20 protein-coding genes (1 of these 20 running past the window's edge) are annotated in these 57,671 nt (G+C 41.7%); 17 read left to right on the forward strand and 3 right to left on the reverse strand.

The annotated features are described in order from the left end of the window. Nucleotides 1-304: 304 nt before the first annotated feature. The 4 genes from OQX63_RS05115 (at nucleotide 305) to OQX63_RS05130 (ending at nucleotide 3,159) form a co-directional block, all read left to right on the forward strand. Nucleotides 305-1,108, forward strand: coding sequence for an SDR family oxidoreductase (locus OQX63_RS05115; protein ID WP_265849808.1), 804 nt, complete (start codon nucleotides 305-307; stop codon nucleotides 1,106-1,108). A gap of 22 nt (nucleotides 1,109-1,130) precedes the next feature. Next, nucleotides 1,131-1,805, forward strand: coding sequence for an SDR family oxidoreductase (locus OQX63_RS05120; protein ID WP_265849809.1), 675 nt, complete (start codon nucleotides 1,131-1,133; stop codon nucleotides 1,803-1,805). Nucleotides 1,806-1,888: 83 nt separating this feature from the next. Further along, a complete protein-coding gene (locus tag OQX63_RS05125; RefSeq protein WP_265849810.1) occupies nucleotides 1,889-2,185 on the forward strand; it encodes a putative quinol monooxygenase in 297 nt (98 codons plus the stop codon). 77 nt (nucleotides 2,186-2,262) lie between these two features. Beyond that, nucleotides 2,263-3,159 (forward strand): helix-turn-helix domain-containing protein, encoded by an 897-nt coding sequence (locus tag OQX63_RS05130; RefSeq protein WP_265849811.1) that lies wholly within the window; start codon nucleotides 2,263-2,265, stop codon nucleotides 3,157-3,159. Between the two features lie 395 nt (nucleotides 3,160-3,554). Here the strand turns inward: OQX63_RS05130 and OQX63_RS05135 are convergent, their stop codons facing one another. Continuing rightward, the gene (locus OQX63_RS05135) at nucleotides 3,555-4,127 is read right to left on the reverse strand and encodes a DUF4411 family protein (RefSeq protein WP_265849812.1); all 573 of its coding nucleotides are present in this window, start codon (nucleotides 4,125-4,127) and stop codon (nucleotides 3,555-3,557) included. Next, nucleotides 4,124-5,281, reverse strand: a complete 1,158-nt coding sequence (locus OQX63_RS05140; RefSeq protein ID WP_265849813.1) for an ImmA/IrrE family metallo-endopeptidase — start codon at nucleotides 5,279-5,281, stop codon at nucleotides 4,124-4,126. Before OQX63_RS05140 ends, OQX63_RS05135 begins: the two co-directional genes overlap by 4 nt. 320 nt (nucleotides 5,282-5,601) lie before the next feature. On the opposite strand from OQX63_RS05140, the gene OQX63_RS05145 reads away from it, so the two are divergent. Further along, nucleotides 5,602-7,233, forward strand: coding sequence for a hypothetical protein (locus OQX63_RS05145; protein WP_265849814.1), 1,632 nt, complete (start codon nucleotides 5,602-5,604; stop codon nucleotides 7,231-7,233). Between the two features lie 54 nt (nucleotides 7,234-7,287). On the opposite strand, the gene OQX63_RS05150 is transcribed toward OQX63_RS05145, so the two are convergent. Next, complete coding sequence (locus OQX63_RS05150; RefSeq protein ID WP_265849815.1) at nucleotides 7,288-8,010, reverse strand: hypothetical protein; 723 nt, start codon at nucleotides 8,008-8,010, stop codon at nucleotides 7,288-7,290. Between the two features lie 730 nt (nucleotides 8,011-8,740). On the opposite strand from OQX63_RS05150, the gene OQX63_RS05155 reads away from it, so the two are divergent. From OQX63_RS05155 to OQX63_RS05210, 12 genes are all read left to right on the forward strand, one after another. Beyond that, the gene (locus OQX63_RS05155) at nucleotides 8,741-10,018 is read left to right on the forward strand and encodes a phosphotransferase family protein (RefSeq protein ID WP_265849816.1); all 1,278 of its coding nucleotides are present in this window, start codon (nucleotides 8,741-8,743) and stop codon (nucleotides 10,016-10,018) included. A gap of 24 nt (nucleotides 10,019-10,042) precedes the next feature. Then, nucleotides 10,043-12,223: a caspase family protein gene (locus OQX63_RS05160; protein ID WP_265849817.1), complete on the forward strand. Its 2,181-nt coding sequence runs from the start codon at nucleotides 10,043-10,045 to the stop codon at nucleotides 12,221-12,223. Next, complete coding sequence (locus OQX63_RS05165; RefSeq protein ID WP_265849818.1) at nucleotides 12,186-12,542, forward strand: nuclear transport factor 2 family protein; 357 nt, start codon at nucleotides 12,186-12,188, stop codon at nucleotides 12,540-12,542. Before OQX63_RS05160 ends, OQX63_RS05165 begins: the two co-directional genes overlap by 38 nt. 1 nt (nucleotide 12,543) lies before the next feature. Next, complete coding sequence (locus OQX63_RS05170) at nucleotides 12,544-13,182, forward strand: AAA family ATPase (protein ID WP_265849819.1); 639 nt, start codon at nucleotides 12,544-12,546, stop codon at nucleotides 13,180-13,182. An 835-nt stretch (nucleotides 13,183-14,017) separates the two neighbouring features. Then, nucleotides 14,018-14,689 carry a 4'-phosphopantetheinyl transferase family protein gene (locus OQX63_RS05175; protein WP_265849820.1) on the forward strand — a complete coding sequence of 224 codons (672 nt, stop codon included), beginning with the start codon at nucleotides 14,018-14,020 and terminating at the stop codon, nucleotides 14,687-14,689. Nucleotides 14,690-14,914: 225 nt separating this feature from the next. Then, entirely contained in the window at nucleotides 14,915-21,361 is a 6,447-nt protein-coding gene (locus OQX63_RS05180; protein ID WP_265849821.1) for a non-ribosomal peptide synthetase, read from the forward strand. Nucleotides 21,362-21,413: 52 nt separating this feature from the next. Next, nucleotides 21,414-38,465 (forward strand): non-ribosomal peptide synthase/polyketide synthase, encoded by a 17,052-nt coding sequence (locus tag OQX63_RS05185; protein ID WP_265849822.1) that lies wholly within the window; start codon nucleotides 21,414-21,416, stop codon nucleotides 38,463-38,465. Between the two features lie 2 nt (nucleotides 38,466-38,467). Further along, nucleotides 38,468-47,275: a non-ribosomal peptide synthetase gene (locus OQX63_RS05190; RefSeq protein WP_265849823.1), complete on the forward strand. Its 8,808-nt coding sequence runs from the start codon at nucleotides 38,468-38,470 to the stop codon at nucleotides 47,273-47,275. A gap of 28 nt (nucleotides 47,276-47,303) precedes the next feature. Then, the gene (locus tag OQX63_RS05195; RefSeq protein WP_265849824.1) at nucleotides 47,304-48,389 is read left to right on the forward strand and encodes a cupin-like domain-containing protein; all 1,086 of its coding nucleotides are present in this window, start codon (nucleotides 47,304-47,306) and stop codon (nucleotides 48,387-48,389) included. A gap of 2 nt (nucleotides 48,390-48,391) precedes the next feature. Beyond that, nucleotides 48,392-50,251 carry an asparagine synthase (glutamine-hydrolyzing) gene (asnB, locus tag OQX63_RS05200; protein WP_265849825.1) on the forward strand — a complete coding sequence of 620 codons (1,860 nt, stop codon included), beginning with the start codon at nucleotides 48,392-48,394 and terminating at the stop codon, nucleotides 50,249-50,251. A gap of 35 nt (nucleotides 50,252-50,286) precedes the next feature. Continuing rightward, nucleotides 50,287-53,424, forward strand: a complete 3,138-nt coding sequence (locus tag OQX63_RS05205) for an amino acid adenylation domain-containing protein (RefSeq protein WP_265849826.1) — start codon at nucleotides 50,287-50,289, stop codon at nucleotides 53,422-53,424. A gap of 16 nt (nucleotides 53,425-53,440) precedes the next feature. Further along, a protein-coding gene (locus OQX63_RS05210) for a non-ribosomal peptide synthetase (RefSeq protein ID WP_265849827.1) crosses the window boundary here: on the forward strand, nucleotides 53,441-57,671 show its 5' portion. Its footprint extends 1,538 nt past the window's final position; 4,231 of the gene's 5,769 nt are visible here — the first part of the coding sequence; its start codon is at nucleotides 53,441-53,443; its stop codon lies off the right edge, out of view.

Raw genomic sequence — 57,671 nt, forward strand, 5'->3', positions numbered from 1 at the left:
GTTTTTTGGTTCGAGCACCATATGGGTACCCTGACGGTGCAAAGATTTTTTTTAATTAAAGTTATTTTGTAACATTTTATTATATAGCGACTTGTGTATTTTAATTTGTGCTTTTTTGGTTCGATGTTGTGATTACAATACGATTGAAGATATTACAGTTTTGCATATATAATAGGAGTAATATCCGTCGCTTAAAAGAATTGTATCCGTAAAAATGTATCATAGCTTCCCACTTCTGTATAATTAACCTATATGCCGATGTCTCCATATTTGTATCATTATTTATTTAATAAAAATCAGAATAATGAGCAAGACAATTTTAATTACGGGAGCATCGTCGGGATTCGGACTGATGCTTGCCAAAGATCTTCATCAAAAAGGTTTCAGTGTTATCGGCACCAGCCGTGAGCCTGAAAAGTATCATGGAAAATTTCCTTTTAAACTACTGAAATTGGATATTGATGATGATGCGTCAATACAATCCTTTGCAGAACAGGTAACTATTGAAACCAGGCAATTAGACGTGCTAGTAAACAATGCCGGCTTTATGGTAACGGGTATTGCAGAGGAAACACCGCTAAAGGTAGCAAGGCAGCAATTTGAAACTAATTTCTGGGGAACGGTAAAAGTCACCAATGCCCTGCTTCCAATCTTCAGAAAGCAAAAATCCGGGCAGATCATTACGGTAAGTTCGATCGTAGGCATAATCGGGCCACCAAATCTATCTTTTTATTCAGCTTCCAAACATGCTGTCGAAGGTTATTTCAAATCACTGCGTTTAGAGTTGAATCAGTTCAATATCAAGGTTAGTGTTGTAGAACCCGTTTGGTTTAAAACAAATCTTGGGCATAATGCCATCTCGTCAACAGGAAATGAGATTTCCGATTACGATGCCTACAGAAAGCAGGCCAATATTGCAACGGAAAAAGGATTGGAAGAGGCAGAATCTCCTGAGGCGGTCGTGAATTCTATTACAAAACTGATCAATACCAAAGAACCCAAATTCAGTAATCCGGTTGGAAAGATGTCGGGAATGATTATCTTTCTGCAAGGCTTTGCACCAAAGATGTTCGAAAGTACGATGTTGAGAAGTATAAAAACAGTGTAAGTTTCAATTATAAAACAAGAAAATGAACATTACAGATAAAACGATCTTAATAACTGGTGGTGGATCAGGAATCGGTTTTGAGATCGCAAAGCTCTTAAGCGAAAAAGGCAATAAAATAATTATCGTCGGCAGAACTGAAAGCAAACTGCAGAATGCCGTGGAAAAACTTTCCAATGTAATTGCCGTACGCTGTGACATCAATAGCGAGCATGATGTGAGCAACTTGATTGCACTAGTAACTTCAGAACATCCAGAATTGAGTGTGCTCATCAATAATGCAGGAAGAGCATTTGCCTATATGCACGATGAAAATGCTTCGGCTTTCGAAAAGTCAACCGAAGAGTTTGCCACAAATTACTTTTCGGTCATCCGGTTGACCGAAAGACTTTTACCCTTGCTTAAATCTCAACCCGAAGGAGCGATCGTAAACGTAAGCTCAATTTCAGCAATTACGCCAAGCGCAAATCTTCCGACCTATTCAGACAGTAAAGTAGCGCTACATTCTTATACATTATCACTTCGCCACACCTTGGCAAAAAATACTTCAATCAAAGTTTTTGAACTGATGCCACCACTGGTTGATACCGAGTTTTCTAAAGAAATCGGTGGCGAACAATATGGAATGCCTGCGGAAGAAGTTGCAAAGAGCCTAATGGATGGTTTTGAAAACGACAATTATGAAATCTATGTTGGTTAAACAGCAGAATTTAGACAGTTTTTCTTTTCATCGCCCAATGAAGCATTTGAAATGATGAATCAAACAGTATCAAATTAATGGAAATGAAAAGCGAAAAAATAATTACTCATGTTATAATTGATATAAACCCTGATTGCATTAAAGAGGTTTTATCGGGAGCTAAAGTAACAAGAGATAAAATAATGGTAGAGGAAGGTTGCGAAGTTTTTAATTTAACAATAAAAAAAGATAACCCATTCACATTGGTTGTTTTTGCTGTTTACACCTCCGAAAAAACTTATCAGTGGCATTTGAAGCAGGATTATGTAAAAAGTTTCTTTAAATTTTTGGAAGACAAACTTTTTGCAGCTCCTTTAGTAACTTACCTGGAAGAGGTTTAAATCACATTATGGATCATCTATTAAAAATCTGTGCATCAGAACATAGATTTTTAATAATTTTAAACCATCAAAATTGCATGAAGCACTATAGAACGATTACCGAATTATACATTACCAATGGTTTTTCGCCACCAGAAAATCCTATGCTGGGGCTTGTTACTTTCGAAGACATAAAAGGTTGCCAGTTTGTGGAAACCGAATTTACATTGGGCTTCTACAAAATTGCTTTAAAGAAAGTTAAATCGGGAAATGTGATGTATGGAAAAACTAAATACGATCGCCAGAACGGATCTATGTTTTTTCTGAAACCCAATCAGATTGTGCAGATGAATGATGTTGAGCTTACAGAAAAAGGTTTCATGATTTATATTCACGAAGATTTTTTAGTCAATCATCCATTACATTCAATCATTCAGAAGTATGGTTATTTTGACTATGAGGCTAACGAGGCCCTGCATATTTCGCCCAATGAAGAAGATACGCTTTGGGATCTATTCAATAAAATCCGGAGCGAATATTACAACAATCAGGATGAGTACAGCCGGGATATCATGCTAACTCATATCGATTCTATTTTAAAATATTCCCAGCGTTATTACAAACGTCAGTTTCTCAATCGAACGGTACTTTCGGGCACAACCGTTTCAAAATTTACTGCTCAACTTAAGCAGTACTTTGAAAGTGGGAAATTAAAAGAGAACGGCTTGCCGACAGTGACTTTCTTAGCATCACAACTGGCCTTGTCGCCGAGGTATCTTAGTGACTTATTAAAGCAGGAAACAGGTAAAACAGCCTTAGAGCATATTCATATCGCTTTGTTAATGGAAGCTAAAAATTTATTGATGAGCACAGAAAATACAATTGCAGAAACGGCTTATCAATTAGGCTTTGAAAATCCACCTTATTTTTCAAGGCTATTTAAAAAAGAAGTAGGATTAACTCCAACGGAATATAGAGAGCAATTTTTGAATTAATGGTGAAATTTGAATTATAATTAATCTGCAGTTTTCTTTTCCAAAATTTTTAAAAAACCGCCTAGTTCAATCAATTCTTCCACAAAATGGTTCGAATTATGCACCACCATTGACCCGAAAGCCCTTTAAGGTATCTTAAAGGGCTTTTTTGTTTTTAGTGGTTTTTTAAATCGTTGAATAGAGACGATAGAGACCGATTTTTGGTTCGAGCCCTGTATGGATACCCTGACGATGCAAGAGTATTGGATTGTTGATATTTTTATCGTAAGGTATTGTTAAACAGTTTGTTGAGGTCGTTTTTTTTTTGGTTCGATGTTGATGCCTGGCTGAGAAGTCTGCAGGCAAGCTTAATCGAATTGGTTAGCAAAGCGTTCGAAATGTGGTGCAGGTATTTCCTAATTAAAACTGAAATCCAACTCTGTGTAAAGTTTGATTAGTTCAGGAAGTGTGATGGTATTTAGGGTAAGCTCTTTGCAGATCGCTGGTATTTTTTTAAACAGCTTATTGTCGTTGCTGCTTTCGGTTTCTTCCGTCACAATATAAATATCCTCTGTTTTCCCCTGGCTAAGATTTAAGCAAAGAAGAATCAATTTCATGTCAGCATCCTCCATATATCTTTCCTTCAAGACCTCATATTCGGTATCAGTTAACTTATTTTTCAAAATTCTATTGACGAACTGGTTATCCACCTGTCTTAGGAATTTTGAAGGGGCGGGAGCGAGTATGGAATCGGTATGATATGGTATCTTGTTTTCTTTTAGAAATTCCTTATCAGTTAGGTAGTCCAGCTTTTCAAGTACCAATCCTCTTGCATTGTATTTGCATTGTTCCAATACTTTATCAATGATAATCATTTCTCCATCAGCAATCTTCTTTTTGAAAAACTCAAAAAGAACCTGCTGGCCATCGAATGGTAAGTAGTAACGTACCAACGATAAAAGGGAATTGGTATCTATTATTACTTTCATTGAAGGAATTGATCTAGCTTTTCGGGTTTAATATTGAGTGTTTTACATACATCGTACTCGTTGATTACCCCTTCATAAAAAGCAGTTTGAATCGTTGAGATGAGCAATGGAGAGTTGATCGGTTTGGGTGTAGAGCCACGCTGACTAACTCCATCCTGTTTGTCCAGCTCTCGTTGCTTTTTTTCCTCCTCCACTCGCTGTTTAAACTGTTCATCAAAATCAGCTTTAATCTGGTTATAGTTGTTCGAAGAAATTTGTTTCTGATATAAAAGTCTGGTAAAGAGTGCTATTTTGCTAAGGTGCGTATTTGTTGAAATCGTTTCTATTTCACTGTGATGATAATCATTGAAAGCACTTGCCACTCCAAGATTTTTAATTACAGCATCATATTCTCCAGCGAGAAAATAATAAGCAAAGTCGTTACACCAACGTTCTACCACACTTAAGGTGGTGCTGGCCATATTTTGTATATCTAGCTGCTCGACTTCTTCTTCATTTAGCAGATAATGGCCCAGCTCGTGCGCTAGTGTGAAAATTTCCCGGCGGAAAGAAATCTGCTGCCTTTTTAGTACGATCACATTAGGGTTTAGGAAAAATCCGTCGATATTGGCTTTATCCTTTTTATTCCAGGTTTCGACAAATTCAAATACCAGAATATTGTATTCTGCAAGTTTTCCAATAAATGCCTTTAGAAAATCTTTCGGCACAGTACAGAATTTGGGATAAAGCAGTTTTCTGATGGCCGCAGAAATTTCTTTAGGGTCTTGTTTACTGCTATACACGGGGATTTGCCGTTCCAATCTCAAATCAGCGAGTTTCGCAATGCCGGACAGCGAAATCTTAAATTCTTCAAACTGGTTGACAATACGTTTCGCGCCTAAATTCAAATCCACATTGAAGTTGGATTTTCTGAAAAAGATGCTGGCTTCCTTGTTCTGTTCGGGAGCTTTTGGATCCAGATAGAAATGGAGACCCTTGTTGAAGATTTTATCGATGCGCTTGAGATGGCTCAATTTGACTTCATCGGCGATGATCTCATCTTCAGTGATCGGCTTGGACAGGCCGTCGCTGATTATTAAAAGCAGGTCCTTTACTGTCATCTTATAAAGAGACAGCAGGTATTTTAAGCGTTGTATGTTTTGCTCTACTTTCAATGTTGCGTTTATGGCTATTTACAAAGTTACTGTTTTTTCCAGATAGATTAGAGTCCGCATTCGAGTTAGCGCATTTCGTAAATCCTTACAGATAGGTTAGCGCGACGATCTATCTATTGAAACAAATTTTACTCTGATAACCACCAAAAATTATTATATCGTGACACCATCTTACTAGTTTTATTGCTTCGCCCGCAAATTATATGGTTTTAATCGCCTATTAGTCATCTAAATATCAGATAGTTATATGTTTTTTGAATTTCCATTTAAAAAAGCGATCATTGCAAGATAGCTAAAAATTTAAAATTAATAAGGGCAGCGTGACAAATTCAATATTAACCGAGCAAAATCAATACAGCAGTTTTTTGCAGGAAAGACTTTGGGATCAACTTTTTGAGTCCGGCAGCGATCTTCGCAAAGCGCTGGTAGCACATTTCAAAGTGTCAGACGACTATGCGCGCAAGATTATTGAACGTGCAGTTAAAGCTCGCTGGATCAGATCTTCCAAGCCATATACCTTTGGACGCGGTCAGTATATCTATATGCCCTTTGGCCAGGAGCTTGATTTTTTTAAGGTAAAGACAGTTTGCTATTCCACTAGACCAGCGCTTTACCGACTAATGCAGGCCATTGAAAACAATGAAGGGGTCATTTCCTTTTATGAAGGGCTAAAAATCACCGCTTCGCCAGATGAGAACAGTTCGACCAAGGTGACGATTTTGAAGGATATGGTCAAACTGCTGATGAGAATGGATCTGGTTTACGAGCTGCAGGATTCCAATGGAGTAAATTATATTCTCCTTAAAAACCATTTTGATCCCAATCCGGAAATTACTGATGCTAGGCTTATGGGAGCGCAGTTCAATAAGATGGTACTCGACAGTAGTCTGATGGCTGATATTATCCGCTGGCTAGCGAAATCAAACTTGATAGACAATATCAACGCAATCTACCGCAATAAGAAAACACCTTCCCTTGGTGCTAAGCAAAACAACTTGTATTGGGATGCTTATAGCTACACCAGGGCGACGGGAATCAACCCTTTCGTTGGTGCTAAAGCCAGTACAGTAGAAAAGCAAACACTGGTGGTCTTGGATGTTGTGCTATCCACAGAATATAGCCAATTGGATCTAGATGGCTTTTTAGCTAGGGTCCAGATCAATCTAAATTCCGTGAAAACAGGCGTTCGCAAAATTTTGCCCATTGTCATTTACCGGTCTTGCTCGGTGCTGGTATTGGGTAAAATAAGCAAGCTCGGCTTTTTAGCTTTTGATATCGGATCGATCTTTGGAACCAAGATCTATTCTCTACTGAACAAACTAAAGGAAGTGAATGACTTGTTGTTTTCTGGAGGACAGTTAGAACATTCTGTAAAAGAAGTACTCAAGGTTATTCGCAGCGCAGGACAGGAAGATGCTTTACGGGATTTGCGGGGAGTAATGTTTGAGATTTTGATGTTTCCAGTGCTCAGTTCAATATACGCCAATGCAGCTGCGACTCGCGGAAAGACCTATTCGGTTACAGATGCTGATGGAAAAAAGGAAGGCTATGAATACGATTATATCTTTAACTCAAGCCACCCGCAAGAAATTGTGGTTGTAGAGCTGAAAGGTTACAACGAATCGGTCAGTATTAATGTCGGAGATCGGGATAAAAAGGGTACGCTAAAATGGTTCTTTGAAAGGACCTTGCCTTTTGCCCGCCAACATTTTGCTAAAGAAATTGCTGAGGGTAAACACTTCAGGGGAGTATATATTACTAGCGCACATTTTTGGAAGGATTGCAATGAATTTATTGAAACGATGAATAAAAGCCACTTTAAATCTGCAAAAATGGATGTTGCCTACAGCCGTAAGGAATTATTGGCAATGTTAGCTATAAATGGGTTTATCAAAGAATGCGAGATTATAGAGGAGTATTACGCCAAAGCGGAGCAGTCAGATGACGCGTGATCTAAGCCTAAGGTACTGTGGTAAGAATGATAAGCAATCAATAATGGATATCTTTTATTTTACTATTATATTGGGGCTTCTTGAAGGTTTTTGCTGAAGAAGTATTTTTTTGTCAGACAAGGAAAATGATTTCCTTTCATCAATAATATTTTGAATTTTCGTTAGTTTTTCAAAATAAAAATCATAGTGAGCACGGTGATTGTTTTTAGATCTTGCATCGATTAATCCCACTACAATTCCACATATTTCTTTAAAAATTTCAAACCACGTGTCTATTTGTATTGTGTCAACAAGTTGAATGTAATGTAAGACTTCGGCATCATGAGTTAAATTATGCGAATACAATGGAAATTCCCATTGACCATGGGCTATTTTATTTCGAATATTTGCTTGAGTTTTTAAATAATTATCTAAAAGCTTATGTATTTTTTGTTTCTTATTTGGCAGATCGGATCCTGATTTGCTAAACTTCAAGAATGCAGTATTAACACATTTTTTCCATCTATTTAATATATCTTTATCTTTTAAAATATACTTTTTTTCTTCCAAGCTGAAGCCGAATGGAGTATGTATTAATTTAACAAGACATGCTTCAGTCCACGCACTATAAATTAATAGATAGACTTTAGTCTGAATTTTAAGCGAAAATTCATCTTTTCCATTTCTAAGCAAATCATTTATTTTAATATTTATCTGCCTTCTTGCCGATTCTAATGCTCTTACATTTTTGCTTAAATCACTGTGAAATTGCTGTTCAGCTGAAATTGTTGACGACATAAACTTAAAATTTTGGCGACTGAGAGGGATTATTAATTAATCACTCTCAGCCGCCCGGAATCGAACCGGAACCAATCTAACGAGTAGACCGTGCTAGCCATAATACACTACGACTGTGCCTTAAATAGTTTTACTTATTTATTAATGGACAATATTTTTGTGCTGTTATAATAATTTCTATGCTACCAAATATAAGATTTTTAATTATTATTTATTGGTCTGAATTCTCGTTTAATAAAATCTATGAATTTTGGCATTAGAGCTTCTAGAGGTTACCTAAATTAAGGTTAAAAATGCCTTCTAGAATGAGCTCAATTCTTTCATAACCAACTATAAATTATTTCTCCAAAATTTTTGAAAAACCCCCGATTTCAATTAATTCATCAACAAATTGGTTCGAATTACGCACCGCCACTGACCCCGAGTTTTAAAAGCAGTTCTGAAAGAGCTGCTTTTTTTTATTTAATGTATTCACTTTTAAAGAGTTATGGAATATCTTGCCCATAAAAATCGGTTCAATGTTTTGATGTTAAAAATGTAGATATATCAAAAATGCCTTTTTTGGGCGTATAAGCATTGATTTTTAGGTTCGAGCCCCATTATCGAGTTCCCTCATAATCGATTTGCAAAAAAAAGTAACGCATCAAAAATATTATATAAACTTTCAATAAAGAATTTGGTTTTCAATTAATTTTTAACAAATTACATGAACTAAATAGTTAACGCTCAAATGAAAGATTTTAACTTTTCCAAGGAATTTACAGCCACTGAATTCGCACATTTGCTTGACAATTTTATTGTCAGAAGAAGATATTTTTCAGATGTGGATAATAAGCAAAAGATTTCTACGAAATCTGTAAATAATGACAATCTGCACGGTGATGCACTCCCATTACCAAATGAAATCAAGGAGTTGCTTGGAGATAACGGAGATGGAGTTAGAGAAGAAATAATTTCTAACCTGATTAGTCAGGCCTTGGCCAATGGACTTGATCCCAAGCATTTGATAAATAGAAAAACAACTTCCGTAAGTGAAGGAAGTACGGCGATGGACGTAAGTCTCAACAATGCAGATGTTTTTTTTGCCACAAAAATTGATAATGATCAAAAACTTGTCAGGGAGGCTATCACCTTAAAAATGGTGGAAATAAGACCAAACCTCCCAAGAAACTTCGGAAACTATTTTCCAAAAGTATATGCAACCAAATCTGACGGCCCTCCTTATGCTTATATTATGGAAGCTTTCAGGATGGATTCCATGGCGAAGTACCTCTACAAGACAAAAATTAGTGAAGACTGTGCTATAAACATTTTAGACATAGTTAGCGAAATATTGATTGGCGCCTATAAATCAAGCCGTAATCAAAATCTTAGACCCAACATTTCTGTTACTTATCTAGACCGCATTACAGAACGTTTAAAATTAGCTGCTGAGCTTGATAAAGATTTTGAGAGGCTGATTAAAAGTGAAGTTGTAATTAATGGTGAACGATTTCAGCCAGCAGCATATTATGTTGAACAGATTCAAAGAAGAATGGCTGAGTTTGAGGTGCCATTTACGACATTTGTACATGGCGATGCACACCCTGAAAACATATTAATCAGTAGTGCAACAGGAGACCCAACTATTAAATTTATTGATCCAAAGGATTGGTATGAGGGCGATTACGTATTTGATCTTGGAAAACTCTGTCACTATCTATTAGTTACTGGTCCTGTAGAGAAAGCTGAAAACAAGCCTGACATTAAAACCGACTTCCTTAACCCATCAATAACTTACGATCTAATTGAGCATTGTGATCCGGGGAAACTGGTGGACTATGCGTTGAAAAAATTCAAGGCATTAGCGCTCGAGTTCAATGACACCACCTTTGAAAAGCGATACAACCTTTCAATGGCTTCCAATTTATTGGGTCTACCTGTTGGAAGGCTTCAAAAAGGCGATAAAAAAAGTAGTGCAATTGAATATGCTGAAGGATTGAAGTTTTTAGCTTCCTGTATCAAATAATCCTTCATTCAAAATGTGAAAATAATGGTTTATAAAGCACTTTTATTTGGTGTAGACAATTACAATGAAAGGCAATATCGCCTTTCAAGTTGCTTGAATGATGTACGGGATTTAAAAATTGTCTTAGAAGCTGGGACAGAGGAATATGCATTTGATGTCTCGACGGTGAATGAGGACACTTTGCATCATGCCTTCAATAAAAGACTTAGAAGTTTTTTTGACGAGCGTACCTCTATTTCGCTATTTTACTTTTCTGGGCATGCAACGAATGACCAAGACCCAGTTATGATGCTGAAGAATTACAGTACCGATAATCCTGGGGTTCCATTTAGTGACGTTATTGGGGCCGCCTCTAGATCTAAGGCAATGAATACGATTCTAATTTTAGACTGTTGTTACTCTGGAAACTTAGGAAACGTCATAAAATCAAACACCATTTTAGATAAAGGACTAATCATTCTCACCTCTTCGGCTGAAACCGAGGAGTCCAGGTGCATAAATGGTCAAAGAAGTTCGTTTACGGATCTGTTGATACAAGCCCTGGATGGCGGTGCGGCAAACGAACGAGGCATTATCGATATTGCGTCTGTTTTCAGCTATATCAATAAGAACGATACATTAGCACAGCGCCCAATTTTCAAGTGTAATGTGGAAAATTTTCTACCTTTAAAAAAGCTTGATACACTTCAAGCCCTGAGCCAAACATCTGTAAAGATTCATAATGAGGTGAAGAGTTTTTCCAAGAATGAGTGCGTGGTCCAGGTTGTTTATCAAAAGGAAGATTATATGAAACTCCTAGAAGAAGCTATTGATGACGCGACTAATGAAATTCTTTTTACCTCTTCAAGGATAGCAGATGAGAATGATGAACTCTATGGGGAACTGCAACGAAAAATTAATATTGCTTCCAAACAATTTCAAGTTCGAAATCCTAAAAGAAGACACATTGGGATTATCCCAACAGAGTCTCAGGGTTCGCTGAAAGGAGCGATAGCATTACGGCTTGAGGTGCCAGATTTATCTCTCAGGTTTCATCCTGAGTTGACCGATCTAAAATTCAACTTTTTTATTGCCGATAAAAAAAAACTCATCATCAGATTTAAAGACAATTTCGAACGTGTCAACTATTCAGTTTCGATTTCGAGGGAATCTATAGCTTTACTAATGCGGCGTTATTTTTACCGATTATGGTCTGAAGCAAAAACAATGACTGTCTGGATAGATCATTATAAGAAGGAAAATGAAAATAAATTAGGTGAAATCGGAATTGAATTATCTCGTTCACATAACTATGAAGAAAAGGCTTTCTTGGAATTGCTTTTACGTACAGATCTCAACTTTTACACGTTAATTAACAATCAGAATAAACTTATTAAAGCACAGTCAGACCTCAAGGGTATCTATGATGAAAAATCTAAATATTTAAAAGTTCTTGGTGAGGTGATAAAAAGTAGGGATACAGGTGCAATAACGCTCAATGGGGTTCAAAATGTCACTCATGCAATTAAATCTTCAATTGTTGATTATACCAAATACGGAATGGTATTTGCCTTTCAATATTTTTTAGCTAATTACTTCAAGGTAAGACATACCTTTATGGAACCAGGCATTAACAAAAGGGTAGAAAAAATCTCCAATGTGTTGGATCTTGGAGGAGGAGGTGGTGCTTCAATGGCTGCTTTTGTGGATTATATGCTTGCCGATAACGTTCTCGCAAGAATGCCTACAATTACTATTGTTGATCATTCTGAAGCACAGATCAACCTTTGCAAGAGAATCTTGCAGTCAGATTCTATTAACTACATCAACTTGAAAGCCATAGACTTTCTAAAGGATAACAAACAAAAATTTGATCTAATTATATCAAGTAACTTTTTGTGTGAGGTCAGCAGTAAGGCCTCCACGACTCAAGATTCTGACAGATCTGTTTTATTGGAAGAAATTAGTAAGCACCTTACTTCTAACGGATATTTACTTATTATTGAGCAGCTGGAATCAAAGATTTACGAATTCCTGCTTACTTCAAAATGGTTTGAATGCATTGCCTATAAATTTGAAAATGAGCGGTATAAAATTCCGCTTTCTGCGCTTAATGAACTTATGGAAGCGCCTGATTCGGTAGATGTGAATTTAAATGATTTTCTGAAAAAAAATTATACTTTGAGATATGGATTATATAGAGCAAGAACTAATAAACCGTTATAAATATCTTTGGGAGCAGCATGATGTGCAAAACCTAGGGAAGTTATTTACCCAAGACATCGTTTACCATGAGAAATCTACAGTAAAGTTTGTGGGATTAGAAGAACTGGAAGTTTATTGGACAGAAAATAAAAATAAGCAGGAAAATGTCAAATTTAATGTTTTGCGATATGTTTCTATCGAAAATCAAATAATAATCGACTGGCGTGCATCGTTTTATGACAACATTAAAAAAATAGCCCTAAATTTAGATGGTATAATGTGGTGGGATTTACGGGATGGAAAAATTAGCACTTTAAAAGAATTCTTCAATATAAACTGAAATGGCTACGAGTCTAAAAAACCTGAACAGCAAAATTATCGGAATAACAGGGAGTCCCGGCTCCGGAAAAACCACTTTAGCTTCAATGTTTATGGATTTTGACAACGCCATTGTAATCCAGGAAAACGTTACAGAATTTCCAGAATTCATTCTAAAAAATTTAAGATCAAAAACCAAACTCTTTGAGACTATATTATGGTTTAGGAATAAACAGGTAAAAGATTTTTTATTAGCAAGGTCATGGGCCAAAAAAAACTACACTGTCATTATAGAATCTACTTTTTATCAGTACCAGCAATATATTGATCACTACATCTCCGACGAGCCTTCTAGGGAAATATTAAGGGCGACAGGTGATTTGGACAATCTGCTGATTACTCCACCAGATATATTGATCTATTTAAGCCTGAATAAAAAAAATATAAAGACTAATCTCTTCAACAAGGGAGAAGCCTGGCCTCTTTATTCAGTAGAACTTATAGATTATCTTTCAGAAATGGTAGTGTATTCTGAACAATTCGTTAAAACGCATACTGAAATTTTCCCCAACCTCATTGAAGTAGACAGGTCGCTATATGATTTTAGCAGATCTGAAGATTTTTCTTGGCTCTTGCAACGTATCAACAATATCATCAGCTAGTTTTTGCAAAATCACTCCATTTGTATCCCCATATATTAAATGTTAGAATCTAAATTTTAACAAGCTGAAGTTACAGGCAACAAGAAGTTGAAAGAATCAGGTAATGGAATATAATTCATTTACCTCGGGTCAGATATGAAACTATTCTTCCAAAATTTTTGAAAAACCGCCTATTTCGATCAATTCGTCCACAAAACGGTTCGAATTACGCACCGCCACTGACCCTTAAAGAGATGCTCAATTTTGATCATCTCTTTTTTTATTTTCTTTAATTATTTGCGGGTCAATGATTTAAGTTGCTGGTCTATAGTGATCAAGCGGTTTGAGATTTTGTATTTTTATTTAACCTTTTATCGATTTGTTAAATAAAACATGCTGAGAATTTAGATGGAACGTCAAAAAATTGTTTGATTTCTTATTGGGGTTATAAAACCTAATTTTTATTGCGCTCAAGGATACTGTAAATCTTTGCTATGAGATACAAAAAATCTAATATCTTCTTTTTATTAAAAAAAAGTTTAATTTATTAAATTAAATATGCAACTTGCATTACAAGAAGACCATCTTAAATAGCCAAATGAATAAGAGGTCGATTGTCATGTATTGTAGCGGTAGCTGTATCTTTTCCATTTCAATTAATTTATAAATTTATTGTAAATATCTGCTCAGGCGCCTGTAGCATCAACTTTTTGATCGACAGCAAGATCTGGCCTTGAGGTATATTGAGGCAACTAATTTAATTGAGGTTTTTTCTCAAATTTTTGTCATTTGATTTTAGATTGTTTAAAATATTGCCCTTCTGTCCCGGTAGTTTTTAAAATTTCATAGATAGAATTTGATAACTTTATTATACTCCTATATTGAAAAGGACCTGCATCAAAAATTATTAAAAGACACTTTAAATAATTTTCCTGATGATTTTCAATATAAAATTTCGCAATTCAGAAGATGGCAGGATGCGCAGCTATCTTTATTAGGCCGATTACTTCTTTTAAGAGGGTTATCGAAATTCAACATAGGTACAAAGGACATTCGTTTTGTGTTTAACGCACATAATAAGCCATATCTGGAAAATACAGCATTAAATTTTAACATTTCCCATTCAGAAGATTTGGTAGTATGTGCATTCAGTACAGAAGGAGAAATTGGAGTGGATGTAGAATTGATACGGAACATTGATGTAAGTGACTTTAAAAGCCAAATGACACTTTGGGAATGGAACAAAATACATGAGGCTACAGATAAAACAGAGGAATTTTTTACTTACTGGACACAAAAAGAAGCTACGTTGAAAGCATGCGGTGAAGGATTGACCGGAATTGATTTAACATCATTTCATATAGTAAATAATAAAGCCATAATTAAAAAACAACAATATTTACTTCATGAAGTGGATATCTCTCCGAGGTACAAGTGCCATATCGCAATAAAATCCTGGGACCACATAATTAAGGATGCGGAGGTCAGTTTGTGCTTCTTAAGTTCAAATACATTCTGCAGTATCTGATACGATTAGTACCTGCTATTAATGACAATTTCTCTATAACTCTATTTTTATAACGGTTTATTGATTGTTCCTGTTATTGGAATCATTTTATTGAATGATTAAACCAAACAAAAAATCGGGCAGCATACGATCAACTTTTCATCATTTAATAGCTTCAAATACCATGGGGTTGAAGCCGATTGTAACTTAAAATTTCTTAAAAAACTAACGCTTTAAGGCCTAAGCATGAATATTACTACCCTAAATGAACTGCTCCGGAGGAATATGAATATAAATCATACCGGAATCACTTTTATTGAAAGCAGTGATCAGGAAATATTCCTGTCTTATGCGGATTTATACCAAGAAGCTGTAAATGCACTGGCTATCCTGCAGGCGGCTGGCATGCAACAGGGTGATGAACTGGTACTGCAGATTGTAGAAAATAAAAACTTTCTGATTGGATTTTGGGCTGCATTGCTGGGGGGATTTATACCCGTGCCGCTGGCTGCCGCGCAAAATGCTGTACAAATGCAGAAAGTGTTTAAAGTATGGGAAATACTGCACCGGCCTTTTTTGCTGATAGCTGGTACAGAAATGAAAGCGCTTGAATCTTTTGCAACTGCAGACAATCAACTGCCACGCTTTCTTGAGATGCAAGAATATGTAATTTTCGAAGAAAAGTTGCGGTTATCCGAAAGTGAAGGAAAACTAGCAATAGTGGAAGCAAAGGATATTGCTTTTGTACAATTTTCATCCGGCTCTACCGGATTGCCTAAGGGTGTTATGCTTACACATGAAAACCTGATGGCTAATATGAATGGTATAGCGAATGCCGGAAATTATGGAAATAATGACAGATTATTGAGCTGGATGCCATTAACCCATGATATGGGAATGATTGGTTTTCATCTGAATCCCCTGTACAGTGGAATAAATCAATATTTAATGCCAACCAGCCTTTTCGTACGCAGACCCAGCCTATGGCTCAGCAAGGCTACCGAGCACAATATTACTGTTCTTTGCTCTCCTAATTTTGGCTATGATTATCTACTTAGACATTTAAGTGCATTGGGCGAGCAAAACTGGAATTTGTCACAAGTGCGGATTATTTATAATGGTGCAGAACCGATATCTCCAGCCTTATGCATACGTTTTATAGAAAACCTTGCTGCTTACGGATTATCGCGTGCGGCCATGTGCCCGGTATACGGATTGGCAGAGGCCAGTGTTGCCGTTGCGATGTCGGCAATTGATCTTGAACTGAAGGTTATTCAGCTGCATCGCGATCAGTTGAACCAGGGCAATGTTATTCAGATAACACATGAAACCGAAAATACGGTATCATTCGTGAACGTTGGCAAAGCCGTTGAACATTGTTTGCTTAGGGTGGCAAATGATGATGATGAACCTGTGCCTGAAGCAACAATAGGCCAAGTGCATATTAAAGGCAAAAATGTAACAGCAGGATACTACAACAACGAAAATGAATCATCAGCTGCAATAACAAATGATGGCTGGCTAAGAACCGGAGATCTGGGCTTTTTGCTTGATGGGTCACTCTACATAACTGGAAGGAAAAAAGATATCTTTTTTGTAAACGGACAGAATTACTACCCACACGACATAGAGCGGATAGCCGAAGAATCGGCTGGCTTTGGACTGAATAAAATCGCAATAGCCGGTTGGTTCAATAACATAAAACAGCAGGAGGAGGTGATTGCTTTTGTGGCCCACCGTGGGAATATTGATGCTTTTGTCCCCTTGGTAAAACAACTTAAAGCGGTTATTAATACACGGACGGGTTTACTGATAAACCGGGTAATTCCCATAAAGCAAATCCCTAAAACCACAAGCGGTAAACTTCAGCGTTTCAAACTCATTGAACATTTGCGTAACGGAGACTTCGAAAAAATAGAACAGGAGCTCAACCAGGCCATAATCAATACAGTCAGTCATTTTTCCGATGACGTTTTGCAGTATACTCCTGAAGAAAAAAAGCTGCTTATTTTATACAAGGAAGTGCTTGACAGGCAGGATATTGGTGTAAATGATTCGTTTTTTGAAGTTGGCGGAAACTCATTAAAATCAGCTGAACTGGCGATGCTGATGTTGAAATATTTTGAAATCGAGCTATCGTTGAAGACATTATATAATAAACCAACGGTTAGAATGCTGGCTGCTGTAATTAACCAGCTTAAAAAACAGGAATATCGCCCATTGGAACGTAAGGTAAAGCAAGAATTTTATCCGGTAGGTTTTGCCCAGAGAAGATTGTACTATGCCTGGGAAATAGATAATCAATCTACCGCCTATAATGTTCCAATATGCATCCAGATAAAGGGAGGAGTTAATGCTACTAAATTAGCAGATTGTATCAGGCAGATGATTAACCGTCATGAGGTATTGCGCATGTCATTCCGCAGGGAGGAAGAACCTGTTTTCAGTATAGCTGATGCTGTTGAATTCGACCTTGAATTTTTAAATTCTACTACAGAAAGTTTAGATGATCTGTTGCTGCAGCAAGTTAAACCATTCGATTTAAAGGCAGGCAAACTTTTCAGGATGACGTTAATCAAAATTGATGTTGCAGCGTACATTTTATTTGTAGATTTTCATCACATCATTGCAGATGGTATTTCTGCTGGCATTTTTATAAAAGAACTATTTGAATTATACTCAGGGAAGGAATTGGTTAATTTACCGGTAAACTATTCCGACTTCACTTGCTGGGAAAAAACAGACCCGGGTTCAATCAATGATTTAGCTTCATTATATTGGACACAACAGCTGCAAACACCCTTAAGTGTACTTGAATTACCAACGAGCCGGAAACGGCTTTCTACTTTAGATACTCGAGGATTACGTAAAAGTTTCCAGTTTGATGAAGTAACAACTACAGGCTTACAAACACTAGCTCAACAGCACGGATGTACTTTACATGTGTTGATGCTTACATTATATTATATTTTATTATATAAATACTCCGGCAATGAAGATCTTATTGTCGGGGTGGCTGTATCAGGACGAAAGCACCCTGATATACGAGGATTAATGGGGATGTTCGTGAATAATCTGGCCATTAGAGAGCAGGTTAACGGGAAGCAGAAGTTTCTGGACCTGCTGAAACATGTTGACCAAACGATGGATGATGCATTTGAATACCAGGACTATCCTTTTGATGCCCTCGTTAAACTGGCTGATGCCAGGCAAGAAGCAGGAAGAAATCCGCTTTTTGATACCATGTTTCTTTTTCAGCATTTTCAGATGCCTGAAACAGCCACTACAGATCTTGAATGCAATGTTTATCCTTTCCATGCTTTTTCGGCCAGATTTGACCTCACACTCGAAATAAAGATAAAAGGTCGTGAACTTCAATATGAATTTGAATACGCCCGGGTCCTTTTTGATGAAGACTTTATCGAAAACATGGGCCACAGTTTTACCTGCCTGGCCCAACATGTTTTAGCTGATCCGAATCAGGAGATAGCTGCATTGCCAGTGCTTGATACAAATCAGCAAGATGAAATTATAAACCTGTTTAATGATACTAACCGTACCTTTCCCAAAGGAAAAACAATACATCATTTATTTGAAGAGCAGGTACAGCGCAGCCCTGATGCCATTGCCTTAGAATTTAATGGTCACAAAGTCAGTTATGAACACCTGAACAGGCAGGCTGATGAAATGGCTTTACTGTTGCGCGGTAAAGGTGTTAGGAACGGCAGTATTATTGGAATACTGTTGCCTAGAAATGTATCGCTGGTGGTGAGTATACTGGCAGTTTTAAAAGCAGGAGGCGCTTATCTCCCAATGGATACAGAATTGCCCGAAGCACGAATACGTTTTATGATAGAGGATAGTAAAACCCTTCATTTGATTACCACTTCATCTATTGCTGAAACCAGGCAATTAAATCAAATTCCGGGCCTCAGGATTTTATATACTGATGCAACTGAAACTCTTTATGAATCAGCTTCCCCAACCGAAACCGAAGACATTGCATTGGGGGATCGTTTAGCCTATATCATTTATACTTCCGGAACAACTGGAAATCCTAAAGGTGTAATGGTATATCATGCCTCACTTGTAAATTACATTACTTGGGCTGCAGCTACTTATGTAAAAGAAAAAGGAATTACCTTTCCATTGTTTACCTCTATTTCTTTTGATTTAACAGTAACCACTATTTTTACGCCACTTGTTACAGGCAATCGTGTACTTATCTATGATGAGGCCAATGGTGAGGTATTGATTGAGAAAATTGTGTCTGATAATTTTTCAGATATTATCAAATTGACACCGTCCCATCTGCGGGTTATTGCTGCGGGTAAATTCATGCCTCGCGGAAAAAGTCGGGTAAAAAGGTTTATTGTAGGCGGAGAGCAGCTTAACACAACCCTATCGAAAACCATTTGCGATCAATTCGGCAGTTCGGTAGAGATCTATAATGAGTATGGACCGACAGAAGCCACGGTAGGTTGTATGATCCATTTGTTTAACCAGAATGAAACCAGCGAAGTCGTACCCATAGGTGTACCGGCTCCTAATACACAGGTCTATCTGCTCGACCAATACCTGCAGCCTGTTCCATCCGGCGTACTCGGAGAAATATACATATCTGGCGATGCGCTTGCCAAGGGTTACCTGTTTAATCCGGTTTTAACTGCCGAAAAATTTATTTCAAATCCTTTTGTTCAGGATATGCTGATGTATAAGACCGGCGATACCGCCAGACGGTTAAAAAATGGAATTATCGAATATACTGGACGGCAGGATCAGCAGGTAAAAATAAATGGTTACCGGATCGAATTGCAGGAAATAGAAAATAATATGATCGGCTATCAGGGTATAAGTGGAGCTGTAGCTGCCATAAAACAATTGGAAAACGGTACGCAGCTGCTTTGTGCTTATTACACAGGCGGGGCGGATGTATCTGCAGATGGATTGCATGATTACCTGGCTGCACATTTGCCTCATTATATGCTGCCCGTTCATTTTATAGCACTGGATCATATTCCTTTAACACAGAACGCTAAAACGGATTACGCTGCACTGCCGGATCCATCCCTTAACGTGCCGGCTCATCCGATCATGCCTGCCGATGAAACAGAACAAACAATGCTGCAGGTATGGGGTGATGTATTAGGGCTTTCCGGGATCACGGTTTCAGATAATTTTTTTCAGCTGGGTGGCGATTCTATCAAAGCAGTGCAGATTACTTCGCGTTTGCTTGAAAAAGGAATTGAAATTAAGGTAAAGGACATCCTTACCCGTTATACCATAGCACAGATAAGCCGGCATGCCACCTTTAACATGCAGCGCAAATCGTATGCCCAGGGAATTATTAGTGGGGCAAAGCCACTTAGTCCGATTGAGCAATGGTTTTTTGCTCAGCGGCTCAAAAATCCAGATTATTATAACCAATCAGCATTAATCTTCTTAAAAAAACCGCTACCTGATTCTTTATTAGCAGATGCATTTGAAAGGATAATTGAAACACACGACGAACTGAGGATAAATTACGACGCCGCTAAACAGCAGACTTTTTATAACGAGGCACACCTGGGAAAGCGTTTAGTAATTGAAACCCATCAGGCCTTATCTGGAGATATTTCCGGAATCTGTGAGGCACTGAGGCAGAAATCAGATGTTGAAAATGACTTTTTACTCCGGGTAGCGCGAATACAGACCATGCAGGGACAAAATTATTTATTTATTACCGCTCACCATCTGGTAACCGATGGAATTTCCTGGCGGATCCTGGTAGAAGATTTATATACCTGCTGTAAGGCGCTTGAAAATGAAATGCAGGTTACATTGCCTCAAAAAACAGCATCGCTGATCGAATGGCAGCAAGCATTGGAAGCTTATGCTGCCAGTGGAGATTACATGCGTGCCGAAGCGTTCTGGGCAAAGCAAAAGGCCGGAACTTTTAGCTTACCGGTAGAAAAAGATACAGAAGACCTGCGCAGTAGGCACCGGGAAAAAATACAATTGCAGCTTGATGAAACAGAAACGTCGTTCTTAGTAAAAGAAGCCAATCTGGTATATCAAACCAATACATCCATACTATTGAATGCTGCGCTGGCCATGGCCTTAAAAACATGGACAGGTGCAGAATATATTACCATAGAGCAGGAAAATCATGGCCGCCACCTGGATATAAATGTATCGCGTACAATGGGTTGGTTTACAGTGATCTATCCCTTGACTTTTGCGCTTGCAGATAACCGGCCTGAAACTAGTATACGTGCAGTAAAGGCGGCATTTGATGTGCTGCCGGACCATGGAATGGGCTATCGCATTTACCTGGAAAAACATGCTGCAAATCAACATTCGGGTATAACGCCTGTGCGCCTGAATTATCTGGGGCAATTTGATCATGAGTTTGACAATGACCTGTTTAAATTCAGTAATCAGTTTACCGGAGCTGAAACTGATCCGGAAAACAACCTGTCAGCCCTGCTGGAAATCAACTCAATGGTTGTACATGGCCGGCTTCAGATCGAATTTGGTTACAGCAGTAAATCCTTTAGTGAGGGTACCATGCAATGGCTGGCCAATCTATTTATGCAACAGCTGGATCATCTTCAGGATCATCTTTTAGACGAATGTAATGTAAACGCTATGCAGGATCCCTTCGGAGCTACCCTGGATGAACAGGACCTGAACGAGCTATTTAACGATTAAGCCGCTTTAAGTTATTTACACACACAATTTACCGAACAAACCTTTGTTATTTATGAAAGTTAAGATTGAAAAATCAAACGTACAGGAGATCGTGGAACTTAATATGGTTCAAAAAGGGATGTTGTACCATTATCTTAAGGATAATGATGAAAATCTTTATCACGTTCAGCTTGCTTTCCACATTCACGGCCAGCTTGATGTTAATTTACTTGAAAAAGCGGTAAAGGCTGTGCAGTTGGGTAATGATGTCTTAAGGTCTGTTTTCAGCTGGGAGAAATTATCAAAGCCGCTCCAGGTGATACTAAAGAACTGTACATTAAACTTTAAGTATACCGATCTTTTAAAAAATAAGGCAGAACGTCATAACAGTTTTGTAAATGAATACCTGCTAAAAGATCAGGTTAAGGGCTTTAACCTGGAAGAGCTTCCCTTAAGAATCAGCGTGATCAGGGATGCTGAAGATTCCTATACATTCGTCATCACCCATCATCATATATTATATGACGGTTGGAGTACCGGAATTATACTGAAAGAAATTTTTAGCTGCTACCAGCAGTTATTAAACCGGCAGCTTCCTTTTGTCGCCAATAAAACGAATTACCGCACGCTACAGCTTGCCGTACAGCAATTGGCTGATCGGCCTGAGGCTATTCATTACTGGAAAAATTACCTCAGCGGTTACGAAATAACATCTTTCTTTCAGCAGTCGGCAGGAACTGCCATAATCCCGCAAAAGCTTCATTTCAGTATTCCCGGACCGGCTTTAACATCATTCTCCAAAACCCACTTTGTAACTAGGGCTGCAATTATTTATGCTGCTTATGGTGTGTTGCTACAGCAATATTTTAACGAACGAGATATTGTTTTCGGTACGGTTGTTTCAGGTAGGGATGTGCCGGTTGCAGGTGTTGGAGAGGTTGTGGGCAATTTTATCAATACTGTTCCGCTGCGCTTAACCGATACGGCAAACAAATCACTGCTTTCTGTAGTGTATGATGTTAACAATCAATTAATTGATAGGGAATCATTCACTTTTGTTTCAAATACGGCTTTAAGGGATCAGTTGCAACTAAAACCGACAGAATTACTGTTTGATTCGGCTGTGGTGATTGAGAATTATCCGCTTGATGTAAGCTGGTTAAAAGGATTGGATTCATTCTCCATGGAACTAAGATCAGTATACGAGCATACTGATATTCCGCTGATGATCACTGTATTCTTTAAAGAGGACGTGGAAATCGAATTGTCGTGCAAAGCAGGTTATGCGGGAAACATATCGCTATCATCCTTCATGCATGCTTTTAAAACCATCATTAGTACCATTACCGATAACCCTAATGAAAAGCCTGGTAAAATACAGCTATTACCTGCAAAAGAGCGCGAAGATTTACTGTTAAATTTTAATAAAACCCGGGTAGATTATCCAAAAAATGAGACCATTGTTTCATTATTTGAGCATCAGGCTGCACGCTTTCCTGATAAAACAGCCCTTATATACGAAAATTCAGTGCTGAATTATCAATCGCTGAACAATAAGGCCAATCAACTGGCCCATGTGCTCAAAGAAACTTACCATATAGGTCCTGGTAAACGCATCGCCATCCTGGCAGCGCGTTCTGAGTGGCTGGTTATCGGTTTGCTCGGAATTCTGAAATCGGGTGCATGTTACATACCTGTAGATCCGCTTTATCCTGCCGAAAGGATAGGATATATGCTGGAAGATAGTGAGGCAGGGCTGCTGCTTACTTCCGGCGAAGTACCGCAGGTTGCTTCGTACACCGGCCCGATACTAAACATTGGGGATGAATTATCCCGCCGTACAGAAAACCCCGGCCAGGTGAACCAGCCGGATGATTTATCTTATATCATTTACACATCAGGATCAACCGGTAAACCTAAAGGGGTTATGATTACGCACCGGAATGTAGTCAATTTTTTTACCGGTATGAATAAAAGGCTGATGCTGCAGCCTGATGACAGTATGCTGGCAGTTACCAGTACTTCCTTTGATATTTCCGTACTGGAAATTTTCTGGACATTGTGCCAGGGTGTTAAAGTAGTACTTCATCCATCGCATATTGCTTTAAATGAACTAAATAGGTATTTACAACGATTGCCGCCGGGCGACCAGATCACCATACTTCAATCCACGCCGTCATTTATGCAGCAGGCACTGGAAAGTTCAGGCTCGGTTGAACTGCTGCGTACGCTTCGTCTTATATTGCTGGGCGGAGAAGTTGTGCCATTATCCCTGGTCCAGGAGCTTCAGCAAAACACCGGGGCTTCATTATATAATATGTACGGACCAACAGAAACAACCATTTGGTCGTGCGTGCATGCTTTCGTGCCGGGTTTACAAAAGGTTCTGGTAGGAATGCCCATAGCCAATACACAGCTATATATTCTTAATCAGGACCTTCAGTTGCTGGCCAGGGGAGTAGTTGGTGATTTATATATTGCCGGCGACGGTTTATCATCCGGTTATTGGAAAAAACCGGGGCTTACCGCCGAAAAATTTATAGCTAATCCTTTTTGTGAAGGCAGTTTAATGTATAAAACCAGCGACCTGGCCCGTTGGCAGGCAGATGGCACGGTCGAATTGCTGGGCCGGGATGATCACCAGGTAAAAATCCGTGGTTACCGCGTGGAGTTGGGAGAAATAGAAAACAGCCTGTGTGCTTTTGATGGTATTAATGAAACCGTGGTTACTGCAAAAGAAGAAAACGGAACCCGGATGCTGGTGGCGTATTATGTAGCAAAAGATCATATAGAAGAAGGGTTATTAACTTCTTTTTTAATGAATTCACTGCCTGCCTACATGATACCCTCATATTATGTACATCTGGCTGCTATGCCTTTAACACCTAACGGAAAACTTGACCGTAAGGCCTTGCCTGATCCGGAAATCAGCAAGGGTGATGATTTTATTTTACCCAATGGTGAAACTGAAGAAAAACTGGTAGCGATCTGGGCCGAAGTATTAAAAATTAACCAAAATGAAATCAGTGCGACACATCGCTTTTTCGACCTGGGCGGGCATTCTCTTAAGATGATTGCCCTGATTAACCGGGTGCTGAGAGACTTTAATGTTGTGTTAACTATAAATAAGGTTTTTGAGTACCAGGATATCAGGAGCCAGGCCAGTTACATAATGGGTGGCGATCAGATAGCTTATAAAGCTATCCTGCCCGTAACCGCATCGGAATTTTATCCCCTGTCGGCTGCCCAAAAACGCTTGTATGTGGTGTACGAACTCGATCAGTCATCCATAGCTTATAATGGTGGGGTTACCATCATGATGGATGGTAAATTGGATAAAAATCTGATTAACAATGTTTTTCAAAAGCTTATTGACCGGTATGAGATATTACGGACATCATTCAGGCTTCAGCATGGCGATATCATTCAGGTGGTAGCTCAGGCCGTTCCGTTTGATATTGAATACCTGACTGCTACGGAAGATGCACTGGAAAGCATCATTAAGCAGTTTATACGCCCATTTAACCTGGACAGAGCACCATTGATGAGGGTGGGGTTAGTGGAAATGGCGCCTCAAAAACACCTGATGATCATTGATATGCACCACATTATTGGTGATGGTGTTTCTCAGGAGGTGTTAACAAAGGCCTTTATGGATTTATATCAGGACAATGTGCTGGCACCATTACCCTTGCAGTATAAGGATTATGCAGCCTGGGAACAGGGGAAATCCCACCAGGAAGAAATAGGCCTGCAAAAGGATTTTTGGAAAAAGAGCTTTGATGATCTGCCTGAATCGCTAGGTTTACCCTTGGATTTTGAAAGGCTTCCGAAGCATGAATTTCATGCTGCATCTTTTGATTTTGAAATCGGTTTTGAAGCTACTTCCAGGCTGCAATTGTTGGCGAAGGCAGAAGGCACAACCTTATTTACGGTTCTGCTTTGTGCTTATAATATCCTTTTAGGAAGGTTGAGCAACCAGGAAGACGTGGTAGTAGGAACACCAGTAGCAGGAAGAAATCACCCTGACCTGGAAAATATGATCGGCATGTTTGTGAATATGCTCGCTTTACGCAGCCGGCCTGAAACTTCAGCAACCGTTAAAGCATTCCTGAAAACATTGGCTACGCATATTCAGCAATGTTTCGCCAACCAGGAATTCCAGTATGAAGAGCTGGTTAATTTATTAAACATACCCCGGAACACTGGCCGCAATCCCTTATTTGATACGCTGTTTACTTTCCAGAATTATAAGGAAACCATTTTGCAGCTACCCGGACTTGAATTGCAGGTTGCAGACCGGGCACACCAGGCGATCCAGTTCGATCTGGTACTCTCCGCCGTTGAAAAGGAGGGTAAAATCATATGCCGCTTTGAATATGCAGCTGAATTGTTCAGGCACGATACCATTCAGCGTTTTGCCGGTTATTTTAACAACATCATCAACGCTATTACTACAGATCCTTCCATAAGGATCGGGGAAATTGAAATGCTGACTGTCAAAGAGCGCAGCCAGTTGCTTACTGATTTTAATGATACAAAAACAGCATTTAACCGGAACGAAAAACTGGTTAATCTGATCGTGCAGCATGCGCTGAATTCGCCCGATCGTACTGCGGTGAGTTTCGGGGGAAAAAGTTTAACCTATAGTCAGCTGAACCAGCAGGCAAATGCACTGGCCAATTTGCTTCACGGCCGGCTGCATGAGTTGGAAATACCCAGGATCGCTGTATTGTTCAGGCCTTCGATTGAAATGATCGTAGCCATATATGCTGTATTAAAGGCCGGTGGCGTATACCTGCCCTTGTCGCCTCAGGTGGCTGCAGAAAGAAATGACTATATTCTTTCAGATAGCGGTGCAGTATTGGTGCTGGTTCAGGAAAATATACTGGAGGATGGCCCTTCTATACCATTCAGTCCTGATAAAATTGCGTTTTTCCCGGTTGGAGAGAATATTAAATCAAATACGGACTTAACATTTACTGCACCAGCAATGGAGGCAGCGAGGCCGATGTATATTATTTATACTTCTGGTACAACCGGTGTGCCTAAAGGAGTAGAGGTGAGTCATAACGGCGTACTTAATTTATTGGATTTTTATAAAAAATTATACCCCATAACTGCAGGTGCCAGTTTCAGCCAGGTGGCCAATCTTTATTTCGATGCATCGGTTTTTGAAATCTGGCCTGCGCTGGCCAATGGTGGCCAGCTTTGCATTGCACCTGAAGAGGTAAGAATGGATGCCGTTGCCATGCGTTCGTGGTTAATTGATAACGGCATTATGATCACCTACCAGGTAACAGCCATTGCCGAATACCTGCTTCATGAAACCTGGTTGCCAGGTGAGGGGGCGTTACAGGTGATGAACGTAGCCGGCGACAGGTTTAACTATCATCCGGTAAAACACCTGCCATTTCGTTTATTTAACCTCTACGGGCCTACTGAAGATACCGTATGGACAACCTGGCTGGAAGTAACAGCAGCGCGCCAAGCTAATGGATATAGTATTGGTAAACCTATTGGTAACAAACAGATCTATATCCTGGATCATCATTTGCGTCTGCAGCCTGTAGGCGTACCTGGCGAATTATGTATCGGCGGAGCGGGGTTGGCCATCGGCTACATTAACAATGAGGCACTCACCAGAAGGCAGTTTGTATCGAACCCTTTTAAAGCAAACGAAAGGATTTATAAAACAGGCGACCTGGCCAAATGGACCCCGGAAGGGGAAATCATTTTTCTTGGCAGGAAGGATGACCAGGTTAAGATTCGTGGTTTCAGGATAGAACCTGGCGAGATTGAACGGCAATTGCTTACCCATCAGGCGATTAAAGAAGCTGTTGTACTGGCCCGCGAAAGAAATGGCAGTAAATACCTGATTGCGTATTATGTGGCCGGCGAGGCGATTACCAACCAGGAAACGAGGGCATATTTGTCGGCAAAGCTGCCTGATTACATGGTGCCGGCATTCCTGGTGGCTTTAACTTCGATGCCGCTGACGGCAAATGGCAAAATTAACCGCAGCATTTTACCTGATCCTGAACCAGACCCGGAAAACCATTATGAAGCACCTGTAACAACTGAGGAACAGCTGCTGGTAAAGATTTGGACCGCAGTTTTAGGAATAGATGGTATCGGCACTACACATAACTTTTTTTCCTCAGGCGGCGATTCTGTAAAATCAATACAGATCAGTTCACGCTTACGGGAACTGGGTTATCAAGTTTCGGTAAAAGATATTTTCGCTGCCCAAACCATCCGCTTACTGGCCGGTAAACTGCAAAAAATAACCGCCGCATACAGCCAGTTACCGGTACACGGTAGCGCGGCTTTAACGCCTATACAAAGCTGGTTTTTTGAAGGAAATATTAACAGTAAGCATCATTTCAATCAGTCTGTGCTGCTGAAATCGGAACAGCGGATTACTAAAGATGTGGTAATACAGATTTTTGAACAGTTATTGCAGCATCATGATGCCTTACGAATAGCATTTAGAAGTGACGGCCTCAGCGTAGTTCAGGAAAATCTGCAATATGCCGGTTTACAGGTAGAAGAAGTTGATCTGGTCGAAGCACTATATCCAGAAGATGACATGGTGGCTTTTGCCAACAGGCTACAGGAAAGCATAGACCTGGAAAAAGGACCACTGGTAAAACCTGCGTTGTTTCATCTTGACAATGGAAGTGCTTTGTTGATTATCATTCACCATTTAGTTGTAGATGCTTATTCGTGGCGGATCCTGTTGGAAGATATTCAAACCCTTTACCGGCAGATCGTTGCAGGGGAGCAAACCATACTTCCTGCTAAAACCGCAGCATTTATTACATGGCCTCAATACCTGGAAAAATATTCGGGCACTGCTGCTTTTAGCCGGGCAGCCGCCTACTGGAATGAACTGAATGAGGTTAAGGCTGTGGTACCTGAAAGAGACCAGGAAAATGGCGGAAATTTTGTACATCAGGAAAGCACTGTGCGCTTTACCCTGGATGAGCAAAGCACAAGTGACCTGCTGATAAAAGTACCGGCTGCTTTTCATACCCAGATTAACGATGTTTTATTAGCTGCATTGCTTTTAACGCTGAAAAGGCAATACCAGAATACTGATGGCATATTGCTTCACCTTGAAGGGCATGGAAGGGAAGAAATTGATGCTGATGCCGATTTCAGTCGCACTGTAGGCTGGTTTACCACCATTTACCCGGTGTACCTTAAATATACGCCGAATGATTTATCCGGAACCATTAAATACGTTAAGGAAACGCTGCGGAACATTCCTGATAAAGGAATCGGTTACCTGATTAACGGGTTTCTGCAAAATACAAGCCGATCCAGAATGATGAACGGGGCCAGAATCCTGTTTAATTATCTGGGACAGGCTGATGCCGATCTGCATGATAACCTGTTCTCTGTCCATACCAATGCATCAGGCAACAACAGGGATCTGAATGATAACAGGCTGTATGATTGGGATATATCCGGTATCGTATTGCAGAAACGTTTGCACATTACCATTGCTTACAGCCGTGAACAATATCATAATGAAACGATGCAGCATCTGGCAGACGGTTACAATCATGCGCTCAGGGAATTGATCACCTACTGCGCAAATTGTACAGCAGAAACCCTTACGCCGGCCGATATTACCTGTAAAGGGCTAACGATTGAGCAGTTGGACACGATCCAGGAGCAATATTTAATTGAAGATATCTGTCCGCTTTCCCCCATGCAGGAAGGAATGCTTTTCCATTACCTGCTTGATCCCGGTACGGACAGTTATTTTGAGCAGATGACGGTAAAAATCAATGGAACATTGCAAATACCGGCTGTACAGCAAACCATGGAAGCGCTTGTACAGAAATATACTGCAATGAGGACCATTTTCTTACACGAAGGTTATGAGCAGCCCCTGCAGCTGATTTTAAAGGAAAGGCCATTTACAGTACAGTACCATGATGTGGTGCAAATTTGTGCCGAAAAAGGAAAAGATCATGTGATAAATGGTTTCCTGCTGCAGGATCTCGAAAGAAAATTTGACTTGGCTAAAGATGCACTGATCCGTTTATGTATCGTTAAAACAGCCGGAGATGAATATGAACTAATCTGGAGTCATCACCATATTGTTATGGACGGCTGGTGCCTGGGCATTATTATGAAAGATTTTCTGGAAGAATATGAAAGCCTTCAAAACTATACGGAAAAGCGGATAACCCCTGTACATACCTATGCAAATTACCTCCTATGGCTCGAAAACAGGAATCAGGATGCCTCTTTAAATTATTGGCATAATTACCTTTCGGCCTGCGATTTCAATTCTTCCCTACCTCCAAAAACGACTTCGCAGTTAACAGAAAAACTGCATGGCCAGCATCTAAAGCATCAGCTGGTCATGGATGAGGCGTTTGTGCACAAACTTCATCAGCTATCAGCGGCTTACGGCATTACTTTAAGTACCCTTTTCCAATTTGCCTGGGGTATATTACTGGGCAGGTATAATGACAGGGAAGAAGCCGTTTTCGGGATAGTAACTTCGGGAAGGCCGGCCGAGCTACCTGGAATTGAAACTATGGTGGGTTTATTTATTAATACCATTCCGGTACACCTTTCCTGCGAAATACATCAGACCATTTCGGATGCTTTGAAAAGATTTCAGCAAGCCTCTCTTGACAGTGAAGCACACCAATACCTGCCTTTACCTGAAATTTTGGCTGCAGGCGGAAAAGATAGCAGTCTGTTTAACCACATTATGGTTTTTGAAAATTATCCCTTATCCCGCGAATTTGAATCTGCCACTGCCTGCAAGGGTACCGCAAACGAGATAAGCATTTCAGATGCACATTTTTATAACCAGAACAGCTATGATTTATCACTTACGGTTATTCCCGGCGAAAAAATGCAGGTACAGCTGGATTACAATGCGGCAGTTTATGATACGGCTATAATTGCCCAGGCCGCTGCGCACCTATTTAATATCCTTGATTTTATCTGCCATTCGCCTGATGCAGAAATTGGAGAAATCAGGATGCTGGATGCAGCCGAACAGGATAAGCTAGTTAATGGTTTTAATTCCAGCCTGAATAAAAAGGCTGGCAGCCGGGAAACGGTGGTGTCTCTTTTTGAAAAACAAGCTGCTTTACATCCTGATCAGCCTGCTTTACATACCCCTGCAGGTACGCTTTGTTACCATGAACTTCAGCAGCTTTCCAATAAAATTGCAGGCTGCTTAATACAACGAGGAATAAAACCTGGAGACTTGGTTGCCTTATTGCTCGATAGAGAAACTTACCTTATACCCTGCATGCTGGGTATTTTAAAAGCTGGTGCAGCCTTTTTGCCCATTGATGTAGCTTACCCATCAGAAAGGGTGCGTTCGGTTATTGCGCACGCCCGGCCGGTAATGCTAATAACCAGGGGCCAGTTTCTGCCCGAAGGATTGTCCACCGCCATTGCGCTCTTTGACCTTGATGGTGAAGTGGGAAACATTTCACAGCAAACCGTAATTCGTGTAGCGATAAATGATCCGGCGGATCTGGCCTATGTAATTTATACCTCCGGATCAACCGGGACGCCTAAAGGGGTAATGATCGGGCATGACTCACTTTTAAATTATATTACCTGGGCGGTTTCTGCCTATATTAAAGGATCAAGGGCAACTTTCCCGCTCTATTCTTCCATATCTTTCGACTTAACGATCACTTCTGTTTTCGCACCGCTGGTTTCAGGAAATGATGTGATATTGTACCCAGGAGTATCAGACGGCGCACTACTGGAAAGAATGCTGAAGGATAACCGCTCAACCATCATTAAGCTTACTCCCTCGCACTTGAAAATGCTTGGAGACATGAGGTCACTTCCATCACTCCAGCAAAGCAAGATTAAAACGCTGATTGTGGGTGGAGAAGAGCTGGATAAAAGACTGGCTGCAGACATTTACCACTTATACCAGGGTAAAATGGAGATATACAACGAATACGGCCCTACAGAGGCTACCGTGGGATGTATGATCCATCAGTTTAACCCGCAAGATCAGGGGCTTACTGTTCCTATCGGTAAACCTGCTGCAAACACACAAATTTATATACTGGACAGGCTCCTGCGACCGGTTCCTGCCGGCGTTGCGGGTGAAATGTATATTGCCGGTAAAGGTGTGGCCAGGGGATATTTATATGAAGATTCACTTACCGCGAACCGGTTTCTGCACGATCCTTTCCATAAAGAAGGAAAAATGTACAAAACAGGCGACATGGCTGTGAGGCTTGCTGACGGTAACCTTGTTTTTAAAGGCCGGAATGATACCCAGATTAAAATAAATGGTTTCAGAATAGAACCTGCGGAGATCGAGCACCACCTGCTTTCCTACACTGGAATAAGGGAGGTACTTGTCAGCGTGACGGAAAGCGGGGAAGATAAGCAGTTGGTTGCTTATTTTGTAGCCGAAGATGATGTAATGCCTGAGATATTAAAACAATTTCTGGCTGCCATACTTCCCAAATATATGGTGCCGCAGTTTTATATACAGCTCCAGAGTCTTCCGCTTACCATCAATGGTAAAAGGGATACCAGCGCGCTGCCACAGCCCGATATACAGCTCCTGCAACAATATGAGGCCCCGGTTGGTGCCGTAGAGCAGCAGTTAGCCATGATATGGGCAGACGTGTTACAGAAAGATGCTTCAGCTATCAGTCGCTATGCAAACTTTTTTGAATGGGGCGGGCATTCGCTCAAGGCAGTAAAATTAGTTAATAAAATTTACAGTGAGTTGCAGATTGTACTGCCGTTGAGCGAAGTATTTGCCTATCCTGACCTGGCCGGTATGGCCGGGCAAATCCTCGAAAAGGAAAAACATGTGTACAAGGGGATCGAAAAGGCAGCACAGCAGCAATGGTATCCATTGTCATCATCGCAGAAAAGGCTGTATATGTTATATATGCTTGATCGCCAATCGCTTGCCTATAATATGCCATATATGGTTAAAATGAGTGGCTACCTGGTTAAAGAGCGGCTGGAAGCGGCCTGGAGCGCACTGCTCAAGAGACAGGAAAGTTTGCGTACTGCATTTTTAATGACTGAAAATGGTCCTATGCAACAGGTAGTTGAAGAAATTGAATTCAGCCTGCCGGTAATCCGCTCAGTGGAGGCGGAACTCCCTTCGCTTTATGCAGAATTTGTAAAACCCTTTAACCTTGAAGAAGCACCGCTTTTCAGAGTCGCGCTGATCGGTGTCGAAGCTGAAGAACATTATCTCCTGCTCGATATGCATCATATTATTATGGATGCTGTATCTCAGGAAATCATGATCAAGGAGTTCATTTCCTTATATCAACAGGAAGATTTAACCCCACTGCATTTACAATATAAAGATTATGCGAGTTGGCAGCAGGATCCCCTACAGCAGCTCAAAAGCAGGCAGCACCGTCAATTCTGGATACAACAGTTCGAGGATGAGGTGCCTGCAGCTGATTTACCGTCAGATTATCCACGCCCCGCCGTACCTAAATATGCCGGTGACACCTTTACATTTAATATCGGGGAAGATGTGGTGAATAGCCTGCGTACCATTGCGGCCGATGAAAATACAACATTGTACATGGTTTTATTAACCGCTTATTATATCTTGCTGGGCAAATTATCTAATCAGGAGGATATTACTATTGGCAGCCCTATTGCCGGTCGTCATCACCCTGATATAGAAAAAATGATCGGTGTATTTATTCATACCCTCCCACTGCGTAATTTTCCGCAGAATGAACTGCGGATACAGGAATTTCTGGCAAAAGTGACCGGCAGGACACTTCAATGTTTTGAAAATGAGGCTTACCAGTACGAAGAATTGATCCAGGATATTCAGGTAAACCGAAACACAGGCAGAAATCCATTATTCGATACCTTATTTGTATTTAGAAAGGAAGAAGAAAACCTGTTTACCTTACCAGGACTTACACTGACACCCTGCAATTTCGTTCACCCCGTATCACGTCTTGACCTCACACTTACGGCCGTTGAAGAAGAAAAACAATTGTCATTCCATCTTGAATATGCTACTGAATTGTTTTCCAAAGCAACCATTCAGCGCTTTGCTGATTATTTTTGCCGGATCGTAAAAGCAATGGCCACCAACCTGCAGGGTAATATCGGGGAGATAGCCTTGCTTTCTGCTGATGAGCAACGGCTGATAAGCGGTTTTAATAAAGGGCCTGTTAGTAATGTGGAGGCACAGCAATTGCCGATGCCTCTGTTTGACGGACAGGTAAAAAAGACGCCTGAAAATATTGCCCTGCGTTTTGCAGGCGGCGATATGACTTATGCATCATTTGCCCGCCAGGCCAATCTTATGGCTGCTTACCTGCAAACCGAAAAACATGTTGCTGCCGGTGATCTGGTTGCTGTTATGCTGGAACGTGAACCTGATCAGGTATCTTCTGTATTTGGTATATTAAAGGCGGCCGCGGTTTACGTACCTATAGACCCCTCTTATCCGAAAGAAAGGATAGACGCTATTATTGCAGATGCCGGTATCAAAATTTTGATCACACGGACAAAATATATACCGCGTTTAAAAAATATTGCGGTAAGGGTGGTCGATCTTGATCAGGAATATTCGGAAATACAGCAGCAAAAAGATGTTTTTTCTGCAGCAGAGATCCATACAGATCACCCTGCTTATGTTATATATACCTCCGGTTCTACTGGTAAACCCAAAGGGGTAGTCGTTTCGCATGGTTCGTTGGCAAATCTGATACATTGTATGCAGGAGCGATATCCCCTAGATGCACGGGGGGTGTATCTTTTAAAAACTACTTTCTCTTTTGATGTTTCGGCTGCCGAATTGTTCGGCTGGTTTCTTGCCGGGGGTAGCCTGTGTCTTCTCCCTGTCGGGGAAGAGGGCAATGCCGCAGTGATTCTGAATACCATAGCAAAGCAAAAAATTACGCATGTTAATTTTGTATCATCCATGTTTACCGTGTTTTCAGAAGAAGCAGCAAAACATCCTGTTGATTGGCTAAGCAGTTTGCAATATATTTTCCTGGCCGGTGAAGCCCTGTTTTATACCACGGTACAGAAAATACAGGCCCTCCAATTGCCATTAAGGCTGGTAAATCTGTATGGGCCAACGGAAGGAACAGTATACACCACAGCCTATACCTTGTTACAAAATGATACTGATTTTGCTATACCTATTGGCAAACCATTAAACAATGTAAATCTCTATGTACTTAACACGGCCTGCATTGACCAGCCTGTTGGTGTACCTGGTGAGTTATTTATTGGCGGCAGGGGGGTAGCCGATGGTTACCTGAACAACCCAGCTTTAACTGAAGAAAAATTTATTGTTCATCCACACCGGCCAAACGAAAGGCTTTATAAAACTGGCGACCTGGTTAAATGGCGGAAAGATGGTCATCTTGAATTCCTGGGAAGAATAGATACCCAGGTAAAATTGCGAGGTTTCAGGATAGAGTTGAGCGAAATTGAAAAGCAGCTTGTTAGTTTTGACGGGGTACAGGATGCCATTGCAATAGTTTCGGAACAGGACAATGATAAAAGGCTTGTGGCTTATTACCTGAGTGAAAAAGAAATTGACGGCACATTGTTGCTAGGGCATCTGCAGGCGAGGCTTCCGGGGTATATGGTGCCTGCATATTATATGCAAATTACTGAAATACCGCTTACAGCCAATGGAAAACTGAACCGCAAGGCACTACCGGAGCCGGTAATCGGGCCGGGCGATGATCATATGGCACCCGAAAGTAAACTGGAGGAGCAATTGGTATTAATCTGGTCGGAACTGCTGAAGACTGCCCCGGCCGGCATCAGTATCAATAAAAGTTTTTTCGAAATGGGTGGTCACTCATTAAGCGCAACGGTATTGATCAACCAGGTTAAGAAATTAATGCAAACGGATATCCCGCTCCGCGAAGTATTCAGGCTGCAGACCGTCCGGGAGATGGCCAGGTATATTGAGCGGGCTGAAACCGACAGCTATATCCCTGTTGTTTCCGCACAGATGAAGGCATTTTATGTATTGTCTTCCGCACAGCGCCGCCTGTATTTTCTGTACGAGCTTAATCGCTTATCAACTGCTTACAATATGCCGCAGGCCATCAATATAAATGGCACACCGGATGTTAACAGGTTGGAAAATGCTTTTTCGCTGCTCATTAACCGCTACGAAAGTTTGCGAACCAGTTTTGAACTGGTAGACGGTGTGCCCATGCAGAGTGTAAAAAATGAGGTGAATTTTTCATTGTCGCATACGGAGTGCCATGCAACAGAAGTAAATACCCTGATCGGGGATTTTATTCAGCCTTTTATATTGAGCGAGCCGCCATTAATCAGGGCCATGCTGATTTCACTCAGCACCACACAGCATATACTCGTTGTAGATATGCATCACATTATAGCGGATGGTATTTCCCAGCAGTTGCTGTTAAAAGAACTATGGGAGGCTTATACGAACCAGGAATTTAAAGAAGCTTTACCATTACATTATAAAGATTATGCCGAATGGCAATCGCAGCAGCTGCAACAGGAAAAGCTGGTAAAACAGCGCAGGTTCTGGCTTAAACAATTTGAAGAGGAGATCATTTTTGATTTACCTACAGACCATGCAAGGCCAGCGGTTAAAGATTATAAGGGTGATGTGCTGCATTTTGCACTTAGCAAAACACAAACTGCTGAAATAAATGCGGTTGCCCTGGCGGCAGGGGCAACACCTTATATGGTATTGCTTTCCCTTTACCTGATATTTTTAAGCAAGATCAGCAATAAGGAAGATGTGGTAATCGGTACGCCTGTTGCCGGTCGTTCACATGCTGACCTCGAGAATATGGTCGGCATCTTTATCAATACGATTCCGCTGCGTTTTCAGGTAAACAGCGACCTGAATTATAATGATTTCTTACAGTCTGTTAAAATGCGGGTATTGTCTTATTTTGAACATGAGGATTATCCATACGAAACCCTTGTTGATGAATTGCAGATTGTAAGGGATACCGGCCGGAACCCATTGTTTGATGTGATGTTTATGTTCCGGAACTTTGAACAGGCCTTGCCGGAAATTCCCGGACTGGAACTGCAGAATTACAATACGGGTTATACACTGTCTAAATTCGACCTTACACTGATAGCGGGAGAGGCAGCAGGTATATATGAATTTGATTTCGAATATTCCACCTCACTTTTCGATAGCACAACGGTTCAAAAGTTCATTACCTATTTTAAACAGCTGCTCAGCAATTTTACGAAAGACAGCCTGGTTTGTATCGCCGACCTGAGCCTATTACCGCCGGAAGAAAAATTGATGCTGGTTGATAGGTTTAATGATACTGCCTTATCGTTCCCTGTCCATGAAACCATTGTGTCTTTGTTTGACCAGCAGGCCATCAGCAGGCCCGGTCAGATTGCTATCGTAGCCGGTGGCAAAGCATGGACCTATCAGGAACTACAGCAAAGTTCAAATGGTATTGCCAGGCATCTTCAAGCGGTACACGGCCTTGGTGAGGGTAAAAAAGCAGGTTTGATGCTGGAGCGCGATAGCCTTTTGATACCCTGCCTGCTGGGGATATTAAAAACCGGAGCCGCTTACGTACCTATTGATCCTGCTTATCCTGTTGCACGTATACAGTACATATTGGACGACAGCGGACTTGAACTGGTATTGACCAGGCCTGAACTTATGGCGCAGCACGAGAACCTGAAGCAGGAGGGCGTTACCTGGGTAGATGTTTCAGTTATTGACCTGAAATCGACCGGGCAAACGGATACGGTAATCTCATCGGCTGCCGCTGCCTACATGATATATACTTCCGGCTCTTCCGGTAAACCGAAAGGAGTTGCGGTAACGCACCGGAATGTTGTAAATTTTGTGTTTGGCATCCGCGAAAGAATTGATTTTTCGGTTGGAAGTGCCATGCTTGGTTTAACCACCGTATCGTTTGATATTTTCGTACTGGAAACCATTTTACCTTTACTCAGCGGGATCAGGATAGTGCTTGCAGGTGATACTGTTCAGCGGGATATCAAAGAACTGGGCCAACTCATCCTTGATCAGGGAATTGATTTTATTCAAGTTACGCCATCACATCTGCGCCTGCTTCTGGCCGATGCATCAGCTGGAAATGTACTTTCTGGTATTAAAGTGCTGATGGTGGGTGGGGAAGCATTTCCACCTGAACTGCTCAGCCAGGTAAAAAATTTAACAAGAAGCCGTATTTATAATATGTATGGCCCAACTGAAACTACCGTTTGGTCAACCATATACGAACTTACAGAAAGTGATATTATTTGCATCGGTAAGCCCATCGCTAACACTGTTATCCGCATCTTGGATAAGAACAACAGGTTCTTGCCGCCAGGCGTGGGTGGTGAATTATGTATCGGTGGCGAAGGAGTTACAGCTGGTTACCTGAACCAGCCTGCACTCACGGCAGAGAAATTCATCCCTGATCCGGCAAAACCGTCTGGCCTGGTTTACAAAACCGGCGACATGGCCCGCTGGCTGCCTGATGGCAATATTGAATTTATGGGCAGGATGGATGACCAGGTTAAGATCAGGGGCCACCGCATCGAACCCGGTGAAATTGTCCAGCAATTGATCAGCCATCCCCAGGTAAAGGAAGCCGTGGTGATCCTATCGGGAGAGGGAAATAATACTTTTTTAGTGGCTTATTATGTGCCTTATGAGGCTGTTGAGCCTGCAGATGTCAGCACTTATCTGCAGCAGAAGTTACCGGCTTATATGATTCCGGCTTATTTTATGTCACTTAATGCACTTCCACTGACGCCGAATGGCAAACTGAACAAAAAGATGCTGCCTAAGCCGGTACGGGAGCAAATGGCAGATTACGTAGCCCCTTCGGGTAAAATTGCCATCAAACTGGTTGAAATCTGGGCTGATATTCTGAAAACAGATGCAGGAATTATTGGTATGTACCAGAATTTTTTCGAAATGGGCGGGCATTCGCTTAGTGCCATTATGCTCATGAGCAAGGTGCATCAGGAATTCGGTGTGCACATTCCGCTGCTCAATTTCTTCAAAAAACCAACTGTTGATGCCCTGAACAAAGAGATCCTGGTTGCATCACTGGTAAGAAAAACAGGTCATAAAACGGAAAAACTAGCAATTTAATTATGGAAGCCCTACTGAGTAAATTAATTGAGCTTGACATTTCTTTGGAAGCCAGTGGCCTGGAGCTGAATATTTATGATCCGGGCCGTAACCTGACGCCGGAGCTGCTTCACTCTATTAAAAGCAAAAAAAGTGAATTACTGTCTTTATTGCAGGATGCGGGGGGGCAGAATTTTGATATATCCATCCCACGCATACCGCTTCAGGATGCTTATCAGCTTTCTTACGCGCAAAAACGTTTGTATTTTCTGTACCGGTATAATCAGGATGCGGTGGCCTATAATATGCCAAGGGTAATGGAACTTGAAGGCGAATTAAATATTGAAAAAATAAATGAAACTTTTCAAACCTTAATACATAGGCACGAAAGTTTGCGCACCTTTTTCGAAATGGAAAGCGACGGGCCGGTACAAAAGATTAAGAAAAATGTTTCTTTCCGGATAGATTATACCATAGCAAAACCAGATCAAACAGCAGCATTGATTCGTGACTTTGTGGTGCCTTTCGATCTTTCGGCTGCACCACTCATGCGTGCCCAACTTTTAAATATCGGGAAGGATAAGCATTTGTTACTGCTCGATATGCACCATATTATTGCCGACGGTGTATCTCAGCAGGTGTTGGTTAAAGATTTTATGGCGCTTTATAACAATGAAGTGCTGCCACCGCTACAGCTTGATTTTAAAGATTATGCGGCATGGCAACAAGATAGCGGGCGGGAGGCCGACATACAGAAACAAGGCGCATTCTGGATTAATGAATTTTCAGGTGAATTGCTTCCTCTTGATTTGCCGCTTGATTTTCCAAGGCCATCGGTTATGGACTATGAAGGCGGCATCCAGGAATTCAGGATCGATGGTTCTGAGGCAGAAAGTTTAAAACTTATGGCCGCTGCCAATGGCACAACACTCTTTATGGTTATGCTGGCTGCATATAATGTTTTATTATCCAGGCTCAGTAATCAAAATGATATTGTAATCGGCGTACCTACTGCAGGCAGAAAATATACCGGTTTGGAAGATGTCATCGGCATGTTTGTAAATACCCTGCCGATACGGAATCTGATCGATACCGACCTCAACTTCAGGGAACTTGTGGCTGCCGTAAGTATGAAAACAATGGCCTGCATGGATAACCAGGATTATCCTTATGAAGAACTCATCGATAATCTCAAGCTGGAAAGGGATGCAAGCAGGAATCCGTTATTTAATGTGCTGTTCGATTTTTTAAGTTTCGAACATGCCGTTGTAGCCATTCCGGGTCTCAATATTAAGCCCTACAGCAGTGATCACAGGGTTTCAAAATTTGATCTTACGCTGTATGCCTTTCAGGATGGTGATGCAATCGTGCTTCAGGTAGAATATGCCAAAAGCCTGTTCAAAGCACAAACGATCAGCCGGTTTATCGGGTATTTCAAACGTATTATATCAGCAATCACTTCACAGCCTGATATTAAAATAAAGGCCATACCGGTGCTGCCCCAAATTGAAATGCAGCAATTGCTTTTTGATTTTAATGATACACAAACTAATTATCCGGTAAATGCCACAATCATTTCCTTATTTGAGGAACAGGTGAGGCAAACACCGGATAAAATCGCCCTCATTTACGAAAACCGGGAATATACTTTTGATGCGTTGAATCAGCAGGCTAACTACCTGGCAAAAAAAATACATGAAACCTATGGCGTTGTAACAGGAGATATTGTTGGCCTTGCAGCAGACCGTTCAGCCTTAATGATTGCAGCAATGATGGGTATACTCAAGGCTGGTGCCGCTTATGTACCGGTTGATCCTGCCTACCCGCAGTTGAGGAAAGAGTATATTTTAAATGATAGCGGCGTCAAGGTATTGCTTACTGATAACGAGGCCCATGTTCCGGTTGGTTTTACCGCACCGGTACGGCTATTGGAACATTGGGAAGAAGCAGTTGATGAAAGCAACCCTCCGCTTGCGGCAGCTGCATCAAATCTTTGCTATTTAATTTATACATCGGGGTCAACCGGAAACCCTAAAGGCGTGATGATAGCCCATGATAATGTGGTGAACTTTTTTACCGGTATGAACCAGCGTTTGCCTGTTAGTTCAAATGACTGTATGCTTGCACTTACCAGTACTTCATTCGACATATCGGTACTGGAAATTTTTTGGACCCTCTGCCAGGGGGTTAAAGTGATCGTGCATCCTTCACACCTTGCCGTAAACGACCTGACCCGCTATCTGCCGGCTGAAAAATCAGTTACTGATTTCAGCCTCTTGTTTTTCTCCAGTTATGATCATGAAGATGCCAACAAATACAGAATGGTGTTGGATGCCGTAAAGTATGCAGATAAAAATGGCTTTAAAGCAGTATGGACGCCAGAACGTCATTTTCATGAGTTTGGCGGCCTTTATCCTAATCCTGCCGTTATGAGTGCAGCACTGGCCATGGTTACCGACCGGATTATTTTAAGGAGCGGGAGCGTGGTTTCGCCCCTGCACGATGCCGTTCGTATTACAGAAGAATGGTCGGTGGTGGATAACCTCTCTAACGGGAGGGTGGAAATTTCATTTGCATCGGGCTGGAATCCCAATGATTTTGTATTAAACACAGCTTCTTACTCCGACCGGCAACAAACCATGTACAGGCAGGTGGAGGACGTAAAGAAAATGTGGCGCGGCGAAACAATAAGTCGTTCGAACGGATTGGGTCATCTGATTGATATCCGGGTATATCCAAGGCCGGTGCAGCCGGATCTGCCGGTTTGGATCACATCGGCCGGTAATGAAGAAACTTTCAGGAGTGCGGGAAGTATCGGGGCTAATGTACTTACCCATTTTCTGGGCCAGGATATCGAAACGCTTTCTCATAATATCAATGTTTACAGGGCTGCCAGAAAGCAGCACGGGCATGATGGTGCAGGTAAAGTGGCGCTGATGCTTCACACCTATGTTGGAGAAGATATTGACGAGGTGGAGAAACTGGTAGAGCAGCCGTTTATAGCTTATCTGAAAAGTGCTATAGGCTTAAGCAGGATTCTGCATGAAGAGGCCGGGCTGACAGAAGCCGGTTTATCGGAAGAAAGAAAAGCTACGATCCTAAAGAATGCTTTTTTACGATACTATAAAACCGGGTCGCTTATCGGTACCCCAAAAACATGTGCCGAAACCGTGCGCCGGTTGAAGAAGGCAGGGGTTGATGAAATAGCCTGCCTGGTTGATTTCGGTTTAAGTATCGGGGATGTAATGAACGGCCTGGTTCAGCTGAAATCAGTTAAAGAAATATTCGACGGGCAGGATAGAAATGAAGATCATCCTGTAACCCTGCTTCAGTCAACGCCATCTTTTATCCAGCAGGCACTGGAAAATTCGGGCTCAGTTGATTTACTCCGTTCGTTACGGCTGTTGATGCTCGGCGGTGAAGCTGTTCCTTTAGCCCTGGTACGTCAGCTCCAGCAGCAAACCCGGACATCCCTGTACAATATGTATGGTCCCACAGAAACCACGATATGGTCATGCGTAAATGCTTTCGAAACCGGTATTCAAAAAGTACTGGTTGGAACACCTATCGCCAATACGCGGCTTTATATATTGGATAAAGCACTGCAACTGGTGCCCATAGGGGTAGTGGGCGATCTTTATATTGCAGGCGATGGCTTATCGCGGGGTTACTGGAAAAGGCCTGCGCTTACCGCAGAAAAATTTATAGCCAACCCTTACCAGCCCGGCAGCCTCATGTATAAAACCAGCGATCGGGCCAGATGGCAGGAAAATGGTACCGTTGAATTGCTCGGACGGGAAGATGACCAGGTAAAAATACGCGGGTACAGAATAGAGCTGGGGGAAATAGAAAACGTATTAAGTACTTTTATTGGCATTAACGAAACCGTGGTAACTGCCAGGGAAGAAAACGGAACACGCCTTTTGGTGGCTTATTATACTGCTGACCAAAAGATAGATACCGCTGCATTAAGAAAACATCTCCTGTTGAAATTGCCGGAATATATGGTACCCACTTATTTTATGGCTCTCCATGCACTCCCGCTCACACCGAATGGAAAAATTGATCGTAAAGCACTGCCGGCCCCGGTTGCTGAGGGCGATACTGATTATATCCCCCTGGCGACCGAAACGGAACATAAAATGGCTGCATTGTGGGCAGATATCTTAAAAATCGATCTGAAACGGATTGGCTCATCCGGTGATTTTTTTAAACTGGGGGGGCACTCCCTTAATGCAATGATGCTGCTCGGTCGTGTAGAGCAGGCATTTAATAAAAGTATTCCGCTAAAACAGCTCTATCACATGGCTACCTTGCGCGAAGTAGCCGCTTATGTAGATGAGAATGGCGGCGGCAACAAGGAAATCGCGGCATACCGCATTCCCGTAGCGCCTGTTCAGTTATCATATCCATTATCATCCCAACAGAAAAGAGTTTACTTCCTGCACCAATTGGATCCTTTATCGCTGGCATACAATGAAACCGGCATATACCAGTTGCAGGGAGAGGTTGATCAGGACAGACTAACGACAGCCTTTCGGCAACTGTTACAACGACATGATATTTTACGCACCTGTTTCGGTGTTGAAAACGGGGAACCATACCAGCGCATTGCCAGGCATATCAATTTCACCATTGAAAGGGTAGAGGCTAAAAATGATATCCAGGAAGTGTTAAACAGATTTGTACAGCCTTTTGATCTGATGCAGGCACCATTAATCCGCGTGGGGCTGGTAACACTGGTGGCGAACCAGCATATATTGCTGGTAGATATGCACCACATTATTACCGATGGTGTATCTAAAAACCTGTTGCTGGGCGACTTTATTGCGCTGTATAAGCAGGAAAAACCGGAGGTGCCTTCATTGCAGTATAAAGATTATGCGGTATGGCAACAAAGTGCGGACCGTCTTGATCTGATTGCACAACAAAAGATTTTCTGGCTGAAATTATTTGCGGAACCGGCACCTGTACTTTCACTGCCAACTGATTTTCAACGGCCCAGGATCAAAACCCAGGCAGGTAAAATGCTCGCTTTTACACTGGGCACCAAGGATACGGAGCGGTTAAAGCAGATAGCCTCAGACGAAAGGACGACCCTGTATATGGTGTTGCTTGCCATGTATAACATATTGCTGGCCAAGCTAAGTAACCAGGAAGATGTGGTGGTTGGTACACCCACGGCTGGCCGGCTTAATGTTGAACTGGAAGGTATGATCGGCATGTTTGTAAATACATTGGCATTGCGTAATCAGGTGATAGCAGAATTGCCGTTTAGTACGTTTTTAGCTACGTTAAGTACCAATACCATAGAAGGCCTTGATCATCAGTTTTATCCATATGAAGATTTGGTTACCGACTTGCGTTTACAGCGCGATACCAGCCGTAATCCATTGTTTGATACTTTTTTTGTGTTCCATAATTTTGAGACCACAGCATTTGATATTCCTGGTTTAACGCTCCGGCAGTCGGAACGGATAAGCCACCGCTCTAAATTTGACCTGACCCTGGAAGTATTTGAAGAAAACGGACAGATTGCTCTGAATTTTGAATATGCAGCAGAACTTTTCCTGGAGGAAACCATGAACCGATGGAGAGATGCTTTTCTGATGATCGTGGATGCAGTTACTGCCAACCAGCGCATTCTTATTGCAGATATTGAGCTGTTAACTCCACATGAAAGTGCCTTGATTAGCAATGTTTTTAATGATACCGCTAAAAGCTATCCTGAAGAGGAAACACTGGTTTCTATATTCGAAAAACAAGCTGCGGATACTCCTCATGCCATAGCGGTCAAATTGGAAAATGAAATTTATACCTATGCCGAGCTGAATAGCGGCGCGGAAAAAATGGCCGGGTATCTCCAGCAATCGGCCGGATTAAAAGGAGGTGATTTAGCTGGTGTATTGCTGGAGCGTGAAGAAGCCCTCATGCCTGCACTGTTTGGTATACTGAAAACTGGCGCGGCTTATGTACCTATTGATACCAATGCCCCTGCTGAACGTATTGCAGCCATCATTAAGGATGCCCGGATTGAAGTGCTGATTACCAGACGTAAATACTTAAATGATATCCTGATTGATTGCCAGATAATTAACCTGGATGAGGCATGGGATACGATTATGGCCGCTAATACAGCCGTTACCCTGACCCGCCCGTTACCGGGCGATTTGGCCTATGTCATTTATACATCCGGCTCAACTGGTAAGCCAAAAGGGGTAATGATTGAACACCGTTCCGTTGTAAACCGGATATCCTGGATGCAAAATACTTACCCGATTTCGCCTGCCGATACTATTCTCCAGAAAACACCACTTTTTTTCGATGTTTCTGTATGGGAGCTGTTCTGGTGGTCGTTTACGGGTGCTTCAGTGTGCCTGCTACCGCCGGGAGCAGAAAAAAATCCTGATGAAATCATTATTTCCACCAGGAAACATGATGTAACTGTGATGCATTTCGTACCCTCTATGCTGGGGGCTTTTCTTACAGCAGTAAAACCACAACTGCTTTTACAGGATCTGGCAAAACTTCGCTTGGTATTCAGTAGCGGTGAAGCTTTGCGTACTGAACATGCAGAACAGTTTAATACGTTGCTCAACGCCCCTTTCGGTACTAGGCTCATTAATTTATATGGCCCTACAGAGGCCACAGTAGATGTTTCCTATTACGAATGTTTACCCGGCAGGAGCGAAGACAGCATCCCGATCGGGAAGCCCATTGATAATATACAGTTGCATATTATAGATGGCCATAATAAAATACTGCCAATAGGCGTACCTGGCGAGCTTTGCATAGCCGGGGTAGGCCTGGCAAGAGGATACCTTTATAATGAGGTCCTTACCAAAGAAAAATTTATCGATGCACCTCATCCAATTGGCACAAGGTTTTATAAAACCGGCGATCTGGCCAAATGGTTGCCCGATGGTAATATTGTTTACCTGGGCAGAATAGATAACCAGGTAAAGATACGGGGGTTCAGGATAGAACTGGGCGAAGTTGAAACCTGGCTGGGCCGGTACAATGGCATTTCTGATGCCGTGGTTGTTGTGAAAGAGAAAAATAATGAAAAACAACTGGTTGCCTACTACACATCAGATAAAAAATTAGATGCAGCCGACATTAAAAAATACCTTTCAGGGAAATTACCTGAATATTATTTGCCCGCTCATTATTTGCAAATGGATAAATTACCGGTTACCCGTAACGGTAAACTGGATGCAAAGGCACTTCCTGATCCGGTGATTGGTATAAAAGATGGCTACGCAGCGCCTGTAGGTGAAACACAGCATAAGCTAACCGTGATATGGGCAGCTGTATTAAAAACAGAAGCTGCAGCCATAAGCGTACAAACCAGTTTTTTTGAATTAGGTGGTCATTCACTTAGCGGTATTAGCCTGATAAACAGCATTAAACAGTCGTTTAATACAACTATAGGACTAAAAGATCTGTTTACCCATGTAACCATTGAACAGCAGGCCTTACTGATTGATCAAAGTGCCAGAAATATTTCCGATCCGATTACAAAGGTTCCGAAACAACCCTATTATGTGACCTCTTCTGCCCAGGAAAGGCTGTTTTTTGAACACATGTGGCTGGATCAGAAAATAACCGGCAATATCGTGGTGGTATATGAGGTGAAGGGAAAGCTGGATGAAGGAAAGCTGCAAAAAGCCTTCAACCGGTTAATTAACAGACATGAATCTTTGCGTACCGGGTTTTTATTTCAGGGGGATGAAGTGGTACAGCAGGTACAGGAAGCGGTTTCTTTTGCATTACACGATTTCGGATCAAGGCCCTATTCTTCATTACCGGAGGTTGTTAAGGCTTTTGCACGTCCCTTTGATCTGGATAAACCGCCTTTGCTGCGCTGCGGTTGGCTAAAGCAGGAAAACCTGGGGAGTTATCTACTGCTCGATATCCATCATATTATTTGTGACGGCATCTCATTAAATATTTTAATGAATGATTTTAAACACTTATACCAGGATATTCCACTTGATCCCTTGCCGTTGCGGTACGTTGATTATGCCGTATGGCAACGCGGGCAGGCTAAACACCTGGCCGCACAGGAGTTGTTCTGGGCAAAACAATTTACAGGTGAATGGCAGGCTATAGACCTGCCTGTACTGAAAGATCGGGAGCTGGTAACCATTTATGAGGCAGATCAGCAGGTACTGCCTGTTGATCGTAACCGTGTAATACAAATCAAAAAGCGATGTGCCGAAGCGGGTGTATCGGATTTTATGTTCATGCTCACGCTTTATTATATCCTCATCGCTAAAATATCAGGTAAAACCCAGATCCTGATCGGTACCGATACCGAAGGCCGTTCTCAGCCGGGTTTGGAAAATATAGTAGGAACATTTGTAAATGTATTGCCCCTGCAGGTGCAGGTTGATATCGCTGCTGATTTTAATCAAATCCTCACGAAGGTAAAAAATACCCTTCTTGAGGCGCTTGAAAACCAGGATTACCAATTTGATCAGATGCTGGCCCTGTGGGCAACACAGCATAACGGTAAGTTGGTGGAGGTATACTTCAGTTATTCCAATTTCTTCGATCAGGATACCCGGTTGAAGGAGCCAGAATTTTTGCCGGTATCCTTTTCAAAACAATCTGCCAATACCCGTTACGAACTGGAGCTGAATGTTGTAGAAAGTGATAAGGGGGAGATTCACATTAACTTTTTATACAGCACTGACTTGTATGATAGGGATACCATTGACCTGTTCATGAGTTATTACTGCCAGATACTGGATAGCGTGCTGCAAAATCCTTCAATAACCATCAGCCACATTACATTGGGGCCTGCCGGTAAATCAAATTTTTAATCGACAACTTAATTAAAAGCCATAGTTCATGAAAAAAGAGCTCATCAAAAAATTGTATGCACAAATGGCCGGTGGGGCGTATCCTGATCAGCATTACGGAACCTGCAGGATCATACTGGAAGATGAAGAAGGCAGCTGCCAGACAGATATCAGTTATGAAAACCATAGCCTGCACCTGGCTGAAAGCATTTCAGGCTCACCCGAGGCCATGGTGAAAATGCATCCGGCACTGTTATCGGAAATTCTGGCCAACACCGATAAATTTGATTTGAGGGATCCATTGGTTTTGTCGCAGATCGAAACCAACGGAAATCTTTCGCTCGCCAGTTTTCTTTTTACCCTTGTTAAAAGACCGTCTCAGGAAATCGCCGGCCTGATGGAAAGGACCGAAAAATTAACAGCAGGCTACAGGGAAAAAATTACGGAAATAAAACGTATTCACCAGCCTGCTGAAGCCGAAGTTATTCGCTTAATGAATGAGTCGCTGCCGTTTGTGGTTACCGGAGCCATAAACAACTGGCCGTTTGTATCAAAAAGCCTCAAAGAGATTAAGGCGGAATATGGCGATGCCGACCTCCGCCATAATATGGAAGAAGGCAGGGCCGAAACACTGGGCGACTTTATTGAAAAAATGGAAAATAATACCAATGAAACGGTGTATACGTTTGGCTGTCCGCTTCCGATAGCAATATGGGCTGATATTGAGCTTCCATTTTTTGACTGGGATTCCGTTACCTCTCCGCAGATATGGATGGGAAAAAAAACGGGAGAAAAACCCTGCACCACCCTGCACCGCGATTGTACGCATAACATGCTTGCCCATGTATCGGGAAGAAAAAAAATGATTCTCTTCTCTCCTGATCAATCAGATGCTTTATATCCCGTACCTGCATTTAATACCTTTCAGCCCTGCAGTGTAAGCGATGTAAAGCAGGTGGATCTTGGCCTTTTCCCTGCATTTGCAAAGGCAAAACCAATAGAGGTTACGTTGGAACCCGGCGAACTCCTTGTAATACCTGCCTTTTGGTTCCATTGTGTATACGCCATAGACGATGTTTTTTCAATCAGCTTCGGTTTATTATGGGATGCATTAAATAGAACTAAACTCAATTAATTATGTGCGGAATTTGTGGCTTTGTAAAGCACCATCAGGAGGTAAATGAAGCAGATGCGCTGATTGTTAAAAGGATGAACAGTAAACTGTTTCACAGGGGGCCTGATGCTCAGGATATTCATCTGTTTGATCAGGTAGCACTCGGCTTTAGCAGGTTAAGTATCATCGGGCTAGAAAATGGCATGCAGCCCATGTATAATGAAGATGAAACACTGGTGCTCATCTGTAATGGCGAAATTTTCAACTATATCGAACTTAAAGAGCAGCTCATTATCCGTGGACATACCTTTCGTACGAATTCTGATGTGGAGGTGATTCTTCATTTATACGAAGAACAGGGCATGGGTTTTTTAAACCAGTTGAATGGTCAGTTTGCTTTTTCCATCTACGACAGGCGTAAGAAAACCATGTTTTGCGCCAGAGACCAAATGGGAATTATCCCTTTGTTTTATACGGTGGTAAACAACACCTTTATTTTCGGTTCGGAAATAAAGGCCATTTTGGAACATCCGCTGGTTGTTCGGGAGGTTGACCTTACTGCGCTCGATCAGATATTTACCTTTGCCGGTTTGATCAGTCCGCGTACGATGTTTAAAAACATCAGCAGCCTCGAAAACGGCTGTTACCTGCGTGTAGATGAAACAGGGGAAGTGGCCAAGACTGAATACTGGGACCTTATTTTTCCCGAGGGCGAAGTGGTGATGAATGGGAAGGCCGAAAGCTGGTATGTTGATCAGCTTGAACAATTATTCGATAAGGCCATCCAGTTGCGTTTAAGGGCCGATGTTCCTTCGGGCTTATACCTGAGCGGCGGACTTGACTCATCCATGATCGCCATGAAAATGAAACAGCTGGCACCTGAGGTTACAAAAGATGCTTTTTCGATCGATTTCATAGATGCCAGGCACTCAGAATCCCATTATCAAAAGCTTATTGCCAAAGAAAGTAATACCCGTCTGAATCAGAAAACATTTTTTGCCGATGATATTGTTGAAAAACTGCAGTTATCGATTTATCATAGCGAATGTCCTATCAAAGAAACCTATAATACCGCTTCACTTTCCTTATCTGAGGCGGTGAGGGCTAAAGGCATCAAGGTAATCTTGTCCGGCGAAGGAGCTGACGAATTTTTTGCCGGATACGTGGGTTACCGTTTTGATAAAATGCGTGAGGCAAATTTTATAGAAAACCAGGCCAGCACGGCTGAAAAAGATCTTCGCAAAACGGTTTGGGGAGATGAGAACTTTTTCTACGAAAAAAACTTTCTTGAATTTGATGTAATCAAAAAACGTTTGTACAGCAAAGCCATTCGTGATGATTTTGATGTTATTAACTGCCTTAACCATCAACTGATTAACAGGGAAAGGATCCAGAAACTGGATGTACTAAATAAAAGGGCTTATATAGATTACAAGATCAGGCTGGTAGATCACCTGGTTTCTGATCATGGAGACAGGATGGCACTGGCTAATTCTGTTGAGGTACGCTATCCGTTTCTGGATAAGGACCTCATCGAATTTTCGACCAGAATACCTTCATCGCTTAAGCTGAACGATTTTACGGAAAAATACATCCTTAAGCAAATGGCCAGCCGTTTTGTGCCTAAGGAAGTATATGAAAGGGAAAAATTTCACTTTATAGCCCCCGGTAGCTCTTTTCTGCTGCGTAAAAATATCGACTATGTGGAGCACTTGCTCTCTTATGAAACCATTAAAAAACAAGGATATTTTGACCCCGATGAAATAGAACGGCTGAAAAAATTATACCGGCAGGACGGATTTACCATTAATGAGCCTTACGAGAGCGATCTGCTGATTGTGGTACTGACATTCGGTATTTTTCTAGACCACTTTTTTAACTAATCATTATTCATTAAACGCCGCATCAAACAAAACCTATGACATTTCAATCAAAATTAAACAGATCATTACAATCCAACCGCGACAGGGTAGCCATTGAATATGGAGACCGGAAAATAACATACGCTGCTCTGCAGGCAGAGGCAAATACAGTTACCGCTTATCTGCTTGAGCGCAAAACGCCGAAAGAAGCTGTTATAGGCATTAGTGGACTGGAACGTAGCGATATCATTGCGGCAATGATCGGGGTGATTAATGCCGGATGTGTGTTTGTGCTGCTTGATGAGGCATGGCCTGAAAACCGGCTTAACCTGTTATTGAAAGAATTGAACCTGAACGGATTGATCACGTCAGCGCAACATAAACTTCCCGAAAAAGTAACATCGCTTTGCAATGAAATTATGCTATGGCAGCAGGTGCAGGAACATCAACTTGCCGGTAAAGCAGTTACGCAGGCGCTTACTTACAGTGAAGACGATAGTTTATATATTTATTTTACTTCCGGCTCTACGGGAAAACCAAAAGGGATAGTTGGCAGAAACGGTAGTCTCCTGCATTTTTTAAACTGGGAGCTGGAAGCATTTAACATTAAACCTGATTTTAGGGTAAGCCAGTTTATCAGCCCTTATTTCGACGCATTTTTACGGGACGTTTTTGTACCCCTTTTCGCTGGGGCCACACTTTGTATTCCGCCATCAGAACAGGATTTTTATACGCCTGAAAAACTCATTCCTTGGATACACGACCAGCGCATTACAATCATTCATTGTGTACCCAGCATATTCCGTGTATTTAATCATGCTGCATTGCTTACCCAGACCCATTTCCCGGTATTGAAATATGTATTGCTGTCGGGCGAAAAAATAGCACCTGCAGAATTGGGCCGCTGGTATGATATTTTTAACGATCGTATACAACTGGTTAATTTATACGGGGCAACAGAAACTACCCTGATCCGGTCATGCTACCTGATCCGGCCTGAAGATGCAGCCACGGCAAGAATACCTATCGGTTTTCCTATTGCTGATACGGAACTGGCTGTGCTTGGAGAAGACCTAACCCCTTGTAACGTATTGGTACAGGGCGACCTGTATATTTTGTCAGATTATTTTACAAAGGGTTATTTGAATGATGCCTCACTTACACAGCAGAAGTTTGTGCCTATTGATACAGGCAACGGCCCCAGGATGTCTTTTAAAACGGGTGATAAAGCACGCATGCTTGCAAATGGCGTTATAGAACTGATGGGACGTGAAGACCGGATGGTGAAAATACGAGGCATACGCATCGAACTGGATGAGATCGAATATGTTCTGGCAAAATTGCCTTTCCTGAAAAATGGTATTGTGGTGAAGCAGGAAGATGAAAAAGGGAATGAATCACTCGTGGCCTTTGTGGTAAAGGCCGAAGATTCGGAAGAAATACCCGATATGGAAACTGCCGTGATCAGCCACCTACGGGAATTTTTACCTGCATACATGGTGCCATCCAGCGTAGTGCGGCTAACAGCGCTTCCATTGCTGGCAAGTGGAAAAATCGATTATAAATCGCTGGAAAAGGAACCGGGCAGCAGGCAGTTAACTGTTCCAGCCAATAAAACAGAAGCAGGCTTACTCGCAATCTGGAAAGAGATTCTCGGCGACAAACCGATCTCTGTTGACGACAGTTTTCATAAGATCGGCGGTAATTCCTTAAGTATTATGAAGCTTATCGGCAGAATTTATAAAGAGTATAACGTCAGGATAACACTGGGCGATCTTTTTAAAAACCTGACCATCCAGAAACAAGCTGTTCTGATCAGTAAATCAAATAAACATCACGCTTATGTGATTCAAAAGGCTGCTGTAAAACCATTTTACCAGGTATCGCAGGCACAGGAGAGAATGTATTATAACCAGCAACTTAATAAAGAAAGTGTGGCTTATAACCTGCCTATGGCCATGGAAATTAACGGCGACATAGACAAAACGAAACTGGAGCAGGTATTTCAACAGTTGATTAACAGGCATGAAGCATTCCGTACCCAATTCCTGATGAACAACGGAGAGGTGGTACAGGAAGTCAGAGAAAATGTTGATTTTAAAATGGAATTGATACACATTGATAGCGCAGCACTTCTCTATAAAACCATCGCAGAATTTAACCGTCCTTTTGAACTGGATAAAGCCCCGCTGATCAGGTGCGCCATAATCAGCAACAGCGAAGATAAAAATATATTGGCCGTTCATATGCACCACATTATCTGCGATGGTATTTCGCAGGGAAAATTGTTTGCCGAACTACTGGCACTATATAATGACGCGGAACTAAAACCGCTCAACTGGCAATATAAAGATTATGCAGAATGGGAATATGCCTTTCGTCAGTCGGAAGAATTTTTGTCACTCCGCGAATTCTGGCTCGGAAATTTTGAAGGAACGCTTCCTGTTCTTGAACTTCCGACAGCAAATATGGATACAACAGCGATCAGTGATCATGGTTCTACCACGGCTTTTGAGATAGAAAAAGAAAAGCTGGAACTGCTGCTTGCCCTTGTGGACCATGAAGAAATCACATTGTTCGCCGTTTTGTTTGCCTTGAATTACCTATTCCTATGGCAGATCACGGGTCAGGATGACCTTGTTATCGGTACTGTTGCTTCAGGCAGGATGCAGCATGAATTGGAAGATGTGGTAGGTATGTTTGTTAAAACATTGCCTGTGCGTTACAAGCTCGATGCAGATATTACTTTTAAAGAGATGCTCGCAGCCATTAACCAATTGCTGATTCAAGCCAACAGCAAACAGTGGTACGACCTGACAAATATTATTGCAGAACTGAACCAATTAAAAAAAGTGCCGGTAGCAAACCTGTTTGATGCCATGTTTGTGTACCAGGATGTGGAAGAAGGCATTCGAGGTGAAGGCGATGCACTGTTTACCCGCCTTCCGCAGGAAAATAGCGCAGCAAAATATCCTTTAACCTTATTTGCGGTAGATAACGGTCATTCTATAGGTTTTAAACTCGAATATCTCACCGCATATTTTTCTGCAGGCGACATCGATCTGCTAATCTCCCAGTTAAAGTTGCTGGCAGAAAAGGTGGCTCAACAGCCCGGAGCCCGTATTTCGGAAATATTTGGCAGCACCGAAAAATCTGCACAGGTGCTGGATGAGGACATCTCTTTTAATTTTTAATCATTAATTAAGCATTATGCTAAGCAAGTCGACACTGGATATAAAAGGACTGAAGGCCAACGGTAATTTTATTGCCCGAAATTATTGGAAAGAACGTTTGGAAGGCCTCCTGTTCAGGGCTTATTTTACAGGTGATAGTGCAGAGAATAATTCAGCCGGTAAGCAAAAGCAATACAGCAGTTTTACAGCTATTGCAGAAAGGGGAGAACAAGAAAAATTAAATCAGCTAGCTGCTTCGCCAAAAGCCAGGTACCTGGTTTTGCTTGCGGCACTGGCTATACTTGCGAAACGTTACGCTGCGGTTGATGAGGTTTGCCTGCTTACGGCATTGCCATCCGGTGAGGGCGCAATTAACCCCGATGAGGGAATTATTCCAGTGAGGATAAAAGCCGCACCTGGCGATACCTTCAGGCATTTGCTGGTGGATCTGAAAAACAACATATCCCTTGATTTTAACCAGGGAAATTACCCACTGAACAAAATACTGGCAACAATAAACGGAACTGGTCCGGGATTGCCGCTAACCGCCATGCTATTTAGTGAAATGCATGACCTAGACATACTGAACGAGCTTGAGCCGGATTTGCTGTTTTCATTCAGTACCGGGCCGGCACTTTCTTTAACTATCCGGTACAACGCCAACATTTACGATCAGCAATTGGTTGAATTGTTACCCGGACTCTATTTTAACCTCTTAAAGCAGTTGATTGATCAAAAGGATACTGACATTGAGCGCATTGAATTGGCCCCTGAATCTGAGCAGAAAAAAATACTGGATGTATTTAATCATACTACGCACCATTATCCTGCTGAAGAAAATATTGCTGCTATTTTTGAAAACCGTGTAAAACAGCATCCTGACGCGATAGCACTCATAGACCATGATAAACAATACAGTTACGAGAGCCTGAACAAGGCTGCCAACCGGTTGAGTTCATTTTTGCTGGCTCAACAGTTGGAATTGCAGAAACCTGTAGCCGTGATGCTGAACCGGTCGGCAGAATTTGTAATCAGTATTTTGGCCATCCTTAAAGCAGGTGGGGTATATATGCCTGTTAATCCTGCTTATCCTGCCGAAAGGGTAAATTATATGCTCTCCAACAGCAAAGCCGGCGGTTTGATAAGCACCCGGGATATCCTTAACGGTTTCGACATCAGCTATCAGGTTAACACCGTATTAATTGACCGTGACAAGGCTGAAATCAGCAGTCATGCAGTATTGAATCCTTCACCTCGCTATAATAAAGGTGTGTATGTCATTTACACTTCAGGTTCTACAGGAGAACCCAGGGGGATAACCGGCTTGCAAAAAGGACTGCTTAACCGGTTGCATTGGGGATGGGAAACATATCCCTTTGAAGCCAATGAAGTATGCTGCCAGAAAACAAATATCAGTTTTGTAGATCATGTAGCTGAAATTTTTTCGCCATTGCTTAAAGGGGTGCCGCTAGTGATAATCAGTGAAGATGAAACTTCGGATATATACCGTTTTATGCTTCGTTTAAAAGCGGCAGCGGTAAGCAGGCTCACACTGGTACCGTCGCTATTGCAGGCACTAGTTGCCGAAAAAAAAGAAAAACAGGTCGAACTGCCTGCTTTAAAGCAGGTAACCTGCAGCGGTGAAGTACTTACGGCCCAACTGGTGCAGGATTTTTACGGCACATTTACAGGAGTTAAATTATTGAATGTTTATGGCTCCAGCGAAGTAAGCGCAGATGTAAGCTGTTATGAAACATCCCCCAGCATATCCGGTAAAACAGCGAAAGGAAATCAGCATGTGCCTATCGGTAAACCGATGTACAACACCAAACTGGCTATTGTGAATAAAAATGATCAGTTACAGCCCATCGGTGTGCCTGGTGAGATCATTATTGCAGGTGATGCCGTGGTATCAGGTTATCATCATGATCCGGAGCTTACTGCCTTAAAATTCGGGAGTATCGGCTTTTTCCCTCAGTTGCCGGTTTTCCGTTCAGGCGATGTAGGCCGGTGGTTACCCGATGGTAATATCGAATACCTTGGCCGTTTGGATCACCAGGTAAAACTGCGCGGCATGCGCATCAGGCTGGGTGAAATTGAACAGGCTTTGCTAAGTTATAGTACCATCAGCGAGGCGGTTGTAGTTACAACAGGCGAAGGCAATGACCGTTACCTGGCTGCTTACTATAAAGCAGAAAAACCAGTAAATATACCTGCATTAAAAAAGCATATCCTCCATATCCTGCCTGATTATATGCTTCCTTCTTCCTTTAACTGGCTAACCGCCCTGCCATTAACGCTGAGCGGCAAAATTAATAGGTTTGCGCTGCCGGCACCACAAATGGAAACCGGAGAAGTATATGAACCAGCCAGCGGAGAGCTGGAGGAAAAACTCGTGGAGATCTGGGCGGCAATACTTAAAACTGATCAGGAAAAGATCAGCGTGAATGATAGTTTCTTCGATCTTGGTGGTCACTCTTTACGGGCTATGACACTTGTAAACAGGATACAGGGAGAGTTGGGTATGGATTTGTCCATAAAAAAAGTTTTCGAAAATAAAACCATCCGCAATTTAGCCCGGCTGCTTCAACATGCCGGTAAAGCCACCGGTTACATGCAGTTGCAGAAAACACCTGTAAAAAATTGGTATGCATTATCTACTGCGCAAATGCGTTTATACTATTTCTATGAACTGGACCGCCAGTCGCTTACCTTTAACCTGCCTGCTGTAGTAAAATTAGAAGGGATACTGGAACATGGTAAGGTAGAAAATGTATTAACCATGCTGATCCGGAGGCATGAGAGCCTGCGTACACGTTTTGAGGTGATTAATGGCAGGCCAATGCAGCAGGTGCTGCAGGATTTTACTTTGGATATCACTTATTTAGATAGCACAGAGCAAAATTTGCAGCAGATCCTGACGCAGTTTATCCGTCCTTTTGACCTGAGTGTGGCACCATTGTTCAGGGTTGGTTTGATTGCCGTTTCTGCGGAAGTACACTACCTGGTGGCAGACATGCATCATATTATTGCAGATGGTACTTCAGTAGGCTTAATTATCAATGATTTTATGGCATTATATGATGGCGTGGAACTACTGCCGCTTACATTTGACTATAAGGATTTTGCCGAATGGCAACAGGGAAAGACTTATCAGGATAAAATTGCCGTTCAGAAAGATTTTTGGATAAAAGAATTTTCAGCGCCGCTGACGCCGCTCGATATTCCGGTAGATTTTGCAAGGACCTCATCAACCGAAGGAGATTGGGTAGGTTTTGAATTGAATGAAACAGAAACATCAGCCCTGCGGGCCCTTGCAGATCAGGAAGTGGCCACAATCTCGATGGTGATACTGAGTGTGCTGACCATCCTGTTGAGTAAAATGTCTGATCAGGATGATATTACCGTAGGTATGGCCGTGGCCGGTAGAGAGCAGCTTGAACTGGAGCAGATGATCGGAATGTTTTCACTTGTACTGCCGTTGCGGGCACATCCATCGGGCAATCTTAGTTTCAGGGAATACCTGCAGGATTTAAAAGATACCTTTCTGGATACATTTGACAACCAGAGTTACCAGTATGAAGAGCTGGCCAGGGAACTTAATCTGGAACGGGACAGCAGCCGCAATCCATGGTTTGACGTAATGTATCTGTACCAGAATTTCGAAAGGTCTGCATTGGTGATACCCGGTTTAAAAGTAACACCCTATCAGGAGCAGAACGTTATTGCCCATGAAAAATTAAATCTTACGGTAAGTGAAAGCAATACCCAGCTTTTCTTCAGGCTGGTTTATTCCAAAGCATTGTTCAAAAGGGAGACCATTGAAAAACTGGCAGGTTATTTTAAAAGAATTATACGTGCGGTAAATGAAAATGCTGATTTAAAAATTGCTTCAATTGAGCTCATCAATACAAAGGAACGGCAACTTTTGTTACAATCGATCACTAACTTAAAACCTCAGCAAAGTGATACTTCTTTTGCCGCGGCATTTGCCCGGCAGGTGAGTAAAACGCCGCATAATATCGCCGTGCAGCACAATTATTCATCGCTTACATACATCCAGCTGGATACGCAGGCTAAAAAAGCAGCTTCTTTTCTGGCTGCCAATGGTGCCGCGGCCAATAAAAATGTAGCGGTACTATTACCACGCGGAATAGACCTGGTAATTGCAGCAACAGCTATTTTTTATTCAGGTGCAGCCTACATTCCCATCGATATCGATTTCCCTGTTCAACGCATGACGGATATGCTGCAAAGCAGCGAACCTG

The sequence above is a fragment of the Pedobacter sp. PF22-3 genome, from assembly GCF_026239555.1.
Classification (GTDB): domain Bacteria; phylum Bacteroidota; class Bacteroidia; order Sphingobacteriales; family Sphingobacteriaceae; genus Pedobacter.

Excerpts from the sequence above, each read along its gene's own strand:
- OQX63_RS05115 (WP_265849808.1), top strand. The coding sequence starts at position 305 with ATGAGCAAGACAATTTTAATTACGGGAGCATCGTCGGGATTCGGACTG.
- OQX63_RS05120 (WP_265849809.1), top strand. The coding sequence starts at position 1,131 with ATGAACATTACAGATAAAACGATCTTAATAACTGGTGGTGGATCAGGA.
- OQX63_RS05125 (WP_265849810.1), top strand. The coding sequence starts at position 1,889 with ATGAAAAGCGAAAAAATAATTACTCATGTTATAATTGATATAAACCCT.
- OQX63_RS05130 (WP_265849811.1), top strand. The coding sequence starts at position 2,263 with ATGAAGCACTATAGAACGATTACCGAATTATACATTACCAATGGTTTT.
- OQX63_RS05135 (WP_265849812.1), bottom strand. The coding sequence starts at position 4,127 with ATGAAAGTAATAATAGATACCAATTCCCTTTTATCGTTGGTACGTTAC.
- OQX63_RS05150 (WP_265849815.1), bottom strand. The coding sequence starts at position 8,010 with ATGTCGTCAACAATTTCAGCTGAACAGCAATTTCACAGTGATTTAAGC.
- OQX63_RS05155 (WP_265849816.1), top strand. The coding sequence starts at position 8,741 with ATGAAAGATTTTAACTTTTCCAAGGAATTTACAGCCACTGAATTCGCA.
- OQX63_RS05160 (WP_265849817.1), top strand. The coding sequence starts at position 10,043 with ATGGTTTATAAAGCACTTTTATTTGGTGTAGACAATTACAATGAAAGG.
- OQX63_RS05165 (WP_265849818.1), top strand. The coding sequence starts at position 12,186 with ATGGATTATATAGAGCAAGAACTAATAAACCGTTATAAATATCTTTGG.
- OQX63_RS05170 (WP_265849819.1), top strand. The coding sequence starts at position 12,544 with ATGGCTACGAGTCTAAAAAACCTGAACAGCAAAATTATCGGAATAACA.
- OQX63_RS05180 (WP_265849821.1), top strand. The coding sequence starts at position 14,915 with ATGAATATTACTACCCTAAATGAACTGCTCCGGAGGAATATGAATATA.
- OQX63_RS05185 (WP_265849822.1), top strand. The coding sequence starts at position 21,414 with ATGAAAGTTAAGATTGAAAAATCAAACGTACAGGAGATCGTGGAACTT.
- OQX63_RS05190 (WP_265849823.1), top strand. The coding sequence starts at position 38,468 with ATGGAAGCCCTACTGAGTAAATTAATTGAGCTTGACATTTCTTTGGAA.
- OQX63_RS05195 (WP_265849824.1), top strand. The coding sequence starts at position 47,304 with ATGAAAAAAGAGCTCATCAAAAAATTGTATGCACAAATGGCCGGTGGG.
- asnB (WP_265849825.1), top strand. The coding sequence starts at position 48,392 with ATGTGCGGAATTTGTGGCTTTGTAAAGCACCATCAGGAGGTAAATGAA.
- OQX63_RS05205 (WP_265849826.1), top strand. The coding sequence starts at position 50,287 with ATGACATTTCAATCAAAATTAAACAGATCATTACAATCCAACCGCGAC.